This is a genomic window from Tychonema sp. LEGE 06208 (assembly GCF_015207505.1).
Taxonomy (GTDB): Bacteria; Cyanobacteriota; Cyanobacteriia; order Cyanobacteriales; family Microcoleaceae; genus Microcoleus.
Window position 1 is genome coordinate 1 of the sequence record NZ_JADEWT010000021.1, and the last position, 57,671, is coordinate 57,671.

Annotated in this window: 52 protein-coding genes, 1 other RNA gene and 1 riboswitch; of the genes, 22 read left to right on the plus strand and 31 right to left on the minus strand. The window is 44.8% G+C overall.

Going from position 1 to position 57,671, the window contains the following annotated elements; translation table 11 throughout:
* The first annotated feature begins 255 nt into the window (after window positions 1-255).
* From IQ263_RS07940 to IQ263_RS07960, 5 genes are all read left to right on the plus strand, one after another.
* The gene (locus IQ263_RS07940) at window positions 256-4,488 is read left to right on the plus strand and encodes a PAS domain S-box protein (RefSeq protein WP_194066957.1); all 4,233 of its coding nucleotides are present in this window, start codon (window positions 256-258) and stop codon (window positions 4,486-4,488) included.
* A 187-nt stretch (window positions 4,489-4,675) separates the two neighbouring features.
* The gene (gene corA, locus IQ263_RS07945; protein ID WP_194066958.1) at window positions 4,676-5,851 is read left to right on the plus strand and encodes a magnesium/cobalt transporter CorA; all 1,176 of its coding nucleotides are present in this window, start codon (window positions 4,676-4,678) and stop codon (window positions 5,849-5,851) included.
* 55 nt (window positions 5,852-5,906) lie between these two features.
* Window positions 5,907-6,340: RNase P RNA component class A (gene rnpB / locus IQ263_RS07950), an RNA gene on the plus strand.
* A 239-nt stretch (window positions 6,341-6,579) separates the two neighbouring features.
* The gene (gene rnc, locus IQ263_RS07955) at window positions 6,580-7,290 is read left to right on the plus strand and encodes a ribonuclease III (protein WP_194066959.1); all 711 of its coding nucleotides are present in this window, start codon (window positions 6,580-6,582) and stop codon (window positions 7,288-7,290) included.
* 481 nt (window positions 7,291-7,771) lie between these two features.
* Window positions 7,772-8,851: a Gfo/Idh/MocA family oxidoreductase gene (locus IQ263_RS07960; protein WP_194066960.1), complete on the plus strand. Its 1,080-nt coding sequence runs from the start codon at window positions 7,772-7,774 to the stop codon at window positions 8,849-8,851.
* Between the two features lie 114 nt (window positions 8,852-8,965).
* Here the strand turns inward: IQ263_RS07960 and IQ263_RS07965 are convergent, their stop codons facing one another.
* The gene (locus tag IQ263_RS07965; protein WP_194066961.1) at window positions 8,966-11,017 is read right to left on the minus strand and encodes a sensor histidine kinase; all 2,052 of its coding nucleotides are present in this window, start codon (window positions 11,015-11,017) and stop codon (window positions 8,966-8,968) included.
* A 218-nt stretch (window positions 11,018-11,235) separates the two neighbouring features.
* Window positions 11,236-11,685 carry a hypothetical protein gene (locus IQ263_RS07970; protein WP_194066962.1) on the minus strand — a complete coding sequence of 150 codons (450 nt, stop codon included), beginning with the start codon at window positions 11,683-11,685 and terminating at the stop codon, window positions 11,236-11,238.
* Between the two features lie 94 nt (window positions 11,686-11,779).
* Here IQ263_RS07970 and IQ263_RS07975 point away from each other — a divergent pair, with 94 nt between their 5' ends.
* A complete protein-coding gene (locus IQ263_RS07975) occupies window positions 11,780-12,361 on the plus strand; it encodes a class I SAM-dependent methyltransferase (RefSeq protein ID WP_486579295.1) in 582 nt (193 codons plus the stop codon).
* A gap of 164 nt (window positions 12,362-12,525) precedes the next feature.
* Here the strand turns inward: IQ263_RS07975 and IQ263_RS07980 are convergent, their stop codons facing one another.
* Window positions 12,526-12,720 carry a hypothetical protein gene (locus tag IQ263_RS07980; RefSeq protein ID WP_194066963.1) on the minus strand — a complete coding sequence of 65 codons (195 nt, stop codon included), beginning with the start codon at window positions 12,718-12,720 and terminating at the stop codon, window positions 12,526-12,528.
* A 224-nt stretch (window positions 12,721-12,944) separates the two neighbouring features.
* On the opposite strand from IQ263_RS07980, the gene IQ263_RS07985 reads away from it, so the two are divergent.
* The 3 genes from IQ263_RS07985 (at window position 12,945) to IQ263_RS28335 (ending at window position 13,777) form a co-directional block, all read left to right on the plus strand.
* A complete protein-coding gene (locus tag IQ263_RS07985; protein WP_194012004.1) occupies window positions 12,945-13,202 on the plus strand; it encodes a DUF2811 domain-containing protein in 258 nt (85 codons plus the stop codon).
* Between the two features lie 141 nt (window positions 13,203-13,343).
* Complete coding sequence (locus IQ263_RS28330; protein WP_228049878.1) at window positions 13,344-13,550, plus strand: hypothetical protein; 207 nt, start codon at window positions 13,344-13,346, stop codon at window positions 13,548-13,550.
* Window positions 13,547-13,777 (plus strand): hypothetical protein, encoded by a 231-nt coding sequence (locus tag IQ263_RS28335; RefSeq protein ID WP_228049879.1) that lies wholly within the window; start codon window positions 13,547-13,549, stop codon window positions 13,775-13,777. Before IQ263_RS28330 ends, IQ263_RS28335 begins: the two co-directional genes overlap by 4 nt.
* A 117-nt stretch (window positions 13,778-13,894) precedes the next feature.
* On the opposite strand, the gene IQ263_RS07995 is transcribed toward IQ263_RS28335, so the two are convergent.
* The 5 genes from IQ263_RS07995 to IQ263_RS08015 form a co-directional block, all read right to left on the minus strand.
* A complete protein-coding gene (locus IQ263_RS07995) occupies window positions 13,895-14,587 on the minus strand; it encodes a response regulator transcription factor (RefSeq protein ID WP_194066964.1) in 693 nt (230 codons plus the stop codon).
* Between the two features lie 105 nt (window positions 14,588-14,692).
* The gene (locus tag IQ263_RS08000) at window positions 14,693-16,885 is read right to left on the minus strand and encodes a tetratricopeptide repeat protein (protein WP_194066965.1); all 2,193 of its coding nucleotides are present in this window, start codon (window positions 16,883-16,885) and stop codon (window positions 14,693-14,695) included.
* A 528-nt stretch (window positions 16,886-17,413) separates the two neighbouring features.
* On the minus strand, window positions 17,414-17,581 hold the full coding sequence (gene psb34, locus IQ263_RS08005) for a photosystem II assembly protein Psb34 (RefSeq protein WP_194011997.1): 168 nt from the start codon (window positions 17,579-17,581) through the stop codon (window positions 17,414-17,416).
* Window positions 17,582-17,786: 205 nt separating this feature from the next.
* On the minus strand, window positions 17,787-18,818 hold the full coding sequence (locus IQ263_RS08010) for a thiazole synthase (protein ID WP_194066966.1): 1,032 nt from the start codon (window positions 18,816-18,818) through the stop codon (window positions 17,787-17,789).
* Window positions 18,793-19,311 (minus strand): CdiA C-terminal domain-containing protein, encoded by a 519-nt coding sequence (locus tag IQ263_RS08015; RefSeq protein ID WP_194066967.1) that lies wholly within the window; start codon window positions 19,309-19,311, stop codon window positions 18,793-18,795. The genes IQ263_RS08010 and IQ263_RS08015 overlap by 26 nt, the downstream gene beginning before the upstream one ends.
* A gap of 41 nt (window positions 19,312-19,352) precedes the next feature.
* Between IQ263_RS08015 and IQ263_RS08020 the strand changes: the two genes are divergently transcribed.
* Window positions 19,353-20,054 carry a Crp/Fnr family transcriptional regulator gene (locus tag IQ263_RS08020; RefSeq protein ID WP_194066968.1) on the plus strand — a complete coding sequence of 234 codons (702 nt, stop codon included), beginning with the start codon at window positions 19,353-19,355 and terminating at the stop codon, window positions 20,052-20,054.
* A gap of 193 nt (window positions 20,055-20,247) precedes the next feature.
* Here the strand turns inward: IQ263_RS08020 and IQ263_RS08025 are convergent, their stop codons facing one another.
* The 5 genes from IQ263_RS08025 to IQ263_RS08045 all read right to left on the minus strand — a co-directional run bounded on the left by IQ263_RS08025 (window position 20,248) and on the right by IQ263_RS08045 (window position 23,513).
* A complete protein-coding gene (locus IQ263_RS08025) occupies window positions 20,248-20,583 on the minus strand; it encodes a cupin domain-containing protein (protein WP_194066969.1) in 336 nt (111 codons plus the stop codon).
* A 14-nt stretch (window positions 20,584-20,597) separates the two neighbouring features.
* Entirely contained in the window at window positions 20,598-21,377 is a 780-nt protein-coding gene (locus IQ263_RS08030; RefSeq protein ID WP_194066970.1) for an SAM-dependent methyltransferase, read from the minus strand.
* A 273-nt stretch (window positions 21,378-21,650) separates the two neighbouring features.
* Window positions 21,651-22,760 (minus strand): fatty acid desaturase, encoded by a 1,110-nt coding sequence (locus IQ263_RS08035; protein ID WP_194066971.1) that lies wholly within the window; start codon window positions 22,758-22,760, stop codon window positions 21,651-21,653.
* A 125-nt stretch (window positions 22,761-22,885) separates the two neighbouring features.
* On the minus strand, window positions 22,886-23,341 hold the full coding sequence (locus tag IQ263_RS08040) for a hypothetical protein (RefSeq protein WP_194066972.1): 456 nt from the start codon (window positions 23,339-23,341) through the stop codon (window positions 22,886-22,888).
* Window positions 23,331-23,513 carry a hypothetical protein gene (locus IQ263_RS08045; RefSeq protein WP_194066973.1) on the minus strand — a complete coding sequence of 61 codons (183 nt, stop codon included), beginning with the start codon at window positions 23,511-23,513 and terminating at the stop codon, window positions 23,331-23,333. The genes IQ263_RS08040 and IQ263_RS08045 overlap by 11 nt, the downstream gene beginning before the upstream one ends.
* 305 nt (window positions 23,514-23,818) lie before the next feature.
* Window positions 23,819-23,963, minus strand: a riboswitch (cobalamin riboswitch).
* 333 nt (window positions 23,964-24,296) lie between these two features.
* Between IQ263_RS08045 and IQ263_RS08050 the strand changes: the two genes are divergently transcribed.
* A complete protein-coding gene (locus tag IQ263_RS08050) occupies window positions 24,297-24,764 on the plus strand; it encodes a hypothetical protein (RefSeq protein WP_194011988.1) in 468 nt (155 codons plus the stop codon).
* Between the two features lie 260 nt (window positions 24,765-25,024).
* Here the strand turns inward: IQ263_RS08050 and thiO are convergent, their stop codons facing one another.
* Both thiO and IQ263_RS08060 read right to left on the minus strand, forming a co-directional pair.
* Window positions 25,025-26,113 carry a glycine oxidase ThiO gene (gene thiO / locus IQ263_RS08055; RefSeq protein WP_194066974.1) on the minus strand — a complete coding sequence of 363 codons (1,089 nt, stop codon included), beginning with the start codon at window positions 26,111-26,113 and terminating at the stop codon, window positions 25,025-25,027.
* 214 nt (window positions 26,114-26,327) lie between these two features.
* On the minus strand, window positions 26,328-26,666 hold the full coding sequence (locus tag IQ263_RS08060; protein WP_194066975.1) for a 2Fe-2S iron-sulfur cluster-binding protein: 339 nt from the start codon (window positions 26,664-26,666) through the stop codon (window positions 26,328-26,330).
* A 117-nt stretch (window positions 26,667-26,783) separates the two neighbouring features.
* Here IQ263_RS08060 and cimA point away from each other — a divergent pair, with 117 nt between their 5' ends.
* Complete coding sequence (cimA, locus tag IQ263_RS08065; protein ID WP_194066976.1) at window positions 26,784-28,397, plus strand: citramalate synthase; 1,614 nt, start codon at window positions 26,784-26,786, stop codon at window positions 28,395-28,397.
* A gap of 71 nt (window positions 28,398-28,468) precedes the next feature.
* Here cimA and IQ263_RS08070 read toward each other — a convergent pair whose 3' ends face one another.
* The 4 genes from IQ263_RS08070 to IQ263_RS08085 all read right to left on the minus strand — a co-directional run bounded on the left by IQ263_RS08070 (window position 28,469) and on the right by IQ263_RS08085 (window position 31,736).
* The gene (locus tag IQ263_RS08070) at window positions 28,469-30,679 is read right to left on the minus strand and encodes a peptidase domain-containing ABC transporter (protein WP_228049880.1); all 2,211 of its coding nucleotides are present in this window, start codon (window positions 30,677-30,679) and stop codon (window positions 28,469-28,471) included.
* 133 nt (window positions 30,680-30,812) lie between these two features.
* A complete protein-coding gene (locus IQ263_RS08075) occupies window positions 30,813-31,004 on the minus strand; it encodes a hypothetical protein (protein WP_194066977.1) in 192 nt (63 codons plus the stop codon).
* A 145-nt stretch (window positions 31,005-31,149) separates the two neighbouring features.
* Entirely contained in the window at window positions 31,150-31,341 is a 192-nt protein-coding gene (locus tag IQ263_RS08080; protein ID WP_194066978.1) for a hypothetical protein, read from the minus strand.
* Between the two features lie 170 nt (window positions 31,342-31,511).
* Window positions 31,512-31,736 carry a secretion protein HlyD gene (locus IQ263_RS08085; RefSeq protein WP_194066979.1) on the minus strand — a complete coding sequence of 75 codons (225 nt, stop codon included), beginning with the start codon at window positions 31,734-31,736 and terminating at the stop codon, window positions 31,512-31,514.
* 467 nt (window positions 31,737-32,203) lie between these two features.
* Here IQ263_RS08085 and IQ263_RS08090 point away from each other — a divergent pair, with 467 nt between their 5' ends.
* Window positions 32,204-33,439 carry an HlyD family secretion protein gene (locus tag IQ263_RS08090; RefSeq protein WP_228049881.1) on the plus strand — a complete coding sequence of 412 codons (1,236 nt, stop codon included), beginning with the start codon at window positions 32,204-32,206 and terminating at the stop codon, window positions 33,437-33,439.
* Window positions 33,440-33,685: 246 nt separating this feature from the next.
* Window positions 33,686-34,696 (plus strand): tryptophan--tRNA ligase, encoded by a 1,011-nt coding sequence (trpS, locus tag IQ263_RS08095; RefSeq protein ID WP_194066980.1) that lies wholly within the window; start codon window positions 33,686-33,688, stop codon window positions 34,694-34,696.
* Window positions 34,697-34,818: 122 nt separating this feature from the next.
* Here trpS and IQ263_RS29235 read toward each other — a convergent pair whose 3' ends face one another.
* Entirely contained in the window at window positions 34,819-34,950 is a 132-nt protein-coding gene (locus tag IQ263_RS29235; protein WP_255515828.1) for a hypothetical protein, read from the minus strand.
* Window positions 34,951-34,984: 34 nt separating this feature from the next.
* On the opposite strand from IQ263_RS29235, the gene IQ263_RS08100 reads away from it, so the two are divergent.
* From IQ263_RS08100 to IQ263_RS08110, 3 genes are read left to right on the plus strand one after another with little or no spacing between them, the layout of a single operon-like run.
* The gene (locus tag IQ263_RS08100) at window positions 34,985-35,875 is read left to right on the plus strand and encodes a methylenetetrahydrofolate reductase (protein WP_194066981.1); all 891 of its coding nucleotides are present in this window, start codon (window positions 34,985-34,987) and stop codon (window positions 35,873-35,875) included.
* 40 nt (window positions 35,876-35,915) lie between these two features.
* Window positions 35,916-36,512 carry a Uma2 family endonuclease gene (locus IQ263_RS08105; RefSeq protein ID WP_194066982.1) on the plus strand — a complete coding sequence of 199 codons (597 nt, stop codon included), beginning with the start codon at window positions 35,916-35,918 and terminating at the stop codon, window positions 36,510-36,512.
* Entirely contained in the window at window positions 36,505-38,178 is a 1,674-nt protein-coding gene (locus tag IQ263_RS08110) for a mucoidy inhibitor MuiA family protein (RefSeq protein WP_194066983.1), read from the plus strand. Before IQ263_RS08105 ends, IQ263_RS08110 begins: the two co-directional genes overlap by 8 nt.
* Before the next feature lie 305 nt (window positions 38,179-38,483).
* Here the strand turns inward: IQ263_RS08110 and IQ263_RS08115 are convergent, their stop codons facing one another.
* The 7 genes from IQ263_RS08115 to ebsA form a co-directional block, all read right to left on the minus strand.
* On the minus strand, window positions 38,484-39,854 hold the full coding sequence (locus IQ263_RS08115; RefSeq protein WP_194066984.1) for a diguanylate cyclase domain-containing protein: 1,371 nt from the start codon (window positions 39,852-39,854) through the stop codon (window positions 38,484-38,486).
* Window positions 39,844-42,306, minus strand: a complete 2,463-nt coding sequence (locus IQ263_RS08120) for an ATP-binding protein (RefSeq protein WP_194066985.1) — start codon at window positions 42,304-42,306, stop codon at window positions 39,844-39,846. The genes IQ263_RS08115 and IQ263_RS08120 overlap by 11 nt, the downstream gene beginning before the upstream one ends.
* 545 nt (window positions 42,307-42,851) lie before the next feature.
* Window positions 42,852-43,343 (minus strand): YajQ family cyclic di-GMP-binding protein, encoded by a 492-nt coding sequence (locus IQ263_RS08125; RefSeq protein WP_194011603.1) that lies wholly within the window; start codon window positions 43,341-43,343, stop codon window positions 42,852-42,854.
* Between the two features lie 229 nt (window positions 43,344-43,572).
* A complete protein-coding gene (locus IQ263_RS08130; RefSeq protein WP_194011609.1) occupies window positions 43,573-43,986 on the minus strand; it encodes an MAPEG family protein in 414 nt (137 codons plus the stop codon).
* A 15-nt stretch (window positions 43,987-44,001) separates the two neighbouring features.
* Window positions 44,002-44,505, minus strand: coding sequence for a DNA recombination-mediator protein A (locus IQ263_RS08135; protein ID WP_194011610.1), 504 nt, complete (start codon window positions 44,503-44,505; stop codon window positions 44,002-44,004).
* A gap of 251 nt (window positions 44,506-44,756) precedes the next feature.
* The gene (locus IQ263_RS08140) at window positions 44,757-45,854 is read right to left on the minus strand and encodes a phosphotransacetylase family protein (RefSeq protein ID WP_194011604.1); all 1,098 of its coding nucleotides are present in this window, start codon (window positions 45,852-45,854) and stop codon (window positions 44,757-44,759) included.
* Between the two features lie 1,089 nt (window positions 45,855-46,943).
* Window positions 46,944-47,321 carry a type IV pilus biogenesis protein EbsA gene (gene ebsA / locus IQ263_RS08145; RefSeq protein WP_194066986.1) on the minus strand — a complete coding sequence of 126 codons (378 nt, stop codon included), beginning with the start codon at window positions 47,319-47,321 and terminating at the stop codon, window positions 46,944-46,946.
* A gap of 338 nt (window positions 47,322-47,659) precedes the next feature.
* On the opposite strand from ebsA, the gene IQ263_RS08150 reads away from it, so the two are divergent.
* The 4 genes from IQ263_RS08150 (at window position 47,660) to IQ263_RS08165 (ending at window position 52,811) form a co-directional block, all read left to right on the plus strand.
* Entirely contained in the window at window positions 47,660-49,168 is a 1,509-nt protein-coding gene (locus IQ263_RS08150) for a glycosyltransferase family 2 protein (RefSeq protein ID WP_194066987.1), read from the plus strand.
* Window positions 49,169-50,469: 1,301 nt separating this feature from the next.
* Complete coding sequence (locus tag IQ263_RS08155) at window positions 50,470-51,696, plus strand: succinate--CoA ligase subunit beta (protein WP_194066988.1); 1,227 nt, start codon at window positions 50,470-50,472, stop codon at window positions 51,694-51,696.
* Window positions 51,697-51,747: 51 nt separating this feature from the next.
* Entirely contained in the window at window positions 51,748-52,644 is an 897-nt protein-coding gene (locus IQ263_RS08160) for a succinate--CoA ligase subunit alpha (RefSeq protein ID WP_194012161.1), read from the plus strand.
* Complete coding sequence (locus tag IQ263_RS08165) at window positions 52,641-52,811, plus strand: hypothetical protein (RefSeq protein WP_194066989.1); 171 nt, start codon at window positions 52,641-52,643, stop codon at window positions 52,809-52,811. Before IQ263_RS08160 ends, IQ263_RS08165 begins: the two co-directional genes overlap by 4 nt.
* 19 nt (window positions 52,812-52,830) lie before the next feature.
* Here IQ263_RS08165 and IQ263_RS08170 read toward each other — a convergent pair whose 3' ends face one another.
* Window positions 52,831-53,526: an alpha/beta hydrolase gene (locus tag IQ263_RS08170; protein ID WP_228049882.1), complete on the minus strand. Its 696-nt coding sequence runs from the start codon at window positions 53,524-53,526 to the stop codon at window positions 52,831-52,833.
* Between the two features lie 357 nt (window positions 53,527-53,883).
* Between IQ263_RS08170 and hpsL the strand changes: the two genes are divergently transcribed.
* Window positions 53,884-55,548: a hormogonium polysaccharide biosynthesis protein HpsL gene (hpsL, locus tag IQ263_RS08175; RefSeq protein WP_194066991.1), complete on the plus strand. Its 1,665-nt coding sequence runs from the start codon at window positions 53,884-53,886 to the stop codon at window positions 55,546-55,548.
* A 203-nt stretch (window positions 55,549-55,751) separates the two neighbouring features.
* On the opposite strand, the gene IQ263_RS08180 is transcribed toward hpsL, so the two are convergent.
* The 3 genes from IQ263_RS08180 to IQ263_RS08190 form a co-directional block, all read right to left on the minus strand.
* A complete protein-coding gene (locus IQ263_RS08180) occupies window positions 55,752-56,198 on the minus strand; it encodes a hypothetical protein (RefSeq protein ID WP_194066992.1) in 447 nt (148 codons plus the stop codon).
* A complete protein-coding gene (locus IQ263_RS08185; protein WP_194066993.1) occupies window positions 56,195-57,067 on the minus strand; it encodes a ParA family protein in 873 nt (290 codons plus the stop codon). Before IQ263_RS08185 ends, IQ263_RS08180 begins: the two co-directional genes overlap by 4 nt.
* Window positions 57,068-57,248: 181 nt before the next feature.
* The gene (locus IQ263_RS08190) at window positions 57,249-57,404 is read right to left on the minus strand and encodes a type II toxin-antitoxin system YoeB family toxin (RefSeq protein WP_194066994.1); all 156 of its coding nucleotides are present in this window, start codon (window positions 57,402-57,404) and stop codon (window positions 57,249-57,251) included.
* Window positions 57,405-57,671 lie beyond the last annotated feature (267 nt).

Consider the following 57,671-nt stretch of genomic DNA (forward strand, 5'->3'; position numbering starts at 1 on the left):
CCTCTCCCCCTCTCCCTCTCTCCCTCTCTCCCTCTCCCTTTTCTATCCGATGCGTCTTGTTTAAAAAAAGAACATCTGTTCTAATTAAGTTATATTCATAAAAATACTATTTCCTAAAAATTATTGTATCCTAGAGGGTTGCGCCGAAAATTTCACCGGAAACCGCAAATATAAAGTACGCAAAAATATTTGAGTGAGTTAAACTAATTTTAGGAAAAATTTAAAGCTTTACTTGCAAGCGATCGCAAAATACCCATGCAGGAAGTTATCAACTCGTTACAGTCTTTTTTCTCTAACTCTGTTGATGCTTTCCTAGAGTGCGATCGACAGCAAAACTACCTATACATCAATCCCGTTGCTGCTGCTTGGATGGGATTGGAGCCTGCTGAAATAGTCAACAAAACTAACCAAGAATTATTGCAATTATATCCCAATAATTCTGCTCTCAAAAACATAATCTCGCAGATTGATTCCTGCCTGCAACAAGTATTTATAACAGGGGAAAAAAAGCTGGCAATTCACGAGGTGAGGGCGGCAGACGGCGGGATTAAAATTTACGAAACTGCTTACACGCCAGCGGTGGATGCCTCTAGCAACCAGATGCGGGTTTTGGGTGTCGGTAGGGATATCACCAGGCACTACCGCTGGCAGCAAGAGAAAACTCAGCAGTTGCGCCGATCGAACCATTTACTGTGGTTGAATGCAGCTAACAGTCCCCTGGCAATGGTAGGCTGGGATGAAAATTTCCGAATCGTTCAGTGGTCAAAACGCGCCCAAGAAATCTTTGGCTGGACATCGGATGATATGATGGGCAAGCATTTCGGCGATTTGGATTTGGTTTGCGAAGAAGAAAGAGAGGCTGTAAGCGCGATCGAACTAGAACTAGCCTCCGGGAATGGCAATATTTCCATCAATCAAAATAAAACTAAAAGCGGACAAGTTATTTGGTGTCGCTGGTTCAACTCAATTATTCGCAGCGGCGACTCTTTTACCGTACTTTCTTTGGTGGAAGACATCACAGATCGCAAACGATTGGAAGCAGAAAAAGCCCAAGCTTCTCGCCTCACAGCAATGGTAGCCGATGTTGGTATTGCCCTCACCAAACACCCTCAAGATATCCTGCTTCCCTGCTGCGACGCAATGGTGCGAAATATTGATGTCGCCTCCGCTGAAATTTGGACTTTAAACTCTCAATCCAATATTTGGGAGTTGCAAGCAGCCTCGGGACTCTACAGCCGCACAGGCGATCGGGCTAGCTTTATTGCAAGTAAGGTTAACTCGATCGCCCAACAGCAAAAACCGCAATTTGACTGCGGATTTGAACTGAAGAATTTTGGACTTCCAGAAGAAGAATCCGAAGCAACAGGGTTATGCAGTTCCGAATTAGCAATTATCAACAGCCGCCAAAATCCGGCAAATTGCCAAATTCCCCAGCAAATTTTTACCTTCGCCGGCTACCCCTTAATAGTCGAAGAAAGGCTGGTGGGAGTGATGGTAATTATCAGTTTCAAGCCGCTGACAGCACCATTTCAAGAAACTTTAGCATCGGTTGCCGATGTCATAGCTTTAGGCATCGAACGCAAGCGCGCAGAAGCTGAATTAAAATCCGCTAAAGGTTTCCTCAATTCCGTAGTAGAAAATCTGCCCGTGGGAGTTTTTGCTAAAGATGCTTCTTCGCTGAAATTTGTACTGTGGAATAAGGCCGGGGAAGCGATCGCAGGTGTTACCTCTCAAGAGGCGATCGGCAAAAATGACTACGATATTTATCCCAAAGAACAAGCTGATGTTTTCACCGCTCAAGATAGGGAAATATTGACAGCTCATCGCAACCAATCTACTGTTAAAGAAATAGCCGAAGAGCCGATCCAAACTCGCCACAAAGGTATGAGAATACTGCACACCCGCAAAGTGCCAATTCTCGACGCTCAGGGGCATCCTCAGTACGTGTTGGGTATTACAGAAGATATTACCGAACGCAGGCAGGTAGACGAAAGCGTGCGCCTCTACGACCAAATAGTGGAGAATATGCAGATTGGTTTGTACGTCTACCATTTGGAAGATCTAGACGATGATAGTACGTTAAGGGCGATCGCCTCCAATCCCGCTGCTACCAGGTTTACTGGGTTAGAAATGGCCGACGTTTTGGGCATGACAATTGACGAAATTTTTCCTCATTTGCGATCGAAAAATATTCCCCAAGCATTTGCTTCGGTAATTATCGGCCAAAAAGCCGTAGAAGTTGAAGATATTGACTGCGATGAATCCGGCAAAATAACTCGCGCTTTTTCTATCAAAGCTTTTCCATTACCTAACAACTGCGTCGGCGTTGCTTTTGAAAATATTACAACTCGCAAGTGCCTGGAATTAGAACTACAAATAGCTTTAACACAAACTGAACGTTCCGAAGAACTGCTTCGCACAGTAATAGACACAACCAGCGACTGGATTTTTGCCAAAGACAAACAATTTAACTATATTTTGGTCAACAAAAGTTTAGCTCAATCTATCGGTAAAACAGTCGAAGAAATTATTGGAAAATCTGATTTAGATTTAGGATTCTCAGAAGAGCTAGTATTTGGGAATCCCGCACAAAATATCCGAGGATTCCGCACAGACGACTCTGCTGCACTAGCTGGCGAAATCATCCACAATCCCTGCGATGCGGCAACTGTTGCTGATGGTTCAGTACATATTTTAGACACCCAAAAAGTCCCTCTGCGCGACGCAGAAGGTAATATATTTGCAGTTCTAGGTTTCACTCACGACATTACAGAACGCTATGAATCGGAAGCAGCTTTGCGTAGAAGTGAATCAAGATTTCGATCTTTAGTAGCTAATATTCCCGGAGTTGTTTATCGCTGGGAATGCGATTTTTCTACAAGTTTTATTAGCGATGCCGTTTACTTGCTTTCGGGCTACCCGGCTGCGGATTTTCTTTTGCCTTTGGAGATGGGAAGCCGGACTTTTGCTAGTATTATTTACCCGGAAGATTTGGCAAAAGTAGAAGCAACAATTTGGCAATCAATAGAAAGCAAACAGTCTTATAATTTGGAATACCGCTTGTTAGCAGCAGATGGCACCGTTAAATGGGTGTGGGATAAAGGTTCTCCCGTGTTCGACGCAGATGGGAGCGTTTTCTGTTTGGACGGGGTGATTTTGGATATTAGCGATCGCTATTACGCCCAAGAAGCATTGCGCCAAAAAACTTCCGAGTTAGAAGCTGTTTTTCTGGCCCTGCCCGATTTGTATTTCCGCCTCAATACTGACGGCATTATTTTGGATTACTTATCAGGAAATTCAGCGGATTTCTACCTGAATTCTGAGTATTTTATGGGCAAACGAATGGCAGATATATTACCTGCAACCGTCGCCAGCCAGTTCAATCTGGCAATGTTTCAAATTTCCGAAAACGGAACACCGATTGATCTAGAGTATTCCCTACCCAGGCCGGCAGGAGAAGAAACTTATGAAGCTAGATTGCTACCTCTTAACTCTAATCAGGCGATCGTTATTGCCCGCAATATTACTAAGCGCAAACAAGCCGAATCTCAATTAAAAGATAAAAATGCCCAATTAGAGCAAACATTGAAACAATTAGGAAAAACTCAAGCTCAACTAATTCATGCGGAAAAAATGTCTAGTTTGGGACAGCTAGTCGCGGGAATTGCTCACGAAATTAATAATCCTGTCAGTTTTATTTACGGCAATATTATTCACGCGAGCCTGTATGCGAATAATTTGCTACAATTGTGTACTTTGTATCAAGAACATTACCCGGAACCTGTTGCTGCGATCGCAAATCTTGCTGAAGAAATAGAAATCGAATTTATGAAAGAGGATTTTCCGCACCTGTTGACTTCTATTCAAACTGGAGCCGATCGCATTCGTGAAATTGTTCTGTCTTTACGCAACTTTGCCCGCCTGGAAGAATCCGATATTAAGCGTGTTGATATTCACGAAGGAATTGACAGCGCGCTATTAATTTTGCAACACAAATTCAAAGAAAATGGTAGAAATCGCCCGATTGAAATAATTAAAGAATATGGGACGCTGCCCCAAGTAGAATGCTACGCTGGACAGTTAAATCAAGTGTTTATGAATATATTAAGTAATGCCATTGATGCTTTGGCAAGTGTGAGAAATAGAAAGTGGGAATTGCCTAGTCCAACGGATGCCCAACGGCAAAATTCTACGAGTTTACCTTTGGGTTGTGACGCATTACCTTCGATTCGGATTCGCACGGAGGTTTTGGAGAACAATTGGGTGGCGATCGCCATTTCAGATAACGGCGCGGGAATGGCAGAGTCTGTAAAATCTCGGATATTTGACCCGTTTTTTACGAATAAACCAGTAGGTAAGGGTACTGGTTTGGGATTGTCTATCTCTTATCAGATTGTGGTGGAAAGACACAGGGGCGCGCTGCGCTGCATTTCGGCGCCTGGTGAGGGAACTGAATTTGCGATCGAGATTCCCATGCGGCAAAGATAATTAGTTATTGGTTATTGGTTGTTGGTTGTTAGTTGTTATTGGTTAGTTGTTATTGGTTAGTTGTCATTGGTTAGTTGTTATTGGTTGTTGGTTGTTATTGGTTAGTTGTTAGTGGTTGTTGGTTGTTGATAGTTATACGTAAAAAGTGATAATCTAATTGAAGCTTCTAAAACTCAGGAATATTAACATGGCATACAAAGGCATAAAAAATACTTCGAGTGTATTTCAAAAACCAATTAAAGATGATGATGATGATGATTCCTACGTTGATTATTTTTATGACGATCCGGGGGCGCTGCCGGGAACTCTAGACTTAGAACCGGATGCGCCGCCTCCAGACATTGTATTAATTGACTATTGCGAAACCAAAGCTACTCGCCCTAAAAAATTGTTAAATCCTCAAGAAGCTGCTGCCTATTTAGATACAAAATCTGTTTCTTGGGTTGATATGTTGGGATTGGGCAATAAAGAAACTTGGCGACAAATGAGCGATGTTTTTAATTTGCACGTAATGGCTCAGGAAGATGTAGTAAATATTCCCCAACGCCCGAAAGTTGTAGACTATGAAGAACACCTTTTAATTATTGCCTGGATGGTGATGATTAAGCCTAATTCAGATAATTTTCATAAAGAACAAGTTAGTTTAATTTTGGGCAAACATTACCTGCTAAGTGTTCAGGAAGAACCGGATTATGATTGTTTCGATCCGGTGCGCGAGCGAATTCGCAAAGGACAAGGAGCTATTCGCAAGCACGGAGCTGATTATCTTGCTTATACTCTGTTGGATTCGATTATAGATGGATTTTTCCCTGTATTAGAACTTTACGGAGAGCGGATTGAAGAATTAGAGGATGAAGTGGTGGTGAACCCCAATCGCAAAACCCTGGAAAAAATCTATAAAATTCGGCGAGAATTGCTGACGCTGCGCCGCGCCATTTGGCCGCAGCGGGATGCAATTAATGTTTTGATTCGAGATAGCAGCGATTTGATTACTCCAGAGGTGCGAATTTACTTGCGTGACTGTTACGATCACACGGTGCAGGTGATGGATATGGTGGAAACCTATCGAGAGTTATCGTCGGGTTTGATGGATGTTTATCTGTCTTCGGTTGGCAATAAGATGAATGAAATCATGAAATTGCTAACGGTGATTTCGAGTATTTTTATTCCGTTAACTTTTGTGGCGGGAGTATACGGGATGAATTTCAATACAGAAAAATCGCCTTTGAATATGCCGGAACTGAACTGGTATTTTGGCTATCCGCTTTGTTGGGCGTTGATGGTGGCGATCGCGTCTAGTTTAGTTTTCTTCTTTTGGCGGCGCGGCTGGTTTGAAAATTTTTCTACTATTAAAGATGATTGAAATCTAAAATCCTCAATTGATTGACGAACGATCGCGTACAATAAGTCTGGGGAAAAAAGTAGGCGCAGGCGGTTGCGGATTGGCGAAAGCTGGTCTGAGGAAAGTCCGGGCTCCCGAAAAACCAAACTTGCTGGGTAACGCCCAGTGCGAGCGATCGTGAGGATAGTGCCACAGAAAGATACCGCCCCCCGATTTGAGATTGGAGATTAGAGATTGGAGATTGCATCAAAAATTGATCGTCAAAAATTGCAAGTTGTTAGGGGGTAAGGGTGCAAAGGTGCGGTAAGAGCGCACCAGCAGCATCGAGAGGTGCTGGCTAGGTAAACCCCGGTTGGGAGCAAGGTCGGAGGGACTATGGTTGGTTTTTTACCAGTTCCGTTTTTTGGTACCGCTTGAGGCGTTTGGTAACAAACGTCCCAGATAGATAACTGCCATCGAAAAGTGCTTGCATTTGAGAGAACAGAACCCGGCTTATGTCCGACTTTTTTCCCTCCAAAAATCCCAGAGTGGGAGAGTGGGAGAATTTTTATATATTATTTTTAGAATCAAGTGAGATATAGCAATTCGATCGCGTTGTGAGGATATGCGGGCTGCTTCCTGTGCCCGCGAGGCTTATGCGCGACAGATAGCCTCATGTTACCGAGACTCGGCTATAGATTTCCAATTCCCAATTCCCAATTCCCAATTCCCAATTCCCAATTCCCAATTCCCTGTTTGCCCAATTCGCTATGAATATGCTTTATCCTGGTCGCCAAAAGCAACTTGAAACATTAATTGAAAAGTTGGGACTGTCGAAGGATGCTTCGATCAAATGGCATCTCGTCGATTTAGCTTTGACTCATGCGAGTGCGTCTGCTAAGGCAAATTACGAGCAGCTAGAGTTTGTCGGCGATGCTGTGGTGCGGCTGGCTGCGTCTGAATTGTTGTTTGAGATTTATCCTGACTGTACGGTGGGGGAATTTGCTGCCATTCGATCGATCTTGGTGAGCGATCGCATTCTTGCTAAAATCGCTGAAAGTTACGGGTTCGATCGCTATTTAATTGTTTCCAGCAGCGCCGCCGCCGACAAAACAGGTGCTGTTCCCAGACTGGCCGATTCTTTGGAAGCCTTACTCGCCGCGCTTTATTTGAGCGCCCAGACGTTAGAATTAATTCGCCCTTGGTTAGACGGTCACTTTCAACGCCTAGCGGCGGAGATTCGCAGCGATCCGGCCAGGCAAAATTACAAAGCTGCTCTCCAAGAGTTGACTCAAGGCAAATATAAAACTTTGCCCAAGTATACCGTGGAAGAAACCGGAACTGTCCAGGGCGGCGAGGATCGTTTTACGGCAAAAGTTAGCATTCAGGGAGAGTTGGTAGCAGAGGGAAAAGGTCGATCGATCAAAGCTGCCGAACAAGCTGCGGCTCGCTCCGCTTTCAATAAATTAGTTAGTTGTTAGTTGTTAGTTGTTAGTTGTTAGTTGTTAGTTGTTAGTTGTTAGTTGTTGGTTGTTAGTTGTTAGTTGTTAGTTGTTAGTTGTTAGTTGTTAGTTGTTGGTTGTTGGTTGTTAGTTGTTAGTTGTTAGTTGTTAGTTGTTAGTTGTTGGTTGTTAGTTGTTAGTTGTTAGTTGTTAGTTGTTAGTTGTTAGTTGTTAGTTGTTAGTTGTTAGTTGTTATAGCAAATCAGAGTTTTGGATACCTTTTATGAACCAGTCGGCGCAGGCCGACTTTGTTTGTATAGACGCGGTTTCAACCGCAGAATCATCAAGGGGTATGTTACCCAGATTTAGTAGTCAGTAGTCAGCAGTCAGTAGTCCTTAGTCAGCAGTCATTAGTTAGTAGTTAGTATTCATTGGGCAGTGGAACTTTTACTATTAAATAACACCAATAAATTAGAAATTATGCTATAATTGATGGGCGATTTTTTAAAATTTATTATTAATGAAAATCGGAATAGCTGTATTGGGTGCGGGCCGCTGGGGAGTTAATCTCATTCGCAACTTTATCGAACATCCCAACAGTCAAGTTTTAGCGGTGGTAGATCCGAATTTAGATTCATTGATGGCTGTCCAAAAACAGTTTAATTTTAATGAGTCCGTGATTCTAGCTACCGATTGGTCGCAAGTGCAAGAATTGCCGGGACTGGATGCTGTGGCGATCGCCACTCCAGCTTCCACACACTACACCCTCGCAGCCACAGCCTTGCAAAAAGGCTACCACGTCTTAGTAGAAAAACCCCTCGCCATCAATCTCAGTGAAGCAATAAAACTGTGCCAATTAGCCGAAAAACAGCAGCGGCAACTCTTCGTTGACCACACTTATCTGTTTCATCCAGCAGTCGATCGCGGCCAAAGAATAATTCAACAGCATCAACTCGGAAAATTGCGCTACGGTTACGCTCAGCGTACTCATTATGAACCAGTGCGGCACGATGTTGATGCCCTTTGGGATTTGGCCATTCACGATATTGCTATTTTCAATACTTGGCTCCAACAAACTCCTATTCAAGTCAGAGCAACGGGCACTGTATTTCCGAAGTCAGAAGTCACAAGTCAGAGGGAAGAAGCAATAAATCCTTCAGAAAAACTAGCAGATTTAGTTTGGGTAACGCTCACCTATCCTGACGGATTTCAAGCACTTATTCACCTGTGCTGGCTGAATCCCGACAAACAGCGGCGCTTAACCGTTGTTGGTAGTTTGGGAACCTTGATTTTTGATGAAATGTCACCGGAAAGTATGCTGATTTTGCAGCACGCTAGTTCAAATCGGCGGGGGGAAGAGCATAATGTTTGCGAAAGTGCGATGGCGCCTCGGCCCACTACTAACATCCAAAGTCGCGAAATATTAAGTTTAGAACAAGTAGAACCGCTGCGGCGAGTGTGCGATCGCTTCCTCACCTCCGTGCAAACAAATACGCCTTGTCCTACCTCTTCCGGCGATGCTTCCGTCGAATTAATCCGCATTCTCAGCGCTTTGAGCAAATCTTTGAAACTAGGCGGACAGCCCGTGATACTATTTTAGATTTTAGATTCTTCGACTTCCCAAGCAAACAAGTTTTAGATGAAAAAGGCAGAGCCTCGTAACGAGCAGTTGAATTGTCATTCCTCATAGTATTCACCCGAAATGATCTACCTCCTAATTTTTTAAATTTCCATTTTCTGTTACCAAATCCTGGCTGTTAAAATAAAAACTTGACTGATGATTGACAGGCAAAGAAATCATCACCGAAGTACCTTGATTCACACCCGCGCTCTGCAGAGTAATGCTGCCGATCATAGATTCCATTATCCTTCGAGAGATAGCCAAACCCAAACCGTTACCGCCAAACCTGCGAGTTGTGGAACCATCAGCCATCACAAAAGGCTGAAACAATTTTTGCTGCTGTTCGGGATCGATACCAATTCCGGTATCTTTAATTGTCACCACTACCCAATCGCTTTTACTGCTACTATTACCGATCGCACTTTCCGGTACACTACCGTTAAAACCAGCTGAATGATTACTCGATTCTAACCGCACAGATATAGTAATACTGCCCGACTCGGTAAACTTAACAGCATTGCTCAAAACGTGTATAAACACCTGTTTGAGCTTCTCCGGATCGGCATGAACAATAATCGGAGCGTGAGGTTCTGGCAAGCTTAACTTCAAACCTTTTTCTTCAATTAGAAGTGATTGCAAATCAATTGCATCTTCAAGTACCTGAGTAATATCAACTACTTCTAACATCAGGGAGAACGTGCCGGATTCTATTTTAGCAATGTCTAAAATATCATTAATAATATTCAGCAATTGCATTGACGAGTCGTGGGCGCGCTGCAAAAACTCCATTTCTTCATCTCGGTCATCGCAGTAGCCGTCTCGCACAATTTGAATAAAACCAATAATTCCGTTGAGCGGCGTTCTAAGTTCGTGAGAAATATTGCCCAAAAATTCGTTTTTCAACTGATTGGCAACTTGCGCTTCCTTGGTTGCGACTGCCGATTCTCTTGCCGATTCTCTCAGGCTCTCCACCATGCTGTTGAGTGCTTCTGATAGTTGATTGAATTCCCGAATTTGGAAATTTTGGGGCACTGCCTGCGGCGCTTCTGTATCCACTGTCAGCGCGTAGTCTCTCAGTTGTTCCAAGGGACGCGCCAAGTCGCGAGACAGGTATAAAGTCGCGACGATGCTAGCCGCCACTAAACCGATGATTAAGTTAAATAAAACTTGCTGAATTTCTTCTAAGCCTGAGAGAGCGTAATCTAAGCGAGAGACAGCTAAAATAATCCATTTAGTGTTCTCTTTTTTAGTTAAAGGGCTGGGGATGGCAGCGTATCCTGCTAGCAATTCTACGCCATTTCTTTCAAAGGAAAATAGGTGGAGAAAAGCTTGTCCGCCGGCGATCGCCCTTCTGACAATACTTTTTAGTCGATCGGCATCTGCCTCCGCGGCAATATTGCGGCCGACGCGGTTGATATTCGGGTGCGCCAAAATTGTCCCGTCTTGGTCGATCGCCACCGTATAGCCGGCTAGAGAACCCTTGGGAGCGCTCGTTTGCACCGGCAGAGCCGACTGCAAACTCAAAGCATAACTCAACTTTCGGCTGTTGCCGCGACCAATGTAAACAGGAGCGCTCAACACCAAACTGACTTGGCTGTCGCGGGCTTCTTTAGCCGAACCAGAAAAATCCTCCTCACCCAAAGTCATCTTGTCGCCGTTTGCTCTCGGCTTTTGTTGATTCGGCCACAACAGACTGATGTAAACGTTTTTGTCGTCCTGCAGCGTTTGCTGCTGCTGCACTCGCGGCCAAAAATTGGTAGGTAGCGCCTGAATCGGCTGTTGCCCGCAAGTGCTCGCCATCACTTGATTTGTCTGTAAATTAGTCAATTGCAAGCAATCAACCTGAACTGGCAACCGCTGCCCTAATTGCGCGATAAACTTTTGATAATCCTTTGGCTCTACAGACTGCAACATCGAATTTTCCGAAGCGCCGATTAGATTCGATTTCAGCGATTTCGCCCACTGTTCAATTGTTTCGGCTTTTCTGCCTGCACTTTCTGTCAAGTTTTGGCGAGCGGTTTCCAGAAGCGTCGAACGTGCCTTGCGATAGGTAACATACTCCCCCACCAGTAGAACAGGCACGCTGAGCAACAAAATCCGCGACAGTAAAATACGGCGAAAGGAGGACTGACCTAGCTTAACCATAGGACATTTCTAAATTAAGGTGCGACGCTCAACAGCGATCGTAGTGCAATAAGCCAGATTGAAAGTGCGAATCTGCCTAGGGCAATCTGCTGACGGGACAACACAGCTTCAGAACAACATTTAAACACAATTATAGAAGCCACTGTATTAATGTCGATGCTAAGTGTGTCCACTTAAAGATGCTCAGCAATTTGTTTGGCAGATGCCTGTGATTTCAGTCACACTTCCCTCTTAAATTTTCCGATCGACTTGCACCCGATCGCCCAGGCAAAATCTTTCAGGCGAGAAAAAGCGCGATCGCTGACAGAGCACTGTTGGTTGAAGGTAGAATCCCACGGATCTGCTCGCCAGGCCGAAGTTAATAGACCAAAAATTTTCTTTCCGGCTAGTGTATGGAGAGAATTCTGGATCGATCGCACTTTTTGTTTCCGAATGCCGTCTGGCGACGGGCTCCCGGAGCAGAGATGGGATCGGCCTCGAATCGGGGATTCGAGATTCTGCACCCTGTGCATTTTTTTTGGCACATCCGATCGAGCCGGTGACAACAATTCGCCTGTCAAACAAAAAGAATGAGACGATCGAGTTGCCGATCGACCCTCACAACCAGCAGGTGGCGAACATTTACCCAAACAGTACACCCGCGCCCGGTAAATTTGCAGTCTCGGCAATAGTCTCCATAACTTAATCGATGAAAAAAAACTCTAGCAACTATACGTATTATTACACAAACAACCATCCCAGATATCATCACACTTATTTGATATCTCCCATTTTAGAAATGCTCGCGACACTTCAGGAAGCCAGCCAGACAAAACTCCGAGTTTTGGATCTCGGCTGCGGCAATGGCAGCCTCAGTCACGTCATCGCACAGCACGGCTGCGAAGTTGTGTTGACACTTCTGCACCCGGAATTGCCATCTCCAGTCAAAGTTTCCCCGACTGTCAGTTTATCCAAGCCGACATTTACGAGCTTCCCGATACCAATATGCTGCACTCATTCGATATTGTCTTAGCCCTTGAAGTAATCGAACACTTACTTTATCCAAAAGAAGTGGCAAAAAATGCCCAAAAATGCCTCAAACCCGGAGGAAGGCTAATTCTTTCCACACCCTATCAGGGCTATTTAAAAAACCTAGCCTTAGCTGTGACAGGCAAAGTAGACAAACATTTTACCGTACTTTGGGATAACGGTAACATTAAATTCTTTTCAGTACAAACCCTCACCAAATTATTGACCAAAGATAGGGACACCGATCTTCAATTTAAATTCGCAGGTCGGTGTCCCTATCTTTGGAAATCAATGTTCTGCTCTAGTAAAATATCAGAAAAACCTGAAGAATTATAATTTTTTGTCGGTGAGTGGGAGCATTGGTGTTTTGCTATAAAACACGCAAGAGCTACCTCTAACCACAACAAGACAATGCTTTTTATCAAGTCCCAGATGCCCCCAAGGCCTTCGGGAAGAAAACACCAATGACCGATGACCCATGACCGATGACCGATGAATAATTAATCCCCTTTGCAATTCTTATTTTTTCCCAGACTTTTCCCTAAACATTCCACAGCGTTTCCACAGGCAAGTCCGAGGTTTTCCACAGATTTGAAAAAGTTTTCCACAGAAATTAACGGCACGGTCGGATCTTGCTGCGGAATTGGGGATTTTGTTAACCTGCTGTCAAATCCCTCAGAAAACTTCCCACACATAAAGATATGTAACAAAAAAAGCCCTGAAAGGCTTATTTATTGGTAAATCTTTTTTTTACATAAAGGAGTTTGTAATATTTCGCAACATTGACAAACCCGCCTCCTGATACGCACAATGATGCGACCGACCTAAAAAAAAGCGCTCTAATTTCGGCTGTGTCTGCACCTGTATCCAGCCGAAAGGGGGGTTCTATTTTCAATTTATTAGCGAGACTAAAAAAATGATGAACCCGACAGTCAGTATTTTTGCCGAAATTCCCGAAACGCTGCACGATTCTCTCAAAATTTATCTGGAAACTCACCCCGAATGGGATCTAGACCGAGTATTCTCGGCGTCTCTGTCGCTGTTTTTGTTGCAGAATGCCGATAGCGGTACGCCGGAAGCTTCGCGCAGTTATCGCCAAGCTGCGAGAGTTTATCTCGAAACTCTGTTTCAGTCCCCTCAAGACTTGCACAGCAATAATGTAACTCCGTCTTCGTGAAGGAGAGAGGGCTCGATTCGGCTTGCTTCGGCTATGTTATTCGGATAAGCCGCTCGGAGGGTAAAGATGGGAAGATGGGGAGACGGGGAGAGGCGATCGCTTGGGACATTTTCTTCACAAACTCTGGTGTGATCGTATCTCGTGAAAACTAATATTGCAATAGCGGGAATCAAAGATTTGTTCGGCAGTCAGGCCTCACGCGCATTCCTCCCGTCAGTCAACGGAGTACCGTGTTTGGTGCGGGACTCCTGCTGTCTAGTTGAAGCAGGAGTTGATTTTTGCCGATCGCCCCCGCGTTATGTTTGTTGGCAAAATAAGCAGCAACCGGTGCCGATGACCGGGCGATGATTCAGTCTCAGTTGCTGAGTTTTCCGGGGAAACGGAGGGCGCTGTTGGGGGCTTTGGGGTTTGTCCCGTCGGCAATGGGTGCTCGACTTTCGCCGCAGGGTTTAAAATCTTTGCCCGGACTGTATTTGTGCAGCAACTACCTTGGAGGCGTGGCTTTGGGAGATTGCATCGGCAGGGGTTTTGAGCGGGCGCAAGAAGTGGGCGAGTATTTGCAGCAATCAGATTAGTTCGTAGTGTGGAATGCGAGTCCGCACTACGAACCGTTTTTATGACGAGTAGATCGATCGAACACCAGCGGAATTAGAACTCGTGCACCCGCCCCTAGAGCTTTGTGCCGAATGTTGCTAGGTTGTGGGTTCAAACTTGTAACCCACCCGCCGGACAGTTTGAATCATCGAAATTCGATTGGTATCTGGCTCAATTTTGCGGCGAATTTGACCGATATGGACATCCACCACGCGCTCGGCTCCTACATATTCGTAGTGCCACACTTCTTGCAGCAATTCCGCTCGCCTCCACACGCGACCGGGTTTGCTGGCCAAACAGTACAGCAAGTCGAATTCTAAAGCAGTCAAAGCCACTATTTGATTGTTGAGAATCACTTCGCGGCGGACTGGATCTATTAGTAGCTCCCCAAAGGTAAGACTTTGTTGCTCAGTGGCAGTAACTGTGCGTTTGCGCCTCAAAATTGCTTCAACGCGAGCTCCTATCTCCACAAGACTAAAAGGTTTAGTAATGTAGTCGTCAGCACCTTCGGCAAACCCTTTCATTTTGTCAGCTTCATCGTTTCGGCTGGTCAGCATCAACACAAACACGCCCGTCCGTCTTTGCATTTCTTGACATAGTTTGTAGCCAGTAGTATCAGGTAAATTTACATCTAGAACTACTAAGTCAGGATTGAGTTGCTCAAATAATTCCATACCAGTCTGACCGTCCTCGCCAGACTCAACTTGATAACCTTGCTGGCTTAAAAAACGGTAAATTAAATTTCGGATTGCCGGGTCGTCATCAACCACAAGGATTTTTACAGGGGCCATGACCACAACTTTAATTGAAGAATTAGGTAAGAATATTCAGCCATAATAATAGAAAAGTGGATACAAATCTAGAAAAAATTGAGCTTTTAAGAGTTATAGCCGTATTTATAACCTACGCAAAATTTCTGGCAATAAATCTCCGGGAACCTTGGATAAGGCTAAATTTTGGCCGGCAAGCCCACATTCGCTATAGAAAGCTCGAATCGTTTTAACAATATAGCTTAATGCTGTTTGCCGGCAATCATCAGCGGCTTGGGAATTGGCTGGGGGTTGCAGGTTGAGTTTATCTCCATATATTAACCCTTTGTCGTTAAGATGCTGTCCCCATTCGGCACACACTTGCAACAGGTGGTGCAGTGCTGCATCTAAATGGCTGGTTTGTGCGGCTTTGTTGAGGGCCAAATCTGGGGCTGTGGCTAGTTGATAGTGGGCTAGTCCGAGATTGTTGCGGGCGGCAAGAGTGTCAAAGGTGAGTTGGGTTCGATCGAGTTTTCGGGAAATATCCAAGGCGGCTTCGTAGGCGGTAATCGCCTGCTGCAATGAGTCGATGCGGGCTGGTTTCTGCTGGAACTGGTTCGCCAAATGCCAGTAAGCCGTAGCGAGATTGTTGTAGGTGGCGGCTGCGGCTGCTGGTACCAATTCTCGGGTGCGGTATTTCAAGGCTTCGCGGTAGGCCTCAATCGCCCTGACTAATAAAAGTTCTGAGGGTTCGTGCTGGGCGAGGTTCCAGCAGGCGGTACCGAGGTTGTTTTGGACTCCGGCATAGTTGAGGGGTTCTCGTTCTGGACTGTAGCAGGAGAGGGCTTGGGTGTAAGCTGCGATCGCGCTTTTGAGATAGACGATGGGTTCACCGTCTTGGGCTAAATGCCAGTATGCTGTCGCCAAATTATTCTGAGCCGCAGCGCACTGCTGGGGCTCCGTCGCAGGGTCTAGATCCAGCAGCGCTTGTTGGTAAGCTGCAACTGCTTGCTGCAAGTTCTGTGTCTTGTCTTGATAGCGCGCTAAATCTGCTAAGGCGATGCCCAAATTTTTGTTTAATCTGACACGGGTTTGAGGTGCGCTCTCGGCATCTGTGCGGTTCAAACCTTCAATGTAGAGGGCGATGCTGCGTTCGAGGCAGGATACCGGATCGGGGACTTCCACACCGTCGGTGCGATCGCGCGACAGCATCCAGTAAAAAGTGCCGAGATCGTTGATCAAATCGTCCATCGGCGGTAAGCTGTTGGACTCCTCGGCGTATTGAGTTAAATTTTGTGTCAATTGGGCGATCAGCCGCGCGCATTCCTCAGTTGGTGGTTGATTTTGCTGCGAGCTCGCGTCGAGTTCGAGGTATGCAATCACTTGCTCGATCGCGCGAATGGCGATTGTCAAGTTTTGTGGCGAAGACTCTCCGCCCAGAATCCGATCGCGGTAGTAATTCCCCAAACTGTGATAAGCCAAAGCCAAGGCTTCGGAACAGCACTGATGTTCTTGCAGCAATTCGATATATTGCAAGGTTTGCAGCGGCAGAAAATTGTCCTCCGATGCGGCATCACCCTCTGCTTCGAGCTCATCCTCCGAGGCCGTCGCTAGCACCAAATCTGCCAGTTCGATAGATTTAGCATCTGGCGCTGGGAATGATGCGGAATCGGGAATTGAGGATTGTTCGGACTCTTGCGATCTTAAAAGTTGGTCGGCGGAGTCTCCGTTGTCCCGCAAGTTGCCCAAGTTTTCGGAGTTCCCGAAGTCCTCGGAGCGGCCGAAGTCTTGCTTGGCTGGAGTCGGTTCGCCTTCAAACTCAAATACTCCGGTTCGCCACTGCCAAAATTCTGGGGCCGATTGCTCGATCGAACTCAGCCAGGGGCGCGACACCCACAGCAACAAAGTAGACTCGCACATTTGCAGGTGTGCTTCGATGTCCCTCAAATAGCTCAGGAAAGACCACTGCACGGCTGCTGAATGCCTGGTCAGGTGTTCTGCCCCCAGAATTTGAAATCCCGGCAAAGGGCTGTAGATGCCCATATTTTGGGGCGGTGGGTGTTTGGTCAGCCATGCGGCGAGGGATCCCCAAGGATTGGGATCGTTCAAGTCGAGTTCCAAACTGACAAATCGGGGATAGTCGATCGGGGAGCGAGGATTGGAGCCTGCGCTTTCAGCGGTTAATTCTGCCTGCAAGCGGGCTGCCAGACAGTCCCGCAAGCACAAGTCGTCGCAGGCGGCAATAAAAATTTGACGGCGTAAGTTGAGGTCGATCGCCTGTTTCAAGCGTTGGTATATCTGCTTGTTCGAGCTAGAAACTTTTTGGGAAGGAGTAGACATCACAGTCTGGCGATTTTAGATTTTAGATTGAAGAATTGGGATTTTTGATTGTAGATTTTAGAGTTGAGAGTTAAAATCGCGAAAAGCTCATAACTCGCAACACCTTCCTGTTTGGCAGTCTGGCGATTTTAGATTGTAGATTTTAGACTTGGGATTTTCGATTGTAGATTTTAGAGTTGAGAGTTAAAATCGCCGAAAGCTGATAACTCGCAACACCTTTCTGTTCGGCAGTCTGGCGGTTTTAGATTTGAGATTTGGGATTTTAGATTAACAATTTTCAGGTGGTGACGATGGCGTCCGATCGATTGCAGCCCAAGTCCCAGAACCCGATCGCAGAAAGAAAAAAGCACAAGCTTTCCACTGGTGCTATTTAGTGTTCCAGCTTTCTCGGCACAGTTCAGGACTATCGCAACTACCTGCTGTTTGTTGAAACACAAAAACCATGTTGACCTTGGTTGGGAAACATGGTTGGTTGAAGGATTATTTAAAATTGCAATTTGAAGCAGCCTTGATTCTGAACCCTGTTTTTTAGACGGAAGCCGCCACAAAAACCAAACCTGCCACTAACAGCGCTCCTGCAATACCCAAGATGATATAGTTCCGCTGTTGGTTTTGGTTGGGAGGTTGGGCACCGTACATTTTCGGCTCTTTGGCAAAATTGTTCAAGCGTCCGTCTTCTTCGGTAGTGTAAGGCATTGACAACAATCCTCTATATTTTTGATTGTCCTCACTTTACCAAAAAAACGCTATCAAAGTATCACCCTTAAGTTGAGGAATTTATTTTGAGGTGATGTCGGGTATATTACTTTAACAAAAATGGTTCGTAGTGCGGAATGCGAGTCTGCTGCTTAAGAACGGACTCGCATTCGGCACTACGAACCTGAGTTCGATCGATCGGACATTATTTTGAGCTGACAGTACCTGTTTCTGGGGAAGAGGCGATCGCGTAATCTTTGACTGGCATTCTTCCTGCTAAGTAGGCGATCCGTCCGGCTTCTGCAGCCATTCCCATTGCTTTTGCCATTGCTGGAGAATTTTGGGCATTGGCGATCGCCGAATTAATCAGCAGTGCGTCAGCGCCCATTTCCATTGCTTTAGCAGCTTCGCTGGGGGTTCCGATCCCCGCATCCACTACCACAGGAACTTTTACCGTGTCAATAATGATTTGAATGTTGGCGGCATTATTGATCCCTTGCCCGGAACCGATGGGCGAAGCTAAAGGCATCACCGTCGCACAACCGACTTCTTCGAGGCGTTTTGCTAGTAGCGGATCGGCATTGATGTAAGGCAAAACGGCAAAACCTTCTTTGACTAATTTTTCTGCTGCTTCCAAAGTGCCGATCGGATCTGGTAGCAAATATTTAGCATCGGGAATCACTTCTAACTTGACAAAATTATTATCTTCCTGTCCCAAAAGCTTCGCCATTTCCCTGCCCAAACGAGCCACTCTAATCGCCTCATCTGCAGTTTGACAACCAGCAGTATTGGGCAGCATCCAAATTTTAGTCCAATCAAGAGCCTCTGCCAATCCTTCATGACCGGGAGCATTTGTTTGCACTCGGCGCACCGCTACAGTCACAATTTCGCACCTGCTAGCGTTAACACTTTGCTGCATTTCGGCAATGCTGCGATATTTTCCCGTCCCCGTCATCAAGCGAGAATGAAAAGTTTTGCCGGCAATCACCAGAGGTTTATCTAAAGATGGCGTTGCGGTATCTACTGGATAGCCAAAAATGCTGTACTCAAGTGCCTCTTCCCATAGTTGTCTGCCACCCATCATTTCTTCAAGCTGCCAAGCTTCTTCAATAGTTAGATCGTCGTGGGTAACAGCAGATAAAATTTGCCCTAAAGTAATTAATTTAGCATCTCGCGGCATATTGTTCTGCAATCCCCGCCCTACAGTCTCTTTAAATTCGCTGAAATGATCTTCCATTTTTCCACTCTTCCCTTGTAATGATTTGAATCTGTTCGCTGTTAACAACAAAAAATATTTTTTGAATTTGCTTTTCGGTATCCCAAAACAGAGCTTGTTTGATGCCAGCGTTGATTTTCCAGACATCGTAATTTTCTCGGTTGATGTGAAAAATAACGGTTGCTGCACCTTGCTTTTTTGCTCTACTGATGCCTTCTTGCACTCTGTCTCTGATGTTTTGGGTCTGTTCTGTCAACTCCTTAAATTCGCAAATCTGACCGTCTATCTCAGCATCTGGCGTTCTCACACCCTCTGCTGCTTGTTCGCTCAGCATTTTAACTCTCTTGCCTATTTTAGCCAAAACTTCAGCAACAAATATTTCCGAATTATTAAGATTGTGTTGTTGGTGGATGAGGACAAATCCGCCAGCTATCTCATCAAAATAATATCGCTGATATTCGGGTTCTGCATTTTTGTAGATGGCTCTGCTAGCCTCGATATATTCTGAATTCACCGCTATGATACTCTGAATGGACTCCGGCTCAAGTTAAATGTATGAAAGCAACTGTCGAGCAACTGGTAGAAATTGGGATATTTGCCAGCTTAAACCGAACTGATTTAGAGCAATTGCAAGAACATACAGCAATTCGGACTTACCAACAGGGAGAAGTTGTGATGTATGAGGGCGATCGCATCCCGGAAAAATTATACACGCTTTTGAGCGGTTCTCTGCGGGTGACAAAAACGGCGGCGGCGGGCAAAGAAACAATTCTCCGCACTTTATTTCAGGGAGATATTTTTGCTGCACCTGCTTTGCTGGGTAACGGGATTGCGCCGGCAACGGTGACTGCTGAAACTGATGTGCAAGTTCTTACCACAGAACGGGAATTTTTGCTAGCAGCAATTCGGCAAAATCCTGAGATTGCTTTGCGAATATTGGCGGTTTTTAACCAGCGGTTGCAGCAACTACACGAGACTGTGCACGGTTTGGTGTCGGAAAGGGCGATCGTGCGGCTGGCCCGATTCATTCATTACTTTAGCATCGAGCAAGGTACGAAAATTGTAGATAATAGTGTATGTTTAAAAAAACGTTTGCCCTACTATCAAATTGCTCGCAGCATTGGCATCACCTATGAAGAATGCGTGCGGTTGTTTAAGAAACTTAAGCCGTTTGTATCCTACAGTAGAGGCGGTAAAATTACTGTTTTAGATTGGCAGAAATTGGAGGATATTGCCTCTGGAGATGAAATAGATTAAAGGTTTGTACGGCCTTTTTCAGAAAGATGAGGTACTATCTGGGATTGGGCATTGGGCGGAGCGAAGCGGAGGGATTGGGCTATCCTCATCACGCTTGAGAACCGCTATAGTCAGGAATTGGATTTTTCGGTTTTTTGCGGACGGTCGTCCTGACTACGAACGTTTTGATATACATCAAAATTTGATGTTGATATTAGTGGGTTTCGGAAAATGTTAAAACAAACGCTAGATTTTCTTCAGCTTTCAAAGCGTGGGGCGCTCGTGCGGGCATGAATACAAATACTCCCGGTTCCAAAACTATATCCTTACCTTCGAGGGTCAAAACTCCTTTTCCTGCCACTACATTTATTGTGGCATTTCGCGCTGAATGGTGTTCTGAAATGTCCGAACCTGCTGCCAAACAAAGTAAAGTATGCTGACAATTATTGTCTTTGACTAAAATTTTAGTCAGCACTCCGGTGGCGGGATATTCGATTGTATCTTTCAGTTGGATTGATGAAGATTGTAGCGGTAAAATGGTAGCAGTCATAACTTTTTACTCCGTTAAGATTGTTTTTGAGCACAGATGATGATGTAGCCTAAATCCTGTTGGTACTTCTGGAAAACTCGACGCATTGCTAAGATGCGATCGCGAATTTGCGATCGGCTTAAAACATTCCACACAATCCGCACAGTACCCACAAAGCCTTCGTCATTAAGCATTCGCCGCAAGTTGAGAAGTCCCATCCCCCCGGTTTGATACTTTTCTACTTGCAAACCCGCGTTTTGACAAAGAGTAATCCAGCCTGACTCAGACAAAGGTGTTGAATTAACTCGAATCACTTCCGATAAAGCTTTGTGAATTTCTGATTCTCGGTTTTTGGCTAAAAGTTCGTGAGACAAAAACTTGCCACCCGGTTTTAGCCGATCGCCAATTCCTGATAAAATCTTTGCTTTCCCCGACGGCGACTGCATCGTCAGGATAGCTTCAGCCAACACCCAATCAAACTCTTGGGTAATCCGATCCAAGTGCAAAATATCTCCTTCGATAATTTCCACTCGATCGCTCAAACCCGCTGCTGCAACGTTAGCACGGGCCCGCGCCACACTGTCGGGATTTTTTTCAACTCCCACTACTTTTACACCAAAACGTTCTGCAAGGGCGATCGAGCTATATCCAAAACTCGCCGCCAACTCCAAAACAGTATCCCCAGGCTTAAAATCCGCCAATTCTAATAACATTTCTGTAGCAGCTTTTCCCCCCGGCCTCAGCATTGTCTTACCAGCCGCAGCCAGCACTACATGGCCCGGCGCAGTCTTAAAATTGAGAGTAGTATCGGTCATTGACTTGAACTCCTATTTAAGCTTACCCTCAGCTTGCCAGATTCTCCCAAATCTGTCTATGAGCTAACTCATATTCAAATTATTGTAAGGTGCGTCAATCTCCTGTATTTTTGAAAATTATCCCAAAAATTTCGAGAGGCTGACGCACCCTACAATAGCGGGAACTCACCTAATTAATTAGGAAAGTCCCAGTTGCAATTGATCTCACTAGCTGCACCGCTAATCCTAGGATTTGGGCAATAAACCAGCACCCAAATTCAATGCTATCCGATTTTAATTAGCTACAGGGCTGAAGAGATTTTCTTGTTTAAATAATGCGATCGATTGCAGACTATCGGAATCAGCATCCCAAAGAATGAACTTGAAACAATCAGGTATCTCCCGAATTGTCAGAATTCTGGAATTACCAAGCAGGTGAATATTAGCATTGTGACACGCCTGAAGATTGTAATTGGGGATACGCTCAGACAGATGATGAATATTGTGGTAAGCAATATCAGCCGAAAACCAGTTGAGAATAGTTGGTAATTTTAGGTAACTACTGCCTTCAATTGCACCCATAAGGTAGTCCCAACCCTCTGTTTTATGAGCATAGGAACCCTCAAAATTATGCTGGACAAAGAAAATACAGATAAATATCGCTGCCGAACAGGTCATGACAATTGAGTAAACACTCCAGAAAAAGCCAACCCCAAGTAAGTTGCTGAGATAAATCCAGCTACCAACAACACAAATATTGTTGAATAGTAAATCCCAAAATTCAGCCGTAGTATACCAATGTTTGGATTTATAAGAAGCAATGATTGCAGATAAACCCATCCCAAAATCTTTATTGAGACAAGCAAACATATGTCCTATAAAACCACTAATTCCCAAGATCAGCGCTAATCTGGGCTTAATAATTAGATAGAAAAAACCACCAGGAAACAGCATCAATGGATGTCTGAGTAACTGATACATCTTTTGACCAAATGGACTTAGCGCCGCAAATTGTTCGGTGGATATCAACGCCGAAGGGCCTCGGTACATATCCCAATTACCATTGTGTTTGTGGTGATAAGCGTGTCCCCTCGACCAGGGGTACTGAGGAATCGCATTGATGATACCTAGCAAAAAACCCACGGTGCGATTGACCTTTTTGGAACTAAACAGAGAATAATGTCCGCAGTCGTGCATCAAAGAGAAACAACGGCCCGAAAAAAGTGTCATTAACACGATTATCGGTGGCAGAAGCCATACAGAAATTGCAGCAGCTTTAAATGCTAAAAACCCTAAAAATGTATAGGGAATTACTGTATTTAAGATTTGCCAAGTAGCTTTGAAGTTGTTGCTCTTCATATAAGGAGATAGCACAAAATCCGACTTTTTGATCGCGCTTTTCATTCAGTATGTTTCTAGTGTGGATAAGTGCTGAACAGAGAATTAGAATGGGGTATTTTGCCCTTGTAAAAAGTTAATGGCAGTTTTATTTTAACCCATGCTTAATAAACCTGCTGATAATATTGAGTTCATTGTCTTCTCATTTGGCTTGTATCGTACAGTTGAAATTCACCCCAACACTGACGTACTTGGTCATAACAATCAACCGGAGGAATCGCCAACCGTTGCAGCAAATCGATTTCTATTTGACCGTCACCTGTTAGCAGTATAATAATTTCTTGGGTGGGATTGTAGGTGGCAATGATTTGAAGTAAATTTGAGATAGCGGATGGCTCTAATTCGAGTCGTCGTAGATAATCTGTTACTGATAATTCAGTGATGAATTGCAAGTAATGCGGAATTGTATCAACCTGCCAATTCACAGGTGTATTGACGGGCAGACTTACATCACAAACCGCCATACCTCGACCAACGGTTAAAAATCCATTCCAAGCTGTGTATCCAATTGTCAGCATATTTTGGTGTATGAACTGATTCTGCCAATAGCCAAAGCTACCTTGCCGCTTGTTATCTTCAACTTGCATTGGCTTGATCCCCCAGCACTTTAGCATATTTCACCATATTTTTCAGCGAGGGAACAGTCTGAAATAAAGCATCTGTCTCTGATTTCCCACTCGCAAATGCTGCCAGGGCCTTCTTAACTTCTAGGTTTTTACCAATCCGAGGATATCTCAATGTCTCAGCTATAATCGTCATAACTCAACTTACTTCAATGATTAAATTTGTGAAAATTGACAGCAAAAATATACTGAGGTTGAGTAAAAACCCTTACAAAGTTATGATGATTTTACCGTAGAATAGCGACAGACTACAGGGAAATAGTTAGCGATTGGTGGACGATCGCCTTTTATTCACAGTTACGCAGAAACTATTACCGACTAAAATCTATTAGGGATCGGTGAAATTATATCAATATCGTTCTAAGTCAATAGATCGATCGCCATCATAGATCAATTTTGAGAAAGTCGAATAAACCATCATCTATGCCTCGTAGACGAAAAAGAACAGGTTTGCGATCGGCGGGCCTTCTGACTAAGAGACTCTATAATCTCATCACAGTTGCGGGACAGCGCCGGATTTACGCCGGACTTTCCCCGTTTCTTCCAACGGTTGCTTTTCGTTGGAACCGATTTTTGCACATCCATCAGGTTATCACAATTATGACTTGTTTGCATAAAAAACTGTGAAACGTGCCACCAGCGCCACAAATCGCTACTGTTTAGGCGCCAAGCTGTAACTCGATCGCACTCTCAAACATTCAGCGAGTCCCATCTTTTTATCCGTTGGGAGGGTGATGCGGGCGATCTCAGTTTTGAATTTGTGCGAGCTTAAGAGCTCGCGAGTTGTACAATACGCTAGCTCTTAAGCTCGCACGCTCAATAAAAAAATGCTTTTTGCAAAACCGAGATGCTCGCGATCGTTCTTTGTGTTCGGAGCTCTGACTTGCTACAATTTAGTCGCACGTAACTACAACGGATTATGACCGAACTATTAGATGAGACGCTTTCTATAGAAATCGCCACTCGCATCAAAAGCAACCGCAAAAACTGCTTTGATAACGCTTCCAAAGCAGCATTAACCACCGAAGGCGCAGTCTACGTCCAAGGATTTTTAGCTGCACCCGGATCACCTTACAAACCCATCGAGTATAGCTGGATTGAACTCAACGAGCGAATTGTTGACCCAACTTTTCCGCATCTCGGCTTCAGCGCTCAAGACATTCATTACTTCCCAGCCCAGCGATGGAGCGTTAAGAAGCTCAAAGCAATTTTAGATGAATCAAAAGAAGATTATCCAGAAGATGACCCGCTACCGGTTTACGGAAATCAACCCTATGAATATTACGGCGATGTCATGTTAGGCGGTAAAGATTACCAAAATGCTTACGATTTGGCTGCGCTTAAATGCAGGGAATTGAACCTACCCAAAAAACCGGAATTGAACTAATTCAGGACTTACTAAAAAATGGTTTTATATCAAATTTGGTAGCATCGGAACGATTAAACCGCGAAGACTATGATAGCGCGTAAGAAAGACGTACATCTTCTGATTTCTCTGACTTCGCGTTTTTAGCGTCTTCGCGGTTCATTCGATCTTACCACCTATTAGTTATCATTCTGATACAACCGAATTTGATATTACACACTTACAACGGCTGACAGAAATTAAGTTCGCAGCATTCGGAGCCTGCGAACCGACTTTATAAATCAGGAAAATGCAAATCTAGAATAATTAAAAGCAGCCAATAACGGATCTAACTTTTGTTCCAACATCAAATCAGCTAACAATTTAGCCGTCACCGGAGCCAACAAAATACCGTTGCGATAATGCCCCGTCGCCAGTGTCAAATTCTCCCAAGCACTCGCACCCAAAATCGGCAACTCATCAGTCGTAGCAGGCCGAAATCCCCACCATAACTCCAGAATCGGATAATTTTGTAATTCGGGATATAACTGCATAGCTCCTGCTAGCAAGCTTTGGATTCCCGCCGCAGTATTTCCCGAAGTAAAATCCACATTTTCGCTAGTTGCACCAATAATGATTCTCCCATCTTGACGCGGCACAATATAAATGCCGGTGCCAAATAAAACTGTTTGCAGCGGCTGAATTATTCCACAATTTTCTGGGACGCATACTGACAGCATTTGCCCCTTTCTGGGAAAAATAGGAACATTTAACAACTGCTCAGACCAAGCTCCAGTTGCCAAAACATAACGGTCAGCTTGCAATTTTCCTACCGTTGTTTCAACACCAAAAATTCGATTTTGCTGCTTAATAATTTGCCCTGCACTGCCTTGAATAATATTAATTTGCAATTCTTTGGTTGCAGTCTGAAGTGTCCGAAATAAAGCGCGGTTGTCTACTTGAGCGTCGTCAGGATACCACCAACCACCAATTACTTCTTCACCCAATCCTAACTGCTGCTGGCGAACAGCATCTCTGTCCAACCATTGAGAGTTGAGGTTTGACAAAAATGGCTGTTCTTGAAACTCATTTTTACACACAGGCGCGAGAATTCCCGATCGCCAATATCCCGTTTTCAATCCAGTCATCTCTTCTAGCCGTTCCACCCAGCCTGCATACAGGGCGCGGCTTTGCAAGCACAAATCCAGCATCGGACTGGGGGGAATTCGTTCGGCTTGGGGGGCGAGCATTCCGGCTGCAGCCCGCGCCGTCGGTTGTTTAGAATTGGTGGTGAGAACGGCGACAGAGGCCCCTCGCAACTTCAGTTCAACTGCTAGCGAAAGGCCGATGATTCCGCCGCCAATAATCAGAATATCTTGAGATGAATTCATTGACTTTTATGTGGACTTTCTGGCTGGTTTTACCTCTGGGTCTTCGGGTATTTTTTATTTACCGCAGATCAAAAGTAGATAAACACAGATAAACGCAGATGCTTTTTAAGATTGTTTATGACATTGGTAATGCAAGTGTCTTGAGAATTTTTGGGCAAGTCTTACATATTATCTTGCAAGCCGATCGCCCGATCGACCTTTTTTCACAAAAAATCTATGCTTGCGGTTTCCAGACAGTTTCCGAGCCCTGGCCCCAAAAACCATCGTATTTTGTCACCTTAATATCGCCTAAAACCTTAGTTTGGCAGGACAAACGGCGGTTCGATGCGGGAGAATGGGGAGGAAGCGAAAGTCGGGCTTTTTCGCGCCACTCGGGCTCGGAAACTTCACCCTCGATGCTAACGGCGCAGGTGCCGCAAGTGCCTAGCCCGTGGCAGTTGATGACTTTGGCGTTACCATTGTAGAGATCGATGCCGTTTTTGAGCAAAACTTCACGGAGATTCGATTCGCGATCGCACTCAAATGTTTTTCCTTGCGCTTGTACCTTGACCACAGCAATTTACCCCAATTAGATTTATGTTAATTTTCCTATATATTATCGCATTTATTTCAAATAAATTCATCTAATATAATAAGTCATATCTTACCAAATTCTCGATCCCAATTCCCCATGACAAATCGGCTCTGGATATACGATACCACACTGCGAGACGGCGCTCAGTGCGAGGGACTGTCTCTATCTCTCGAAGACAAACTGCGAATTGCCCGTCAGTTAGACAGTTTAGGAATTCCCTTTATCGAAGGCGGCTGGCCGGGAGCTAATCCTAAGGACGTACAGTTTTTTTGGCGGCTCAAAGAAGAGCCACTAACTCAAGCAGAAGTTGTAGCTTTTTGTTCCACTAGGCGGCCGGGAAAAACCGCAGCTAATGATGAAATGTTGCAGCCTATTTTGTCGGCCGGTACTCGTTGGGTAACGCTGTTTGGTAAATCGTGGGATTTGCACGTTATTGAAGGTTTGAAAACGACCCTAGATGAAAATTTGGCGATGATTCGAGATACCGTTGAATATTTGCGGAGTCAGGGAAGGCGCGTTATTTACGATGCAGAACACTGGTTTGACGGCTACAAACATAATCCCGATTATGCTCTTCAAACTTTAGCAGCGGCGGCGGAAGCCGGTGCAGAATGGCTGGTGCTTTGCGATACTAACGGCGGCACTTTACCCCACGAAGTAACTCAAGTAGTTCGCGATGTCTTAGCATTTTTAGCAACAAAAAGTACAACATTTTTACACTTAGGAATTCACACTCACAACGACTCAGGAGTTGCGGTTGCTAATGCTTTAGCTGCTGTGCAGGAAGGCGTGACGATGGTGCAGGGAACTATTAACGGTTACGGCGAACGCTGCGGCAATGCCGATTTGTGTTCTTTGATTCCTAATTTTCAGCTTAAATTGGGTTATAATTGCATTCAAGACGAGCAATTAGTTAAATTAACTCAAGCCAGTCGATCGATCAGCGAAATTGTCAACCTTGCTCCCGACGATCGCGCTCCTTTTGTCGGTCTTTCGGCTTTTGCTCACAAGGGCGGCATTCACGTATCGGCGGTAGAGAAAAATCCGCTGACTTACGAACACTTGGAACCAGAAAAAATCGGGAACTGTCGCCGCATTGTGATTTCGGATCAAGCTGGTTTAAGCAATGTTTTGGCGAAGGCCCGCACTTTTGGAATCGAACTCGATCGCAAAAATCCTGCTTGTCGCCAAATTCTGGAAAAATTAAAAGCTTTGGAAAGTCAAGGATATCAATTTGAAGGCGCTGAGGCGAGTTTTGAATTGTTAATGCGGGAGGCTTTGTCACAGCGCCAGCGGTGGTTTGAAATTAAGGGATTTCAAGTGCACTGCGATAAGGTTGGCGAAGAGTGTACGGCTTTAGCAACTGTCAAATTATCAGTCAACGGTACAAATATTCTGGAATGTGCGGAAGGAAACGGCCCAGTTTCCGCTTTGGATTCGGCTTTACGGAAAGCTTTGGTGAATTTTTATCCGGCGATTGCACATTTTTATCTGACAGATTACAAAGTGCGAATTCTCGACTCTGGTGCGGGTACTTCTGCTAAAACGCGCGTTTTATTGGAATCGAGCAACCGCCAGCAGCGGTGGACAACTGTAGGGGTTTCTACGAATATTTTGGATGCTTCTTGTCAGGCGGTTGTTGAAGGTTTGGAGTACGGTTTGGTGCTGGACAATCAAGAGGCGATTCCCCTAGTTTGTCGGGTTCATTAACTAAGAAGATTGGGCGGTGAGATAAAATACCGGGCGGTTTCTAACCGCCGTCTTATCTACTACAATTTTGTTTAAGGATGCAAAAACTCTAAATGATCTCCGGGAACAGATCGCAATCTAGCCGCCGATCCTTGCACTTTCAACCTGCCGCGTTCTAACATGATAATCCAATCGGCGCGATCGATCACTCGCGGCCTGTGACTGATAAAAATCGTGGTTTTCCCGTGCCGGTACATCAGCAAATTTTCCAAAACTTCCGCCTCGCTGGCGGGGTCTAGCCCTGCGGTAGATTCGTCTAAAATCAATACGGGCGGGTTGTTGAGAATCGCGCGGGCGATCGCCAATCTCTGTCTTTGTCCCCCAGAAATATTCGCTCCAAACTCCCCTAAAACAGTTTGATACTTATCAGGTAATTGGCTGATAAACTCATCAGCCCCCGCAAGTTTACACACTTTCACAATCTGTTCAAAGCTAGCATCTGGACTCCCCAAACGAAAATTATCTATAATCGAACGGCTCCAAAAATGCGCTTCTTGAGGAACTAGAACCACCTGCTGTCTGAGACTGTCTAGAGACAAATCTTGCAAATTGTAACCGCCAATTCTCACATTACCCGATTGCAGCGGATACAAACCAGCAATTACCTTAGCAAGCGTACTTTTTCCGCAACCAGAATAGCCGATTAAAGCAATTGCTTGACCCCCAGGAAACGTCACAGAAAAATTTTCCAGCAAGTCAAGTCTACCGGGATAGTGAAAATTCACATTCTTGCAAACAATCTCATCGCGACCTTGAATCGTGACCGCAGGTTTATTACTATCATTCTTAGTTTCCGGTGCAGCATCAATCACTTCGGAAAGCCGTTGAGTTGCTGTCTGAACGCGAGTCATTTCATCACTAAATCCGACTAAAGAAGTCACCCAAGTAGTAAGGTTTTGATTCATACTGATAAACGCCAGCAACTGACCGATACTCAATACCTTGTCAATCACCAAACCGCTGCCCAACCACAGCAAAGTAATGCCACCAGCAGAAGCAATAAAACCCGAAAAAATATTATTGAGGATGCCAATTTGTGTAGTGCGGAAAGTGAGATTTGCTAAGCGACCGAAGCGGCTTTGAAATTCCTCCCAAAGTTGCTGGGCGCTGCTAGTAGTTTTTACAGTCAGCGCGCCTTTAAACGTTTCGACTAAAACGCCTTGAGTTTCTGCTTCCAGCACAAATAAATTCCGCGTCTTTTGCTGCAATACTGGCAGAAATACTACTGTAGATGCAGTCATCAATAGAGCGATCGCTGTTGCAGCCAACGTTAGTTGCGTGCTGTAAAACAACATAAAAATAAAAGAAACTACCGCTATAAAAAATTGACTGGGCAAGCTGATAGCTACTTGAGAAACTAATTTATTTATTTCTTGGATATCTTGTAATCTACTGACGATTTCGCCGCTGCGTCTGGTTTCGTAAAAGCTCAAAGGCAAGCGCAGAAATTTCCGCCCAAATTCCATCACCAATCCTAACTCTAAACGCTGGGAAAATTGAGCAATTAAGTTCGACTCAACTAATCCTAAACTGCTGCTAAAAAAATTCATAATTATAACTGCGATCGCCACACTTGCCAAAAGTTGCGTGTCGCCCCGCACCAGGATGTCGTCGGTGAGCAGTTGAACTAAAAAAGGCGACGAAATAGACAGCAAACCCAACACTACATTCATCAACAATGCTTCGATTAAAATGTGGCGGTAAATCCCAACCCGGCGCATCCATTTTTGTAAGGAATTGGCGGGCGGTTGACCGTCTGCTTCTGCAAAAAACCGCTCTGGATCTGGGTCTACTAGCAAGCACAGCCAATCTGTCCAACCCGCTGCTAATTCTTCTTTAGAAACATAGCGCAGACCAATGGCGGGATCTGCGATCGCATATTTATTGCCCTGTTTTCCGTACAAAACAACCCAATGATACCCGCTCCAGTGAATAATGGCCGGCAAAGGTGCTTCATCAATTTTGTCTAAAATAGCAGCGGCTGCTCGCACGGATCGAGCATTAAGACCGATCGCCTCAGCCCCCTGTTTCAAACCCAGTAAAGTCGTCCCCTTTTGACCGGTACCGGCAAATTCTCGCAAGCGACTAATTGTAAAATTCTGTCCGTAAAATTTGGCGATAGAAGCCAAACAAGCCGCCCCGCAATCTTCTTCACTTTGCTGGAGAACAACCTGATATTTCTTAAACCTGTTTACTTGTCCGAATAATGGCATTTTGCCGATCAAAGGAATATTTTTTAACATTTTGCCAATTGAATAATGAGTAGAGCATAATGAACACTACTCCTCACCCACTACCCAATCAGCAAAAAGCACCCATAAAGTTATGGGTGCTTTTCAATCAAGAGTTAGAGAGCTGAATTCACAGCCCTAAATTTTATGAGTAGCCGTAGCGGACTACTCTTCTGAAGGAACCGTCGCAATTCCGGCGGTAAACTACCCAACTGCGGCGGCGTCCACGGTTACAGTCGTTGTAGCGATTATTGGCATAATAGTAACCGCCGTTGACGCTAGCTGATTCTTCAGGGGTGAGTTCAGCAAACAGTGAATTTTCCTTAGTGTCTTTCATGATTTGACTCCTTTCAAGGTTAAAAGTTTTTAACAGAAACTAGAAATTATTTACAATTTCTACAGCCTCGCTCAAATAAAGCACAATGAAATTATGGGTGCTTTCTCGATCGACAGTTAGAGAGCTGAATTCACAGCCCTAAACTTTATGAGTAGCCGTAGCGGACTACTCTTCTGTAGGAACCGTCGCAATTCCGGCGGTAAACTACCCAACTGCGGCGGCTTCCACGGTTACAGTCGTTGTAGTTATTATTGGCATAATAGTAACCGCCGTTGACGCTAGCTGATTCTTCAGGGGTGAGTTCAGCAAACAGTGAATTTTCCTTAGTGTCTTTCATGATTTGACTCCTTTTAATTTGACAAGATGGAACGAGAACTATAAGTTTTATAAGTTTTATATAGCCTCGTGTAATTACTAACTAATAGTTCTTTAAGTGCTGTGCGTGTTCCGGAATGTTACTGAGATATTTTCCAAATTTCTTTCGATCGCGCTACCAGACTCACCTATCTAGACTATTAGGGTTTTGTAAGGGCGCGATCGGTTCGGATCGTACAGATACAACTGGTTCGGCTGCGGCATGAAAAACAGCATATTGAGGTCATTGCTGCTGTTTTCGCTCCCGCTGTTGCTGTTATTACTGCTGACACTGCTGGTAGGGCTGCCACCGCTGACAGTAGCAGATTCTCGTTCGGTGAGCTCGGTAAAGAATGAATTTTGTTGATTTTCCGGCATGAGGAACTCCTATTAATACCTATGTACTTACTTACGTACATCTCCCCAAAAAACCGGGTAACAGCGCCAAAAATCATTAATGCAATGTCCTAGTTTCATGAATGTTGCCCGCTTTGTCCACCATTCTTGATGTTTGGGGAAATTTGCGGGTGGGGACAGCAAAGCTGTGCGGATTTTGACCTTGACCCCGTGAATTTTGATTTATATAGTCCTGGACGCACTCCTTGTCAGATACCGGGTTTTTTGAGGAAAATCTTTGGTTGCAGCCCGCAGACTCGATCGAAAACCCAGTTTTTTAGGGCTTGATTGGTAAGCCGTATTAGACTTCTCAACCTATCCTTGGTATCCGGAAAACGGAAAATAAATATGACAAAAATAATAAACGATCGCTCTCTTCCTTTTCATTTTACTATTTGAAATGAGAGATGAAAACATTGAAAATAACGGATTTTATAAGGGTTTAGAGCTTGTATACAGTTGCATTGTTTTTTAGAACTGGTATCAAAACTCAAAACTATCCTCCTCCCCTCCAACTCAAAACTCAAAGCTCAAAGCTCAAAATTATTCCTCTCACCCCAGCACCCACCATGTCTCTCACTCCCGAACCCACACCCGCTGAAACCTTTAATAACGACCAGTTTTTGCCCCCTGTCAGCCGTTGGACAAGTTTGGGGGGAATTTTGATGGTGGCCACCTTTGGCGGGGCGATCGCCCTGGCTAGTGTCACCAAATACAGCGCCACAGTCAAAGCAGAGGCGATCGTCCGTCCCGCCGGAGAAGTGCGCGTCGTGGAAGCGGCCACCGAAGGAACCGTCGAAAGCATTGCTGTCAGCGAAAATCAGACAGTGAAAGCCGGAGATACGATCGCAGTTGTAGACGGTTCGCGTTTGGGAACTCAAAACAAGCAATTCCAAGACATTATTAATCAGTCTCAAGCAGCAGCACAGCAAATCAACCAGCAACTGCGCGACTTAGAAAATCAAATTTTGGCCAGCGCCAAACTTAAAAGCATCGAAAGTGGAAGTTCCGCCGAACAGGAATTAGTCGAATCCGCTTTAGTCAAAATCGCCGCATCGCTGCCGGATGTTGCCGAGAAACTGGGTAGAAGTCGGCGGGTTTTGCTCGTCAAGCGATCGACCATCCAACAACAATTGACTCAAGCTAAAAAACAGCTAAATCAAGTTGAGTCACAACTCAAAAATAGCGTGATCCGCGCCCCCGCTGATGGTACAATTCTCAAATTGGAAGTACAAAATACCGGTCAAACCGTACAAGCGGGCAGCGCGATCGCCCAAATCGTCCCCAGCGACGTACCCCTGGTAGTCAAAGCCAAAGTCACATCCCAAGACATCGCCCGCATCCAAATCGGTCAACCCGTACAGATCAGAATTTCCGCTTTACCCTTCCCCGACTACGGCACATTGAAAGGAACAGTCAGCGCGATCGCCCCAGATGCGATCGCCCCTCAAAATCCCGCCAATAATTCAGGTGGATCTTATTACGAAGTAGCAATCAAGCCCCAACAAACCTATTTAACAAAACTCCAATCCAGCAGCGGTCAATTCTTCGGAAATTCCCAGGTAAATACCCCCCGCCAGTATTCAATTCAATCGGGAATGGAGGGCAGAGCCGATATTATTACGGGCCAAGAAACAGTCCTCACATTTATTTTACGTAAAGCCCGTTTGCTGACAGATTTGTGATTAGTCAGTTGTTAGTTGTTAGTTGTTAGTTGTTAGTTGTTAGTTGTTAGTTGTTAATTGTTAATTGTTAGTTGTCAACAGTCAGCAGTCAACAGTCAGCAGTCAACAGTCAGCCGTCAACAGTCAACAGTCAACAGTCAACAGTCAACAGTCAGCCGTCAACAGTCAACAGTCAGAAAATTACAAGAGCGGAAATTGAAATAACGTGTCAAAATAGAAATGTGAAATCAATTCTATTCTTTCCTCATGGGTAAACAGCGCGTTCTTTCAGGAGTTCAGCCAACAGGCAATCTTCACCTAGGCAATTATCTCGGTGCCATTCGCAACTGGGTAGAAAATCAAAGCCAGTACGAAAACTACTTTTGCGTAGTCGATTTGCACGCAATCACCGCACCGCACAATCCAGCAACCCTAGCCTCCGACACTTACGCCATCGCCGCCCTTTATTTAGCTTGCGGCATCGATTTAGAACATTCTACTATTTTCGTGCAATCCCACGTCTCGGCGCACACAGAACTAGCATGGCTGCTAAACTGCATTACGCCGATTAACTGGCTCGAAGATATGATTCAGTTTAAAGAAAAAGCAATTAAACAAGGCGAAAACGTCAACGCAGGCTTGCTAAATTATCCCGTATTGATGGCAGCAGACATCTTGCTTTACGATGCCGACAAAGTACCAGTAGGAGAAGACCAAAAACAACATTTGGAACTCACCCGCGATCTAGTCATCAGATTAAATCACCAATTCGGCACACCAGAAAAACCCGTATTAAAACTTCCCGAACCGTTAATTAGGGCAGACGGCGCGAGAGTAATGAGTTTGACAGACGGTACGCGCAAAATGTCAAAATCCGACCCTTCCGAACAAAGTCGAATTAACTTATTAGATTCGCCAGAAACCATTACTAAAAAAATCAAGCGCTGCAAAACAGATGCCGTGCGGGGCTTAACCTTTGACGACCCAGAACGCCCCGAAGCTAGAAATTTGCTAACACTTTATCTCCTGCTTTCCGGTAAATCTAAGGAAGAAGTTGCAGCGGAATGTGAAAACATGGGTTGGGGAGATTTCAAACCATTGTTGACAGAGACGACAATTAATGCCCTGAAACCAATTCAGGATAAATACAAGGAAATAATGGACGATCCGGGATATTTAGAGTCTGTACTACGTCGCGGCAAAGAACAAGCAGAAACCATTGCCAACAAAACTCTGACTAAGGTGAAAACCGCTTTCGGTTATTCTTTACCTGTTTAGTTGTTATTGGTTACTGGTTAGTTGTTAGTTGTTATTGGTTACTGGTTAGTTGTTAGTTGTTATTGGTTACTGGTTATTTGTTAGTTGTTATTGGTTACTGGTTATTTGTTAGTTGTTAAGAATTACAACTGCCAACTGCCAACTGCCAACTGCCAACTGTCAACTGCCAACTGCCAACTGCCAACTGCCAACTGCCAACTGCCAACTGTCAACTGCCAACTGCCAACTGCCAACTCCCAACTGTCAACTGTCAACTGTCAACTGCCAACTGCCAACTATCAACTAACTATGAACCGTTTTCGTACAGCCTGCACCACCCCTGGAGAATTTATAATTACCGCCGAAGTTGCCCCGCCAAAAGGCGGCGATATGACTCACACGATCGCAATGGCTGAACTTCTAAAAAACAGAGTTCACGCTATTAATATCACAGACGGCAGCCGCGCAGTGCTGCGAATGTGCCCGCTAGCAGTTTCCGCGATTCTATTGCAGCACGGCATTGAGCCGATTTGTCAAGTTGCTTGTCGCGATCGCAATCAAATAGGCCTGCAAGCCGATCTCATGGGAGCCCACGCTTTAGGCATCCATAATATCTTGGCACTCACAGGCGATCCAGTCAAAGCCGGCGACCATCCAAAAGCCAAAAGTGTATTCGATTTAGAATCAGTGCGGCTGCTGCAAGTCATTCAAAAAATGAACGGCGGCAAAGACTGGAATGACAAAGCTTTAACAGACGGAATTACCGATTTATTTGTCGGTGCCGCTGTCGATCCGCAATCCCCCAGTTGGTCTGGTTTGCAAAGTCGATTCGAGAAAAAAGTAGAAGCCGGAGCACAGTTTTTTCAGAGCCAATTAATTACAGACTTTGAAGTTTTTGATAAGTTTATGCACCACATTGCTGCTGGCTCCAACAAACCAATTTTAGCAGGAATATTTTTGTTTAAATCAGCTAAAAATGCTGAATTTATTAAAAAATACGTGCCGGGAGTTCACATCCCGCAAGAGACGATCGATCGTTTGGCAAAATCCCCAGCACCTTTGCAGGAAGGCATAAAAATTGCGGCCGAACAAGTCAAGCTAGCGCGGCAATTGTGTCAAGGAGTTCACCTGATGGCAGTGAAGCGAGAAGATTTGATTCCTCAAATTTTGGATTTGGCGGGAATCGAGCCGCTGAGTTAACATTGAGTTATTGCTAACATTTTAAATCCACAGGACAGTCATGGTTCAAACTATAGACAATCCCACAATTTCTCCCACAGCCGAGCAGCATTTCACTTGGCGCGGTTTGAATTGGCAGCAGTTTAAAGCAATTCAATCCAGCTTTGAAAATGTGCCAGGAGTTCGATTATTTTATTGTGATGGAGTTTTAGAAATTGTGGGTACTGGAAGATTACACGAAGAGATTCGGTGTCTGATTGCCTTGCTAATGGGACAGTTCTTTATACAAAGAAGAATTGTATTTTTTCCGAGCGGTGCTTACAGTCAGATTGTTGAGGGTCAAGTGGAGTATCAGGCAGATTTATCTTATTGTATCGGGAATAAAAAAGATGTTCCCGATCTGTGTATTGAGGTAGTTGTTACTAGCGGTAGTCCGATTAAACTTCAGAAGTATCGGCTGATGGGTGTGCCGGAAGTCTGGTTTTGGGAAGACGGCACGCTAAAGATTTACCATTTGCGAGAACAGGGTTATGAGCAAATTACAAACAGCGAATTGCTGCCTGAGTTAGACTTGTCTTTGCTCAAACGCTGCATTTTGTTTGCTTCGCCTTTGGATGGACTGGAAGAGTTTGGTAGAGGTATTAATAGCAATGACTAATTCAGATTTACTCGATCGCGATAATATCAAAATAGTAGAGTCGCAAATTTCTGAAGTTACAGTTTATACCGATCGCGCCCTGATCGCCCGCCGCGGCACAGTAGCCCTGATGGGAAACGAGCGCGAATTGACCATCGCCTCTCTCCCCACAACCCTCGAAACAGAGTCAGTCAGGGCCACCGGTGCGGGTACAGTCGCCGTGCGATTGCTGGGAGTACGCACCGAAACAGTGTTTAGCAGCGAACCTACGGGCGATCGCATCGCCGAATTAACCCACCAAATCCAAGAATTAGAAACCCAAAAACGCGCCATACAAGACCAAATCGCCGCCCGAAAAATTCAACTCAACTTTGTCGAGAATTTAAGCGCAAAAAGCGTGGGTTCCTTTGCCAGCAGCATCTCCAAGCAACAGATTGGTTTGAACGAAGTCGGCGAATTGCTCAATTTTTTAGGCAGTAATTATAAAAAGTACATAAGTGCGATCGCCCAACACGAAAGACAGCAGCAGGAATTAGACAAGCAAATAGAAGCCTTACGCCAGCAGTTGCGCCAACTACAAACTCCCCATTCCCAACAAAGTTTTAACATCATTGTGGCGATCGAACCCAGCGGCAGCGGCAATTTTGAACTAGAAGTTTCCTATGTAGTAATGGGAGCCCGTTGGACACCCCTTTACGACTTGCGAGTCAACACCACCAACAACCAAATCAATCTCAACTACCTAGCCGAAGTCAATCAAAATACAGGCGAAGATTGGACGGGAGTAGCACTGACTTTATCCACAGCAAAACCCGGATTGGGAACTTTGCCGCCAAAACTCCAACCCTGGTTTATCGATATTGTTCGCCCAAAATCTGCTCAAAGCCAAGGCTTTCCCAGAGCGCAGATGAAACGAAGTGTGAAACCAGAAACGTCAGCAGTGTATGACAATTTCATGGAATCTGAGATGGAAGACGAGGAGCAATTAGACATGATGGCTGTTGGTGGCAGCGCTCCCGCGCCCGAACCCATAGCAGCTCAAACCGCCACAGCAAGAGTATCTAAAGAAGGCAGTACCGTCTCATTTCAAGTAGGAGAAAATACCAATATTCCCAGCGACGGCACACCCCACAAAGTCACTATTTTCAGCGAAAATTATCCCTCCAAACTTCAATACATAGCCGTTCCGCGTTTAGTCAGCTTTGCTTATTTGCAAGCAATTGTCACCAATCCAATGACAAGTGCAACTCTCCTGCCCGGTAAAGCAAATATTTTTCGCGACAACACTTTTGTAGGTACTTTACAGTTAGACAATATTTCTCCCGGTGAAGAAGTCAAGCTTAATTTAGGAATAGATGAAGGATTAAAAATCGAGCGGGAATTAGTGGAAAGACAAGTAGATAAAAAACTGATTGGCAATCAGCGCCGCACAAGTTACGCCTATCGGTTAATTGTGACCAATTTGCAGCAACTGCCTGTAAACTTGACCTTGAAAGAGCAACTACCAGTCAGTCGCAACGAGCAAATAAAAGTGCGGTTGAGTGTCACAAATCCCAAGATAGAAGCAGGTGAAATGGGAATGTTGGAATGGATAATGTCTCTACCGCCTCAAGCCAAACAAGAGTTAGATTACCAGTTTGTTGTCGAACATTCTCCTGAGTTAACAGTCATGGGTTTAGATATTTAATTAGGATTTACACTCTTAATCTGTAACGCCAGCTACAGCTTATACTAATTATGAAAAATATTGCTACATAGAAATTATAGGCAATCGTATGTAGGGAAACGGCACTGCCGTGTCCGGCGGGGGGTTGTGCAAATCAAAGATAATTTGTATAAAATTGGTAATTGTAGCAAGACTATTTCCAATTGGTATTACTTATCAAAAATTTGACGATCTGACTATCAACAAAAAACCAGGATTAATTACAACTGGCGAACAGTCCTGTATAACGGTATAATTCCCCCTTCCTCGAAAAACGCCCCGATTTTTCAACAATTTGTACTCCAGCGATCGCGCCCCTGTTGTTTAGCATCGTACAAAGCTTTGTCTGCATAGGCTACCAGTGTCTCTGGTTGAACTTCCAGCCTTGGTATGAGTGAGGAAATACCCAAACTAACTGTGACGATTTCCTTCACGTCAGACTGTGCATGGGGAATCGCCAGATTGTGAATTTCTTGCTGAATGTTTTGTGCCACCTTAATCCCTCCTTCTAAATCCGTATTCGGGAGGAGTGTCACAAATTCTTCGCCACCGTAACGCGCTGCTAAATCGGTGGGACGAATGACTACTTTTTGTAATATTTGCCCTATTCTAATTAAGCAATCATCGCCAGCCAGATGACCGTAGTAGTCGTTGTAGGATTTGAATTTATCAACGTCCAATAAAATTAGAGAAAGTGGCTGATTTTCTCGCGCTAGGCGTTGCCATTCACTTTGAAGGCGATTGTTGAAACAGCGACGGTTAGCCACCTGAGTCAAACCATCTAGATTGGCCAGTTCTTCTAATTTTTGATTGGCATCTTGCAGAGCCAATTCAATTTGTTTGCGGGCGGTAATATCACGGATAGTAACGGAAAAACCATCTCCTAGCTTGACTGCTACGAAGTGAAACCAGCAAGATTTTCCTGATTCATAGTAAAAATCCTGTTCTAAAGATTCCCCCATCTCGACAATATTAACGAAGCCATTAAATAGTTCTGGATCAATCTTACTCAAAAACTTTTTTAGTACCAATTTGCCAATCATCTCTTCACGACTGCGTTTAAAAGCTCTAGCAGTCACGGGGTTGACGAGTAAACACCGAAAATCCTCAATCTCCCCTGTTTCGGTATTACGAACAGCCTGCATTGCCGCAATACCATCAAGGGAACTATTCAAAACACTAGCAAGTAAAGCCCTCGATTGATAAAGTACCTCTTCTGTTTCCCGGCGCTTAATATTTTCTTTTTCCAGAAGCTGTTGCTGGCGTTGAATGGTTAACTGATTTTCCAGACGCGCCACGACTTCTTCGATTTGAAATGGTTTGGTAATGTAGTCTATAGCCCCTAACTCAAAGGCGGTTACTTTGTCGAAGACATCATCTAAAGCACTAATGAAAATCACTGGAATGTGGCTAAAGTCTGCATCAGCTTTGAGAGTTCTACAGACTTGATAACCATCCATTTCGGGCATCTTAACATCTAAAAGTATTACATCTGGTCGCTTTACATTCACGGTTTTTAGTGCCATCCGCCCGCTGGTGACGCTGCGAACAGTGTAGCCGAGTTTGAGGAGTGCATTGCTTAGTAATTGTAGATTTTCTAGAAGATCGTCTACAATTAGAATATTACCTTTATTTTCGATGCCAGAATTAAGATTCATTGCTTATCAGAGGTTCTACTAAATCAAGAATCTGCTCAAATTTAAATTGAATGGCAATTTTTGTCAGGGATTTTATCAAACGAGTTTCTGTTTGGGGAATTTCTCCTACGACTTGTAACACGAGGTTGGTATTTGCCTCAAGTGCGGCTGCGTATAGTTGACTAATCCATTCTTGAGTCATACAGGTTAAATCTTCCGATGTCAATGGGCTTTTTTCTGTATCATCAAAAACTGGAGATATTGTTTCTGCATAGATATATTTGACTCCCAAATGCTTAGCTAGTGTCTCAAAAATACTGTGTTCAACGAAGGGTTTGCGAAGGAAGTCATCACAACCGGCTGAAAGCACGATCGCCCTTTCTTCTTCCAAAACACTCGCTGTTAACGCGATTATAGCTGTAGCATTGCCTTTGGTGGTAGATTTGATGTATTTTGTCGCTTCGTAGCCATCCATCACTGGCATCCTCATGTCCATCCAGATCAGGTGAGGTTCCCATTCATCCCAAATTGCGATCGCCTCTTGTCCGTTACTAGCTTCTTTCACCTCAAATCCCAAGGGACTGAGCAACTTAATTAGTAATTGTCGATTAATATATTGATCATCGACTGTGAGAATTTTGTAGCTAAGTTGACCGGGAGCAAGTGCTAGCACTCTGGGATATTCTCCTGTAATCTTGCTGTTGGTTTTTTCGCCCAATTTTACCTGAATATAGAATGAGAAAGTTGTACCTTTTCCTAATTCACTTTTTACCGAAATATCTCCCCCCATCAATTGCACAAATTTTCGGCTGATTGCTAAACCTAAACCCGTTCCTTCCTGCATTTCTTTTCCGGCTTGGGCTTGACTAAAAACATCAAATAGTTTTGGCAGTTCTGCGGCTGCAATACCCACCCCAGTATCGCGCACCCGAAAATGAATCTGAAAAACATCTGTGGTTTCTTGTTCTCCCTGAAAAACATTGAGAGTAATGTTACCCTCTGAGGTAAATTTGATAGCATTGCTGAGTAAATTAATTAAAACCTGACGCAGTTTTAGTTCATCGGTACAGATATAGCGGGCGACATTTTCGGTACGCTGAAAAATCATCTTCAATCCAGCATTAGTTGCGCGCAAATGCAGCATATCTTCTAAATCATTTAGCAATATATGTAGGTCAAAGTCTGTAAGATTAAGGGTGGTTTTACCTGCTTCGATTTTTGATAAATCGAGTACATTATTAATCAGCGTTAAGAGATAATCACCACTGCGATAGATAATTCCGGCATTCTCGTATTGTTCGGGGGGCATATTTGTGGCGCGTACCATCAATTGCGAAAAGCCGAGAATAGCATTGAGGGGCGATCGCAATTCGTGGCTCATATTGGCAATAAATGTACTTTTAGCTTGATTAGCGGCTTCTGCTTTCACTGCCAACTCTCGGGAAATCTTCTCACTTTCCTGCAAAGCCATAGTACGCTGAATCACTCTTTCTTCTAATTCCGCATTAGCTTGTTGTAATTTCAAAGCCGCTTGACGATTTTCCGAAACAATCGCAGATGTCACCATCGTCGTAAGGGAAAGTACCCCCACAAATAAAAGTAGTAACAAAAGGGAATTACGAGCCAATGCCGCCTTATAAAAAATACCAATTTTATAAGCCGTAGTGATAAAAGCCATACTACAAATGGCGGTGACTAAAATAGTAGTAACTTTCTGACTAAAACGAAAAACAGACCATAAGAGAGGGGGTAAAAGTAAATATTCTACAGGTTGACTCTCAAATAAGGAAAATTTAATGACTATTCCCAAAAGAATAGCAATAATCAGAAATTCTCCACTAACCCAAGACTGCGGGGCATAAAATTTCTGTTTTTTTAAACAACAAATTAATAAAAAAGGGGTAAAAAGTAAGATGCCTATACTATCACCAATCCACCAACCAGTGAAAGTTTTTATAAAGTCAGACAGGGGGACAAGTTTCTGATAAGTGAATGAACAAGTCCCGATCAAAGCGTTGGGTAAACTAACTCCTAAAAAACTAACGGCGATAAAAATTACTACATGATTGACTTCATTAAAAGGAAATTTTGTGCGAGTTAACCGTCGAATCACAAATACTGCCAATAAATTCCAAATCGTTACACTAATAGTATTGAAAACATTACTCCATAATAAGCTTGGGGATATCGGCCACATGATTAAGGTCGCAATAAATTGACCCATAAAGATACCTAACCAACGAGAATAACCCCACTCCAATAAAGTGGCGAACATCCATCCTGTTCCGGGCCAAACGGGTGAAAGATATGGTGGAATAATCGTAATACTGGATATTTTATGATTATTCGTGAGCAGCCAACAAATCAAAGGATAAACAATGGAAATAATCAGAACTTGAAGCCACCAGTGGGGATTTTTTATTTCTAAGCCGAGATTATTTAAGAGGTTAAAAAAATGTTTTTTTGCGCTCATTTTTTAGGTATTAACTTGCTTCACAAAAACTGTCAACTATCAATTAGGAACCATTAAAGGTTCTATCAAATCAAGAATTTGCTCAGATTGAAATTGACGTGTTAATTGAGTCAGGCTTTTGATTGAAAATAGTTAAGTTTCAGGAATTTATTGAATAACTTTCATCACCTTTTATGTGTTGGCTTCTAACACAACTTCAGATCAGCTTATCATCCATTCATGGCGCTGTAAAACGCAACTATGTAAACGACTGTCAACTATCAAAATACCAAAAAATCAGCACTAGGAGAGGCTGTTTACATACAGTTATATCGTTCAGTTTAAGCCCGCCGACCTACTTACTTTAAATGTTTCTGATGTTAATTCTGCTTGCGTTAGACGATCGCCATTATGAGATTGCATTTCCTCATAAATATATTTTACCCCTATCAGCATCAGCTTACAACAAAGCAAGATTTTTGAATCCCAGCAAGTGCAAGGCAATTTCAATCGCACTCAAAGAGGCGATCGCACAACTGGGAATCCCATACTTAGCTTGCAAAAATTTACCGATAATTTGTAAACTGCAAAGCCATCGGATAATCTTCTTGCTTCAAGCGTTGAATTACCAACTGCAAATCATCTTTATCCTTGGCAGAAACGCGCACTGCATCACCTTGAATTGAGCCTTGAATCTTTTTAAACTCATCTCGAATTAATTTAGTGATTTTTTTGGCAATTTCCTGGTCAATCCCTTTTTTTAGTTTGATTTCTTGACGGACGCGGCTGCCGCTAGCCGGATCAATTTTGCCGTAATCAAAAATTTTCAGAGATAAATTCCGCTTGGCAGCTTTTGTTTGCAAAACAGTGTGAATTGCATCGAGAGTAAATTCGCTGTCGGTGTTGACAACTATCGATTCTGCGCCCAATTCGACGGTGGTTTTGGTATCTTTCAAGTCGTAGCGGCTTTGAATTTCCCGCACTGTTTGGTCAACAGCGTTAACTACTTCTTGCCGATCGAAATCGCTGACAATATCAAAGGAATAACTAGCAGCCATAAATTAATATTTGGTAATGGGCATTGGGCCTTGGGCATTGGGCCTTGGGCATTGTTAGCTGTTGACTGTTGACTGTTGACTGTTGACTGTTGAGTGTTGACTGTTAACTACTGCCAACTAGCAACTGCCAACTAGCAACTAGCAACTGCCAACAGTCAACTAGCAACTAGCAACTGCCAACTGACTACTGACTAATGACTAATGACTAATGACTAATGACTGCTGACTATTAATTAACAGCCATCAAACTGAAATAGAATAAAGTAACTGTGCAGGAAGAACTAATCGCAAACATGAGCGATCGCCCCAGAGGCACATTCAGAATATAGAAAACGGAAAATAACAAGCGGGCGATCGTAAAAGCGATCGCAGCCAAACCCGCCGCCTCCGAATCTACCCCCGTCACAAAAGCCATCAAAGCCGCCGCCGAAAACAGCATAAACGTCTCAAACGAATTTTGGTGGGCCCAAGTTGCCCGCTGAGCGTAATCCGGCAACCTCTCAAACATAGCGCGCGGCGCTGCTTGGTCGTAGCCTAGCTGCAAGCGGGCGAGGGCAACCACCAAAAACGGTGCATAAACCAGCGCCGCTGCAGCAGCAATACAATCAAGCAGAATAACCGACACAGGCAATCCCAACAGCATCATCCGCCTCGCATTTCAATCAAAATAGAACAGAGTAACCACCTTGCGCTGTTCTTCCGCGTCTTGGCAAGTTTTCAGCAAAGTGTGGCTTTCGTGAAAAGCAAAACAGATCAGTTGCTGACAGCGAGAAATGATCTCCTGATTGCACATGGCGCTTGCTTCCGGGAGAGACAAACTGTCATTTTTGGGATTTTCTACCAAATGTATGACTTGTTCGAGCTGATCGCGGGACTCCCGCGGCTGGCGGCTCATACTTTGTGGCAAAATCACCGTCAGCAGATTAGGATCTGCCTGCATTGCCCCCCGAATCGCGGCAGAATTAGTGCCTGTAGCGCCTGATGTGATGAGCTGATTGCCTCCCAGAACTAAGGCGTAGCTCAGCATCTCAATTAGCTGCTGGTGGGTAATAGGAACGTGACGAGAACCCAAAAGAGCAATCCGCTTGGAGCTGGTTTGCTGGATCGCCGCAAGTTCTTGTAAAAAATCATCAACTCTGGGTAGCTCAATTGATTGACTCAAAGAATTTATTAAATTAAATAAAACTACGTTGTGGATTTTAGCAGACTCCCCAGCAATTGCCGCCAAAAACCAGTTAAAAATTGCACATTTACAAGATTTGACTGGGGGATGGCGAGATTTGAGGGAGCCATAAGGCATTGGGCAGCCGTAGCTGAAGGTAGAATTCCTGAAAAATTGAGAATTTAAGAATTTTCCATTTTTATTTTTTAATTCAAAAAAAAATTCTGCCTTCTTACACTCCGGCGGCCTGCTTAATGGACTTTCGCTCCCAAACCCAAGGATGCGATCGTGCTGTCCCAGTCAAAGTGTTCTGCCATTAGCTGAGTAACGCATTCCACCTTGATCCGTTCGTGCAGGCGCACGCTGCCAAAGGTGCTGTCGATAATTTCTACCGTGGTTAGGGTATCCAAATCTACAGACAAAACTGGAATTTCCATTTCTTCTGCTCTGCCGATTACCAGGGGAGAAGGAGGCAAGTGGCCTGTGAGAATTAAGCACTGAGTTGAGCTTTCCAGGGCCGCGAGTTGAATGTCGGTGCGATCGCCCCCGGTGACTACCGCCATATTTCTCGCTTTGCGGAAATACTTCATCGCCGAGCTAACATTCATCGCGCCAATTGTCAAGGTTTCCACCATCAAATCCAAACGGTCTGGACGGCAGAGCACTTCGGCTTTCAATTGGTGCACCAATTCTTTGACGCTGACACTCCGCAGCAAAGCGCTTCTCGGCAGCATTCCCAAAACTGGAATACCCGCAGCCTCCAAGAAAGGCCGCACTGTCGTCGCGATCGATTCGAGTTTGTCCGAGGGCACGTCGTTGAGGACAACGCCAGCCAAGCGCGAACCTAAACGCCGTTTAGCCGACAGCAAATCGTCTATATAAAGATCGATCGGGCGCGTCACCAACAGCACAGAGGCATCAACCGCCTCAGCTACTTGAGGCAAAGACAAGTCAAACAGACTGCCTTCCTCCAAATTAGCCGGGCCTTCTAACAGTACCAAGTCTGCCTTGGGGCCTTGCAAATATTGCGCCAGAGAGAGCCGGTAGTCAGTCTTGTCTTCTCCCCGCAAACGCTTGTGAACCGTCTCCTCGTCCAAAGACAGCAGTGTTGAGGGCATCTGACTTTCTGAGAGTTTCAGCGTCTCCACCGCGAACCGCACGTCTTCCTCCTCGGTTCCAGCTCCCTCCGAGCTGAAACAGGTTCCCAGAGGCTTGCCGTAGGCGACGGAGAGTCCTTTTGCCGGGAGTGCGAGTGCCATCCCTAGGGCGATCGCGGACTTACCGCTGTAAGCTTTTGTCGAACCGATCAGTAAATATTTAGTCAATTTGGGTACGCCTTCTCTCCTCAATTTGCACCTGTCTATTTTAATAAATTTAATTTTTTCAACAGTATTTTTCCACTGCGACGGAATTTCGCAATTCGATTATACTCGATTTGGTCACTTTTGGTCAGATTATTTTTTTTAATTAAATTTGTTATTCATGCGTTCGCAACCCTTTTGTCCGCATTCTTTGACATCCTGAGTTTTTCAAACCAGTTTTTTCAGAGAGCCGTTCTCAACAGAGTTGCGTCAAGGGCGATCGATAGCTTTCTTACCTGTTTGCCCCCGGATTTTTTTCGATTAACATTACAGCAACGTTTCGCCCTAATTCACGGCTAAAATCTGTATTGTTTTCAGCCTTTTTTGGGCTTTTTAAGTCAATTAACAACCCTAAAATGCCGATCATTTAAAATGAATTACTAACCTTCAATCAAATTAATTGTAGTTGTTTTAAATAATATAAGGAGAGACATATTTATTGCCGATAATTTTCTGGAGAACCGTTTTTGTAAAAACTAAAGATTGCCAGATTTGTTGCGGAAATTAGACATTATTACTGACCGCAATCAAATCAAAAATACATCAATTTGCTGGTGGGCGGGCTGGTATTTCGGTAGCCAAAATGCGGGCGACAAGTGAGCGATCGGACTTTTTGGGCTGTAGGTTGAGTTTCCTTGGCTGAGGCTACTGCGTTAGATTCTCAGCAAGCGACGGGGCAAAGTCAAAGGAAATCGGACGATCGCGATCGCACTTCCTAGCACTGCAAAAGAGATGCTTGAGAACAATCCAAGAACTCATATCAATTCCGGTTGCACTCATACATGACTGTTGACTGTTGACTGTTGACTGTTGATTGTTGACTGTTGACTGTTGACTGCTGACTGTTGACTGTTAAATTAAGAGGGCGGGCCCGCACCATCCACCGCCCCTACTGACTGCTGACTCGATTTTATGATTCCGATGCAACCGGAAACGATATCAATTCTATTGAGCATCAATAATAGAACTGGCGCAGCGATCGTTTAATGTCGCCGTCAGTGGTAGCATTACACGATTGGTGCGCCAGTTATAGCACAATTCAATTGCAGGCTTTCGGGAGTGCCGGCGCGGGGAAAGTTAATCATCCATTCGCATCAGCTTGCGGTAAAACGTTTTAGAAAAATCGACGCTAGTACGAGTCCGCTGAAAAGTCAAAAGTACCTCAATTAAACAAGTGACAAATTCAGAGCTTTGCATCGTTACTTCGTAGCTGAGTTCAGCATTGCCGTCAAACAACACCCGACAGCGGGTCAAATCGATCGGCAGCGACGAAATATTCCAACTAGCGACAAACGGCACGTCCTCGCCGCCGTCAACTTTTCGGGCCCCCTCCAAGCTTTTGAGCTTGTAGAGAGCGATAGCGTGCGGCAAAAACTTGCGCCGGGGCTCCTGACAGAAAGGAGCGTAGACTTTCACTTCTTTGTCGTCGGCTGGCTTCAGTTGAGGAAGAGACATATTTCCACATCCTGATAATTACTACTAGCAGATTAGTTGAGCTGCTCTGCAAAAACTAGCAGATATTCTAGGCTAAGCGCAAGCAAAAGCCAGTCAATTTTAGATTTTAGATTTACTTGCAGCGCCCTGAATCAGCAGGCTCGAACAGGGGTTGAAAATTTGGGACAGCGAAAAACTCCTGTACGTGGCACGACAGTATCCGTTTTTGGGCGGGTCAAACCAGCAGAGGGTTTTCCTGCAAGCGTGCCAGCGTCTGCTTTCGACAAAAGCCCAGAAACTGATACAGTAAATACTTATCTATAAAATCAAAAACTATTGGTTGTTTAATCAAGTAACCTATGCAGGAGAGTTCTTGGCCAGAAAACGACGCTCGCACCGAGCTTAACTTGGAAATCCCTGATTTAGCTAGAGAAGAGCTCAATAGTTTGACCTCGAACTCGAAGGCAAGCAAAATATTTGCCATACCAGACATGGGGGACAGGGTGTTTGACGCGGAAACTTCATCAGAGATCCCGGTGGCGGTGTCTGTGCCGGGTTCTCCGTCTTTTCCTCAAAATCTTTACCGGGGAAGGCGAGCAAAAGCTGCGGTAGTGCTGACTGCGGTTTGGGGAGGGACGATCGCCCTGCACTTGATTTCCTGGGGTGCGTGGGTAGTGTGGGGGTTGACGGGGCTGCTGTGGATGCAAGCGCTGCGAGTTTTGTTTGCCGGGCCCAAACCCGCACTCCCTCCTCTTTCAGATGAAAGTCGAGAAGATTGGCCTTATGTCTCGCTGCTGGTGGCGGCGAAAAATGAGGAAGCGGTGATTGCCCGATTGGTAGAATCAATCTGCAATTTAGATTATCCGATCGACCGTTACGAACTTTGGGCGATCGACGATCGCAGCAGCGACGGTACGCCACTGGTATTGGAACAGCTAACCAAAAAATACCCGCAACTTAAAGTATTTCGCAGAGGAGTCAATGCCAGCGGCGGCAAGTCGGGAGCCCTAAATCAAGTCTTGCCGCTGACTCGCGGCGAATTTGTGGGAATATTTGACGCCGACGCGACGGTAACGCCGGATTTGCTGCGCCGAGTGCTGCCGGTATTCGATCGAGAACAAGTAGGGGCGGTGCAAGTCAGAAAAGCCATCGCCAATGCTGCGGTGAATGTGTGGACTCGCGGCCAAGAAGCAGAAATGGCTCTCGACAGTTTTTTCCAGCAGCAGCGGACTGCGATCGGCGGCATTGGAGAATTGCGCGGTAACGGCCAATTCATGCGCCGCACCGCCTTAGAAAGCTGCGGCGGCTGGAACGAGGAAACGATTACCGACGATCTAGATTTGACCCTAAGGCTGCACCTAGACCAGTGGGACATTGAATTTTTGCCTTTCCCAGCGGTGTTAGAAGAAGGAGTCACCAACGCTAGGGCTCTGTGGCACCAGCGCAATCGCTGGGCAGAAGGCGGCTATCAGCGCTATCTTGACTACTGGCAGCTTATTTTGCAAAACCGCATGGGAATCGGGAAAACTTGGGATTTATTTGGATTTTGGGTATCCCAATATTTCTTGCCCACAGTAGCGCTACCCGACTTTTTGATGTCAATTGCACTGCGCCGGATGCCTCTAGCCAGTCCCATAACTTTTATGACCCTTACCTTGTCGCTGGTGGGAATGTTTGTCGGTTTGCGTCGCACTCGCAAAGAGACGAAATTTGAGGTGAAAAGAGTTTTTGTCACCTTCCTGCAAACGCTACGGGGTACTGTGTATATGTTGCACTGGCTGCTGGTGGGGACTGTGACGGCTCGGATTGCGGTGCGTCCCAAGCGGCTAAAATGGGTCAAAACTGTCCATCAAGGGGCTGCTAAGTAAATCCATTTAATAGGGCCTAAAAGCATCGGGCATAGGGCATAGGGCATAGGGCATGGGGCATGGGGCATGGGGCATCGGGCCTAAAAGCATCGGGCATCGGGCCTAAAAGCATCGGGCATCGGGCCTAAAAGCATACCTCACTTTTATGAGAACCGCTATATCTCTTCTTCCTTCTTCCTTCTTCGTTTTTCCTTCTTCTGCCTGATGACTAATGACCAATGACTAATGACCAATGACCAATGACTAATGACCAATGACCAATGACTAATGACCAATGACTAATGACCAATGACCAATGACCAATGACTAATGACTAATGACTAATGACTAATGACCAATGACCAATGACTAATGACCAATGACCAATGACTAATGACCAATGACTAATGACCAATGACCAATGACTAATGACCAATGACTAATGACCAATGACTAATGACTAATGACCAATGACCAATGACTAATGACCAATGACCAATGACTAATGACTAATGACTAATGACTAATGACCAATGACTAATGACCAATGACTAGAGAAGCCGAAGTATTTAAAATCGACTGACGGCAAGTGCAAATCGGTTGCGGAACATCTTTTTTGCGAAGGTTATATATCGCCGCCCGATCGGACAGTGAAATTTGGCAATTGATTTATCGATCGCCAAAAACACTCCAAAACCGATTAAGTAATCGGCGATGGGCTATCTGTTGCGAATAAGTAATCGGCTATACAAAAGTCTAAAAATAAAAATTAAAAGCCAGAATATTTGAGTTTTGACTTGACAAAAAACCAATTATTATCTAATAATTATGAATTGCCAATTACGGCGAATTGCTTGTTGCCAACTACCAGTCATATCGCATCCGGTCGATTCACAACGATAAAATTGGTTCGCGCGTGCGGACTTGCACAGGCAATCCGGGAGCGGACTTTAGTCCGCACGCGCGAACCGTTTTTGTTACGAAGATCGACCGGAAATGATATCACCCGTTAGTGAACTACCAGACGCTGATGCGTAGCATACAGCACTGGCTTCCTGATTCATTGGGATGTGCTGTTGCTATCCGTTGAAGCAAGTAGTCTGATCTTCCCTCCACAGGCAGGAGTCCTAGTTCCTAAGACCCATACTTTTTCTGGCTACACGCTCCGTTTAGCTTGGTTTTCGCCTAGGAGGATAGTGGTCAAGATAGTGCAATTGTATCACTGATTCGCTATCGCTCAACTTGTTTCTGGTTCGTTTTCATCCCGTCACCCACCTGAGTACAGGTAGGGTGCGGGACTTCCCACTCACATTCAGTTAAAAATGGATTTGTTAGAGTATCAAGCTAAATCTTTATTCCGTCAGATGGCAATTCCGATTTTGCCATCACAACGGATTGATAATCCCGCCGACCTCAAGGGACTGAAAATTCCCTACCCAGTTGTACTCAAGTCGCAAGTGCGCGCTGGGGGACGAGGCCGGGCGGGTGGTATTAAATTTGTGGAAAATACGATCGATGCAGTTGCTGCTGCTCAAACAATTTTTAATTTGCCGATCGAGTCTGAATATCCCCAAGTCCTGCTGGCCGAAGCTAAGTACAACGCTGACCAAGAACTTTACTTGGCGGTACTCCTAGACCCCGTAGCGCGACGCCCGGTACTTCTGGGTTCGAGAGAAGGAGGTATGGATGTTGAAGGGTCGATCGACAAAATGCAGCAAGTTGCCGTAGACCAAGAATTTTCGCCATTCTACGCGCGGCGTTTGATGCTGAAAATGGGATTGCAGGGAGACTTGATTCAATCGGTGAGCGCGATCGTCGAGAAAATGTACCGACTGTTTGTCGAAAAAGATTTAGATTTAGTAGAAATCAATCCTCTCGGCATCAGTCCTACGGGAGAGGTAATGGCTTTAGACGGTAAAGTCACCGCCAATGACGATGCTTTGGGGCGGCATCCAGACTTGGCCGCACTCTCGGGTAAAAACCAAAGCAGCGGGTTCGTAGGAAACAGGAGAAATCCCCATGGGGGCGCGAGTCACAATTCTCACTCTCCGGCCCCGCACTCCGCGGAGTTTGACGCAAAATCTCAATCCCCAATCTCGAATTCCGAATCTTTGCAATTAATCGAACTAGATGGGAATATCGGGATTTTGTGCAACGGAATGGGCCTGACAATGGCAACTTTGGATGCTGTAGCCCACCAAGGAGGAAAACCAGCTAATTTTGTGAATATGGGTTCTCTAAACCGCTACGATACAGCAAATGCCCTGCGCGATCGCGCGGAATTGGCCCTGGAGTTAGTCGCTCAAAATAAAAACGTTAAGGTGATACTGGTAAATATTTTGGCCCGCGCCTCCAAAACTGAGGAAATCACCGCCGCAGTAGCCGGCTATTTGGAACGGAAAGCTCGCGCCAACCGCCACATCCAAGTTGTGCTGCGTCTGGTAGATATCGATTCTGATGCTGTAAAAAAGCGTTTGGGAGAGTTGCCGGTGCAGCTAGTTAGCAGTTTGGATCGGGCTGCGGCCGCTTCTGTAGCCTCGGCCAAGTAGCGGCAGTCGATCGGCAAAAGACGAGTGTGAAGGACTGTCAAATGGCAAAAAATGAATTTAACTCCTGAAAGCAAAGTCCTAGTACAGGGCATTACAGAATCTCCAGCGTCAACCCGCACCGCCCTGATGATGAAAGCATACGGCACTAATGTAGTCGCCGGTGTCAGTCCCGGTAAAGGCGGGCAGGAGGTGGAGGGAATTCCGATTTTTGATTTGGTAGAACAAGCCGTGGCGGCAGTGGGTAACGTTGACACTGCGGTAATTTTGGTAGACCGTTATTCGGTGCTGGATGCGGCTCAAGAAGCGATCGCCGCAGGAATTCGACAAATCGCGATCGTCACCGGGGGAGTGCCTCCTCTGGATATGGTGCGCTTAGTCAGAAAAGCAGAGGCCACCGAAACTTTGTTAATCGGGCCAAACAGTCCGGGGATTATTGTCCCCGACAAACTGCTATTGGGCACTCACCCCAAAGAATTCTACACTCCCGGTTCGATCGGGGTCATCAGCCGCAGCAGCACTTTGACTTACGAAATTGCTTTAGAACTGACTGGGGCCCGATTGGGGCAGTCGATGGCGGTTTGTATTGGCTGCGACGCGATTCTGGGTTCGTCGTTTATGCAGTGGCTGCAAATTTTGGACGAAGACGACTGTACGGAGGCGATAGTGTTGGTGGGAGAAGCGGGCGGCTGGAGCGAACAAGCTGCAGCTTCTTACATCGCTTCGGCAATAGACAAACCCGTAGTTGCTTATCTCGCCGGACACTATGTTCCCAAGGGCCCGTCTTTGGGCCACGCGGGCATTTTGATCAGTTCTCGCGCTGCAGCCCAGAAAGCCTTTGGAATTAAGGCCGATAACAAAATGGCTGCCTTTGAAGAGGCGGAAATACCCGTGGCGGCTCGGCCTTCGGAGGTTCCTAAGTTGCTTAAAAAATTGCTGAAGAAAAAATGATTGCGATCGCCCAAAATCCAATTGGCTCGATCGTTCCGAATCCAAGTCCCCATTTGCTCGTTGCTCCTTTGCTCGTTACCAGGCTCTGCCTGGTAATGCAGATAGGCGATACTCTGCCTCCTTTGCTCTGGAAACTTACAAGAGAGAAGACTGTAGGAGATGCTTAAATTATTAAATTTTCGTTTCTTACCAAAGTCCTCTGACAGGGCTCGCAGGCTGTGGTGCAGGTGCTGGTAGGGGTACGGGTGCGGGACGACGTGCCGGAGGCGGAGTTGTTGGCGGAAGGCTGGGACGAGGTGCGATCGGAGTTTCGGTGCGAGTTGTCCGAGTTGTCTCGCGCATCGACTCTTGCAGCAGGCTTTGCACGTTCCCCACCAAACCCTGAACTTTCCCAACTGTGGCCGCAAGGCTGGCAACATCTACGTAAACCTGCGGCAGAGGATACTTTTTCAGGATTTCTAGCAGCGACAGCCTACCGTCGTCGCCGGACGCCAGAATCACCGCAGCCCGCAGGGCTTTGCCACTTTCTGTGCGGCGGTGAGTCCGAATTGCTTGACCGATTTCGTCCGTAATTTTTTCTCCCGGGGTGCTGTAAACTACCCTCGCCAGAATAGCGGGCTTTAAACCGATTTCTAGACTCATCAATCCCTGCAGCACTTGTGGGTCCATTTTGGAGAACCCGATAATTTGTTTGATGGTTGGTGTCGTTGTGCCGTTTTTAGCAAAGTTTTCTAAGTCGCTGATATTTATGGTTTGTGCGATCGGGCCAAATGTCAGGACAACTTTTTCGGCCCCCAATGCTTTACTGTTGCTAGATAATATGCTGGCGCTCGATCCAACAAACAGGGCAATGGCGATCGATACAAATTTTGTTAACTTCATATTCAGTTTCAGCGATCGATTAAAATTATGCTTTCGAGATTTGTACATTATAGATGATGCAGCCGTCATATTTTACAAGGTCGCGAGTGTCAGTTAAGCCCGCCCCAGTCAGGCGCACAATCTATATCGATCTTTTGGCGCGCGATCGACTTTAAGTATAAATAACCACACTTACTAAAATATTTTTGATTCTATTAATTCTACCTTCTATAGCGGTTGTCAAGCGTGGTGAGGTATGCCCTATTCCCGGTTTGGCCTATGCCCAGCGGCACCTGATCTTTATGAGAAATGCTATACATCTCTAGCCTGCTACATCAGAGTGCCTTCAGCCTTCTACATAAATCCCTTCTAGAAGTTATGTTGAAAACCAAGCGCAAATCCAAAAAATCTAAACACAAGCACAGCGAAAAAACAACAGCACTCAGCAAAAAAGAAGTAGCCGCACAAAAACGCAAAACTTCAGAAAAGCGCAATGAATTAGTACAGGCGATCGTCATTTGCTGCCTGGTCAGCGTTGCTGTCAGCATCCCCCTGTTATTCGTAGCCCGCCCTAAGATTGCGATTGCAGGAGGCGTTGCTGTAGCTATCTTGCAGTTTTCCTACAAATACCCCCGTCAAGCTTTGTGGAGTTTTCTAATTTACCTCCCTTTTAGCGGTACAATTACTTACGCAATTGGCGGCGGGAATGCTGCATTTCAAGTAGCCAAAGATGCTTTCTACATACCCGCTCTCATCGCCCTCATTCAAAGCTGCAAAAAGAAACAGTTACCCCTGTTTATTCCGAAAGAAATGCTTTCAACCTTCAGCATCCTGTTGATGATGGCAATGCTGACTTTAATTTTTGTCAACGGGGAAATGCAGCTCAACCCGATGAAGGGCGACAAACCCATTCTGCAAGCAATTCTCGGCTTAAAAGTATTGATAGGTTACATACCGCTGATTGCTTGTACCTATTATCTGATCCGTACTAAAAAGGATTTGGTGTTTTTTGGTAGAATGCACGTAGTTTTGGCGATCGCCTGCTGTCTTCTCGGTTTGATTCAATACCTGTTGCTGCAAAGTGGCAAGTGCGCCGGCACCAGAGGCATGACCGGAGAAGAATTATATAAAGCCACGCTGCAAGCTAGATGTTTTGTCGGAGGTTCTCTGGTATTCAGTCCCGAAGTCAAGTTTATCCGCTTACCGGGAACTTTTGTAGCTCCTTGGCAGTGGGCTTGGTTTTTAATTTCTAATGCTTTTTTAACCTTTGCTTCAGCCTTTTGCGATCCTTCATTCTGGTGGCGAGTTATCGGTTTATTTGGCATGGCATTAGTATTTGCCAATGCAGTTATTTCCGGTCAAAGAGCAGCTTTAGTTATGGTTCCAGCTACCACCGCTATCCTGCTCGTTCTCACGGGTCAATTTGTTAATTTCAAACGATTTATTCCCATCGGTGCAGGATTGGCAATTCTGCTGTTTTTCGGTGCAGCAACTAATCCGGGAGTTGTCGAACAGCGGTGGGAGAGTTTTGTTGACCGCTGGAATGCTGCACCGCCCCAGCAGTTTCTGTTTAATCAGTTCGAGCAGAGCCACAATTTTATCATTGACAAACCTCTCGGTAGAGGTGTGGGACGAGCTACTAATTCAACGCGGATCTTTGGTTTCACGCAGCTAATTGAGACTTTCCAACCTAAGTTGATGTACGAACTAGGTTATCCGGGAATGATTGCTTTTCAAATCATGCTTTTACACTTAGCTTTTCTAACTTTTCGAGCTTACCGTGCTGTGAAAGACAAAAATTTGCGGAGTTACGGAGCTAGTTTTTGGGTGTTTGTGGGATTTATTACGATCAATCCTCAATACTATCCGCTGGATGTAGATCCAGTATCGGTGTATTACTGGGTTTTGGCTGGGGCGATTTTAAAGTTGCCCAAAATTGACAAACAAGTGCAGGATGAAAAACACTTGGAACTTGAGGGAGATGAGTTGGAAGTTCACCACCAATTAAAGGAGAAAAAAATTATGGCATCTACTCCAATTTGAGCAACGTTATATCGGAAACGCTCTAATATCATCTTCAGTCGAACAAATACAATCATTAAGCCAGGTTCGTAGTGCGGGCTTGAACCCGCAGCATAAAAGCGGAATTCAGTCCGCACTACGAGCCGTTTTTATTGTGTATGCCATTCCATATCCCAGCTAGAAATGCAAATTAAAACCCATTTTTTCGATTCAGATACTAATTTTTAAAGCGTTTGTCGATCGATATGTCGCGACAGCATCAAACTCTGTTTAATTCTACCAATAATTAGCTCAAACATTTTTTTTCGAGATGGATTCTTGCTACTTGGTGGCATCCCCAACTCGCAACACATCAAATTCAAGTCAGTTGCACTCATCGCCGACAATTTTTGCCTCACCTCTAATTCATGACCCTTCTTAGCTTGCAAACGCAGTTCTTCATAAACTTCTAAAACATTTCCTGCCGATAAATTAGCAGGCTTATTCACATCAGCAGCCGTAGATAACTGCGAATTTTTAGACGCAGCAGAAAGCACTCCCCGCTTAACTTGAGCCTCAATCCTGGTTAATTTTTTGGAAACCTCCCGCAAGATTTCCTTAAGTTCGCCAATTTCATCAACTAACCCCCCACTTTCTTGCTCATTAGCAGCAAAAATCTCTTTTTTAATCATTTCAGATACTCCTCACACTCGCGCCACAGTTGCTCAAACTCTCTAACTAATTCTCGTGGCAGTTCTCCCTCATTAATCGCCCGTTTCAACCCAACGCTTTCCCGAATAGTCGATTCCAAAAATCTCACTTCTATGTTATTGTCTTTGGATATCTCAGCGCAAAGTCTCTTGACTTCTCTCATGTAAAACTGAACTTCATTTGTTAGCAATCCTCCATAGGTTTTAGCTTTATTCATAAACACTGCTATCTTGGGAAACGGATAAGGTTCAATCCGTTTCTGGAGAGAGTTTAAAACTAAACTCAATCCCCTAGAACCAAAATAATCTGGGTTGACGGGAATTAATATTAAGTCGCAGCAAGAGAGTACGCTATAGGTGAGGAGACTGAAGGAAGGCGAACAGTCAAAAAGCATCAAGTCGTATTTGGGGAGATTGGGAGAGTTGGCGATTTTGCCGATGAATTGGCGGATGAAGTCTTTAACACTTTTTCCCTCAAATCCATCTAAATCCAACCAATACAATTCTTCAACTGAAGGGACAAAATGTAATTGTTCGTCAATCTGATAAATCGTGTCGAAACCAACGGGAAATTTAAAGTTTTGTCCGGCTTTTTTAAAGACTTCGAGGGCGTCGTAAATTGTGAGTCTGTGCTTGAGAGATTGTTCGTACCACTTACCAAACTTATCATCTAAATGACCTGTATTTTCGTTAAGCCCGATCGCCTCTGTGAGGGACATTTGCGGGTCTAGGTCTAACATCAAGACTTCTAAGTCGGTTCCTTGGGATATAATATTTCCTAGACTCCAAGTGACGGTGGTCTTTCCGACTCCGCCTTTGAAGTTGATTACGGCTATGGATTTAGGACTCATGGCTGGGCTTGCTTTAATTTTGCTCAAATATAAATTAAAACATATTGTGTGACTTTGTTCAGCGCGCGATCGTATACTAGGGTCACGATATGCCAATCGATCTAAAAAGGATACTTTGATAATATATCATTGACTAAGTAGAACAACCTAAAAAGACAGAATACCAAATGCCATTTAACTCCTATTTCAGAGGTTCTGGTTTGCCCAATCCTTCAAAGGGCGATCGATATATATTTTTAATCAATTCTACAATTTTGCGATAAATCTTTTTGTCTAATTTTACCCATTCATTAAAATCTGCAAAAGCAGAAGATTCAAAAATAATTCTTCTGTTCATTGCAAATCCTGTAGATAGACTTCAACTAAATTGTGCTTTTTTTTAACATTTTCAAGAGCTTTCAACAGTTGTTTTTATTGACTTCCGATTTCAAAAGATATTCGGTTTCATCGCATTATGAAACACTTATTTCAATCTCTCTATCTCCAAAAATCGCTGGGATTTGTTCTCGAAAATTACTATCTAGTTCCCTGGCTTTTAAACGATAAACTGTTGACATCGTTTTTACCTATTTTTGATTAATAAGTTAAAATGATTAATATTGCC

What these genes read in the sequence shown, in the direction of transcription:
- IQ263_RS07940 (WP_194066957.1), top strand. Translation starts at nt 256, where the DNA reads ATGCAGGAAGTTATCAACTCGTTACAGTCTTTTTTCTCTAACTCTGTT.
- corA (WP_194066958.1), top strand. Translation starts at nt 4,676, where the DNA reads ATGGCATACAAAGGCATAAAAAATACTTCGAGTGTATTTCAAAAACCA.
- rnc (WP_194066959.1), top strand. Translation starts at nt 6,580, where the DNA reads ATGAATATGCTTTATCCTGGTCGCCAAAAGCAACTTGAAACATTAATT.
- IQ263_RS07960 (WP_194066960.1), top strand. Translation starts at nt 7,772, where the DNA reads ATGAAAATCGGAATAGCTGTATTGGGTGCGGGCCGCTGGGGAGTTAAT.
- IQ263_RS07965 (WP_194066961.1), bottom strand. Translation starts at nt 11,017, where the DNA reads ATGGTTAAGCTAGGTCAGTCCTCCTTTCGCCGTATTTTACTGTCGCGG.
- IQ263_RS07980 (WP_194066963.1), bottom strand. Translation starts at nt 12,720, where the DNA reads ATGTGTGGGAAGTTTTCTGAGGGATTTGACAGCAGGTTAACAAAATCC.
- IQ263_RS07985 (WP_194012004.1), top strand. Translation starts at nt 12,945, where the DNA reads ATGAACCCGACAGTCAGTATTTTTGCCGAAATTCCCGAAACGCTGCAC.
- IQ263_RS28335 (WP_228049879.1), top strand. Translation starts at nt 13,547, where the DNA reads ATGATTCAGTCTCAGTTGCTGAGTTTTCCGGGGAAACGGAGGGCGCTG.
- IQ263_RS07995 (WP_194066964.1), bottom strand. Translation starts at nt 14,587, where the DNA reads ATGGCCCCTGTAAAAATCCTTGTGGTTGATGACGACCCGGCAATCCGA.
- IQ263_RS08000 (WP_194066965.1), bottom strand. Translation starts at nt 16,885, where the DNA reads ATGTCTACTCCTTCCCAAAAAGTTTCTAGCTCGAACAAGCAGATATAC.
- psb34 (WP_194011997.1), bottom strand. Translation starts at nt 17,581, where the DNA reads ATGCCTTACACTACCGAAGAAGACGGACGCTTGAACAATTTTGCCAAA.
- IQ263_RS08010 (WP_194066966.1), bottom strand. Translation starts at nt 18,818, where the DNA reads ATGGAAGATCATTTCAGCGAATTTAAAGAGACTGTAGGGCGGGGATTG.
- IQ263_RS08020 (WP_194066968.1), top strand. Translation starts at nt 19,353, where the DNA reads ATGAAAGCAACTGTCGAGCAACTGGTAGAAATTGGGATATTTGCCAGC.
- IQ263_RS08025 (WP_194066969.1), bottom strand. Translation starts at nt 20,583, where the DNA reads ATGACTGCTACCATTTTACCGCTACAATCTTCATCAATCCAACTGAAA.
- IQ263_RS08030 (WP_194066970.1), bottom strand. Translation starts at nt 21,377, where the DNA reads ATGACCGATACTACTCTCAATTTTAAGACTGCGCCGGGCCATGTAGTG.
- IQ263_RS08035 (WP_194066971.1), bottom strand. Translation starts at nt 22,760, where the DNA reads ATGAAAAGCGCGATCAAAAAGTCGGATTTTGTGCTATCTCCTTATATG.
- IQ263_RS08040 (WP_194066972.1), bottom strand. Translation starts at nt 23,341, where the DNA reads ATGCAAGTTGAAGATAACAAGCGGCAAGGTAGCTTTGGCTATTGGCAG.
- IQ263_RS08045 (WP_194066973.1), bottom strand. Translation starts at nt 23,513, where the DNA reads ATGACGATTATAGCTGAGACATTGAGATATCCTCGGATTGGTAAAAAC.
- IQ263_RS08050 (WP_194011988.1), top strand. Translation starts at nt 24,297, where the DNA reads ATGACCGAACTATTAGATGAGACGCTTTCTATAGAAATCGCCACTCGC.
- thiO (WP_194066974.1), bottom strand. Translation starts at nt 26,113, where the DNA reads ATGAATTCATCTCAAGATATTCTGATTATTGGCGGCGGAATCATCGGC.
- cimA (WP_194066976.1), top strand. Translation starts at nt 26,784, where the DNA reads ATGACAAATCGGCTCTGGATATACGATACCACACTGCGAGACGGCGCT.
- IQ263_RS08070 (WP_228049880.1), bottom strand. Translation starts at nt 30,679, where the DNA reads ATGTTAAAAAATATTCCTTTGATCGGCAAAATGCCATTATTCGGACAA.
- IQ263_RS08075 (WP_194066977.1), bottom strand. Translation starts at nt 31,004, where the DNA reads ATGAAAGACACTAAGGAAAATTCACTGTTTGCTGAACTCACCCCTGAA.
- IQ263_RS08080 (WP_194066978.1), bottom strand. Translation starts at nt 31,341, where the DNA reads ATGAAAGACACTAAGGAAAATTCACTGTTTGCTGAACTCACCCCTGAA.
- IQ263_RS08085 (WP_194066979.1), bottom strand. Translation starts at nt 31,736, where the DNA reads ATGCCGGAAAATCAACAAAATTCATTCTTTACCGAGCTCACCGAACGA.
- trpS (WP_194066980.1), top strand. Translation starts at nt 33,686, where the DNA reads ATGGGTAAACAGCGCGTTCTTTCAGGAGTTCAGCCAACAGGCAATCTT.
- IQ263_RS08100 (WP_194066981.1), top strand. Translation starts at nt 34,985, where the DNA reads ATGAACCGTTTTCGTACAGCCTGCACCACCCCTGGAGAATTTATAATT.
- IQ263_RS08105 (WP_194066982.1), top strand. Translation starts at nt 35,916, where the DNA reads ATGGTTCAAACTATAGACAATCCCACAATTTCTCCCACAGCCGAGCAG.
- IQ263_RS08110 (WP_194066983.1), top strand. Translation starts at nt 36,505, where the DNA reads ATGACTAATTCAGATTTACTCGATCGCGATAATATCAAAATAGTAGAG.
- IQ263_RS08115 (WP_194066984.1), bottom strand. Translation starts at nt 39,854, where the DNA reads ATGAATCTTAATTCTGGCATCGAAAATAAAGGTAATATTCTAATTGTA.
- IQ263_RS08120 (WP_194066985.1), bottom strand. Translation starts at nt 42,306, where the DNA reads ATGAGCGCAAAAAAACATTTTTTTAACCTCTTAAATAATCTCGGCTTA.
- IQ263_RS08125 (WP_194011603.1), bottom strand. Translation starts at nt 43,343, where the DNA reads ATGGCTGCTAGTTATTCCTTTGATATTGTCAGCGATTTCGATCGGCAA.
- IQ263_RS08130 (WP_194011609.1), bottom strand. Translation starts at nt 43,986, where the DNA reads ATGCTGTTGGGATTGCCTGTGTCGGTTATTCTGCTTGATTGTATTGCT.
- ebsA (WP_194066986.1), bottom strand. Translation starts at nt 47,321, where the DNA reads ATGTCTCTTCCTCAACTGAAGCCAGCCGACGACAAAGAAGTGAAAGTC.
- IQ263_RS08150 (WP_194066987.1), top strand. Translation starts at nt 47,660, where the DNA reads ATGCAGGAGAGTTCTTGGCCAGAAAACGACGCTCGCACCGAGCTTAAC.
- IQ263_RS08155 (WP_194066988.1), top strand. Translation starts at nt 50,470, where the DNA reads ATGGATTTGTTAGAGTATCAAGCTAAATCTTTATTCCGTCAGATGGCA.
- IQ263_RS08160 (WP_194012161.1), top strand. Translation starts at nt 51,748, where the DNA reads ATGAATTTAACTCCTGAAAGCAAAGTCCTAGTACAGGGCATTACAGAA.
- IQ263_RS08165 (WP_194066989.1), top strand. Translation starts at nt 52,641, where the DNA reads ATGATTGCGATCGCCCAAAATCCAATTGGCTCGATCGTTCCGAATCCA.
- IQ263_RS08170 (WP_228049882.1), bottom strand. Translation starts at nt 53,526, where the DNA reads ATGAAGTTAACAAAATTTGTATCGATCGCCATTGCCCTGTTTGTTGGA.
- hpsL (WP_194066991.1), top strand. Translation starts at nt 53,884, where the DNA reads ATGTTGAAAACCAAGCGCAAATCCAAAAAATCTAAACACAAGCACAGC.
- IQ263_RS08180 (WP_194066992.1), bottom strand. Translation starts at nt 56,198, where the DNA reads ATGATTAAAAAAGAGATTTTTGCTGCTAATGAGCAAGAAAGTGGGGGG.
- IQ263_RS08185 (WP_194066993.1), bottom strand. Translation starts at nt 57,067, where the DNA reads ATGAGTCCTAAATCCATAGCCGTAATCAACTTCAAAGGCGGAGTCGGA.
- IQ263_RS08190 (WP_194066994.1), bottom strand. Translation starts at nt 57,404, where the DNA reads ATGAACAGAAGAATTATTTTTGAATCTTCTGCTTTTGCAGATTTTAAT.